The sequence below is a fragment of the Leisingera sp. ANG-Vp genome, assembly GCF_000813725.1.
GTDB lineage: Bacteria > Pseudomonadota > Alphaproteobacteria > Rhodobacterales > Rhodobacteraceae > Leisingera.
Map to the genome: position 1 here is coordinate 1 of NZ_JWLD01000065.1, position 49,558 is coordinate 49,558.

Sequence of the window (49,558 nt, forward strand, 5' to 3'; positions counted from 1 at the left end):
CGGTACGCCTTCCCGGGTGTGTCCGCTTACCCGGGCCGGCCCCCATTGGGGCCTTCAAACTTCCGGGCCCCTTTGAAGTTACCCCCCCGCTTGGGGTTTTTCCCCGGAGCCCTCCGGTTCCCCACCCGCTTCGCCCGCACCAATGCCCCTCCCCCTCTGGACCCCCCCCCCCCAGGCCGGCACGGCTGCCCCCCCCCCCAACCCCGCCCCGCCGAAGTCCACCACGTTCACGCCATTGGTGTTTGCAATGCCAAGCGGCCGGTCGCCGGTTCCCGGACCATAAAAGCCGTCATAGTCGAGCGAGGTGCCCAGAGCGAGCGCAAGGTCACTGCGGACAAGCGCTTCCATATCCAGACTGGATTGCTTCAGCGTGCGACGGGTGATCTCCGAATAAGCCGCAACGGTCTTCGGCGAGAACTGACGCTGCCCCAGGCTCAGCAGATCCTCGGTCGCCTCATCGTCTTCGCCGATCCAGTAGCCGGTGGCACCACCCTCCTGCGTCGGAATATCCGGATTGCCCACCAGCCCCATAAGCGGGGTAGCCAGTTGCAGCAGGATGGTCCGGTTGCGGAGCATCTGGATAAAGCTTTGCGTCAGCAGCGGATTTGCAATTGCATTACCGCCAGTGTCTGCCGGGGTGGCACCGCCGCTGCCGGTGTTAAGCGGAGCACGCATCAGTACATCCGTTGGCACCATGATACCCTGCGCATCCCGGCCCAGAGCTTCAGCGGCAGCGTCGGACGCTTCAAATTCAAAGGCCGCAGCTTCCTGGGCCGCACGGTCGGCGGGGTTTGCAAGAGCCCGGATAGCACGCAGAAACGAAAACTGGTCGGCCTCGCCATCAGTAAGGCCAATGCCGGAGCGCTCGGTGATCTGGCGGTTTTCGATGCTGCGCTGGTGCAGATGATCGAGCAAGCCGTCGCGCATTTCCTGAACGCCACGACCCTCCGCAATCATCCGCTGGGCCAGTTCCGGGGCACCATACTCGGCACCCAACTCGTTCAGCTCGCGTACACGGGTGCGCTCTTGTTCACGCCCACGCTCCACGAGCGCCACCTCGCTCTGACCGCCACCGTCACCGCCGGAGCTTGCGCCGCCCCCTGCACCGCCATCGGTACGTTCCAGCACCTCGAGCACTTTGACGATATCGCCGTTTTCATCCACTTGTGCGCGGACCTTGTTGCCTTGCGCATCGCGGGTGATGATCTCATGCATCTTGTTGTCCCTTTGCTGATTGCCCGCGGACTGGTCCCCCGCGCCTGCATCTTCCCCCGCAGTCTGCCCGCCTGCGGTCTCGCCGCCCTCTGGCGGAATTTCCATTTCTCGCCCCACGCCGACGCTAGGGTCGGCCGGAACAGCAACGATTGAGATTTCAAAAGGTTCCCACCGGGTCACGGTGACCAAGTTCGGCTGGCCTTCCCGGATCTCTTCCTTGATGGTGTGGACCTTGTAGCCAACCGACACATGGCGCCGGATGCCGTCGGCCACGTCCTGAAAGATTTCCTGGGCGCGGGCACTCTGTCCGAAGCGGACCACGGCCCGGCCGACGCCATCACCATCGACACGCGCGCTTTCGACAACGCCGATTTGATCGTCCCAATCGTGGCTCAGCAGCAGCGCGCCGCCGTCGTTCAGCCGTTCGAGGTTCACCGCGCTCGCATCATGCGAAAGAACTTCTTCGCCGAACCAGCGGCGAACCGGCTGGGTGCTGGAAAAGGCCAGCTCGACGGTGCGTTTGCCCTCGTCGATCTCGCGCACCTCGCCCATCCGCCGCAGCCCGCCGCCCTCACCGCGCGCGTTAATCTGCTCCGCTGTCAGTGCCCGGGTCAGCGAGCGGCCGATCAGGTCAGCTGCCGTTCTTACTTCCTTCGTCGGCCCCTTCACCGGTGGCTCCGGCTTCTGGATTGGCTGTTTGGCCATTGCCCTGCCCTCCTTTTGATTTTGCTGTGATCAGCGCCATGATGATTTCTTCGGGGATTTTGGCTGCGCGCATGTCTTCGATATCCCCCGCAATCTCTGCGTAGACTTCGCGCGGATCCCGGCCGCGTTCTCGGATGACCTGGCCGCGGGATTTGAAGAAGTTCTCGACAGCGTCGGCGTCGGCCTTCACGTCCTTCGCCGGGTCGATCCACTGCCACCGGCGCGCCTGAAACATCACCGACAGGAACTTCTGCCGTTTCGCCGCTGGAAGTGCGGAGCCGTTGTCCAGGGTGATCCGCTGCCGCAGGAGGGCCACCTCGAGCCAGCGCTCATAAACCGGAATGGCAAAGGCCTCGATCAGGCTTTCCTGCAGTTCCTGCCAATGATCCCGCTCGCTCAGCACGCCATGCCGGATGCTCGACAGGTTCACACCCTCAAGATCATTGGCCAGATCGTTGTAAGCCACGCCCAGGCCGGTTGCGATCCCGCGCAGCTGATGCTTGGAAAAGACAGCCATTTCGCCATTTGGATAGGCGGTTTGCGTCCCTTTCAGGCGCGCGCCCATGGGCAATTCCTGATAGACACCATCCTCACTGTCGATTTCAAATTCACGCAGCTCGTCGTCGCCGTCTACGCTATCTTCATCGTCTTCATCGTCGGCAGGGCCGTAGCCTTCAGCCCATTCGATCACACCAAACTTTTTGGCGCTTTCGCGGGCATTGTTCAGCGCACTTTTCTCGAAGTCGCCCAGCTGCCGCATCCGCAACAGTGCAGTCGCCATCCAGGGCAAGCCCCGTTTCTGGCCGACAAATTCCTCCTCGAACCAATGGACGATCTCGTCAGCGGGCACCCGGATAAAGGCCCGGCCGGAATAGTGGTAATCAGCCTGGGACTGGTCCAGCGTTGTGAAGTAGTAGGCAACCGGGCGGCCAAGCTTTGTGTATTCGATACCTGCTCGGATAAAGCCGCCGCCAGGCCGCCGGTCCTCGTCGAAGTCTACCGGACACAGAACCGGGTCCAGCACCTGCAACGCAAATCCCCAAGGCCCGGCATCGCGGCCATAGACAAGCCGCACCATGAATTCTCCGTCAGTGCAGAGGCCGTTGACCAGAGTTTTCTGGATCTGCCGGAAAGACCGGCGCCCCCTTACATCGCAGTTCCGCCCCCGGCACCAGTCAATCCAAGCGCGTTCCAAGGCCGTATTCGCCCCGCTATCTAACTTGCCTTTTCCGTCCCGCGCCTGAGCTTGCAAAACAAACCCGCGCTGTCCAATCAGGTTGCGCCTAGCACTGCGCTTGAAGGCCTTGGCATAGTCGTTATTGGCGGATTGCTCCCGCGAGCGCGCCACCAGAACACGCCAGTTTCGGCGGATGATCTGATCCGCAGGCATGGGTGTGCTTGTCCATCCGCTTGTGAGACGGTCGGTTTCAGCCGCCTGAAACATGCGTGTGCCGCGGCGGCGAGGCGGCGACAGCATGGGCGGCGCCCGGCGCTGCGGTTCCGGCTCGGCTGTCGGTGTCGTTCTGCTGAACCAATTTCGGATCATTTCATTCGCACCTTGATCATGCGACCGAGACGCCGCCCTTTCCGGGCGGCTTTCTTACTTGCCAGCTCGGCACGGTACCGGTCGCGCAGCTTCATGAGCTCGCCAAGCGGAGTGCGCTGCAGCGAGCGGTTGTTGATCTGGTAGCTTTGCTGGTCGATGGTCGCGCGGTTCTCGATCACCGCCTCGATGGCATCCAGAACCCGCTGCACATGGCCGCGCCCGTCATAACCTGCAACTTGCGCTGACAAGTTCGGTGCGACCCGCACCTCCCCGGCTTCCACGGTGATCACGTCGGCGCCTTTGCTCGCGCGCAGTTCATAGCGGTAATGGCCCGGCTTCCAATCAGCGGTAGCACTGGCCAATGCGTGCAGCGCGTGGTTTTCCTCCTCGCCAGTCCCTGCCAGGTCAATTTGACTGGGCCCCCGCATGATCAGGGACACGGACCACTCAGGCGCCGGGTAAACCGGCAGGCTCACTGTCTGCCGGAAGGTTACCCCCGCGCCAATTTCTGCAGGAATTGCGCCCACGATTTTGCCCTATTCATGACTGCGGCGCCGCCTTCGCTTTTTGGTTTTGAACCGGCGGCGCTTTTTTGCAGTCTCTTCCCTGGGTGGACTTGTTTCCTCTGGCGGATTTTCCCTAGCCTCTTCCCCGGCCTCGGCTTCCTGTTCGATCTCCTGCTCGATTTCCTGGCCCTGCTCTTCCAGGCCTTTCAGCAGACGCCTGATGTTTGGCCGCAGGATCCGTAGTGCAGCATAGGCATAAACCCGGCAGTCAAAGGCCTCATTGCGCGGGCGGACGTTGTGCCATTCCCGGATGGGAAAGCCCTTCAGATACTTCGTGCGCAAGGTCTCGGCCGTGAACATGTCATACCAAGCCGGATCGCGGCCTAAGGGGAAGTGGCAATGGCCTGGCCCCGGCTCAGGCACCCGCGCGAACTGGGCGACAACGACTTTGGCCTCGTCCACGCCAATCGCATGCAGCCAGACAGGGCGCACCCCGCGCTGCTTGACCTTGCTGGGCTGGGTGACAATCGGCCGCCCCCAGCCACCCACGCCTTTGATCGCCCAAACCTTCCGGCCCAGCCGTTTGCGGGCGTAATCATAGGCCGCCTGCGTCCGCCCGCCCTCGCCGCCAGTGTCCAGGCACGCGGCAGAGATCCGCAGCTCGGCACCGCTCTCATGCTCCCAGGTCTCGGCAAGCAGTTCGTCCAGCTCGTCCCATACGTCCTGCTGCAACGGGTCGCCCCACAGGACTTTGTAGTCGACGGACCAAGACTCTTCGCCCAGCCCCCAGCCGACGATTTCCACTTCAAGCCGGTCATTCTGCATGTCGATGCCCGCCGTCAGCACACCCGCACCCATCGGCACCGGCGCTTTGAATTCTTTGGCACGCGCCATCAACACCGACGACTCGAGCTGGTCGCCCTCTTCTTCCCAGGTTTCCGCCAGCGACACATTCACAAAGGTCTGCAGATCGTTTGCCGCCTTCTTGTCCAAGAAGGACTGCACAATGTCTTTCAGGTAGCGGAAACAGCTATAAAGTTCGGACAGATGGTAAGAGGCATGGCCGCGGAAAGGCTTCTTTGCGATCCAGCCGCCGCCCTGTTTCTCCGCGTTGCGGATCGCCGCGCAGCGCTCGCCATCGTTCCAGGCGGTGCCGCAGCCGTCGCCCTCGCAAAGATAGGTGGCAGTTTCCGGCAAGTGCTCGCCATTCTCATCTTTGCACCAGGTCACCTGCGGCCATTTCAGGGTTTGGATATGGCCGCAGTGCGGGCAAACCACATGGAAATGGCGCTGATCCCCTTCAAGAAATGCGGTCTCGATCCAGCTCTCTCCCTTGATCGTGGGAGTACTGATTTCGAACAGGAGTTTCTGGTCGCCAAAGGTTGCCGCCCGCTGCCACAGCAGGCCGACCGGGTGCCCTTCGCTGGTCCGGTCATAGCCATCCGTCTCGTCGCACACGATGAACGGCGCCGACCGGCCGCGCATGGTTTTCGGCGAACCCGACCAGCTGAACATGAGAAACCCGCCCGGGTAACTCTTCATGCGCTGATTGTTCACACCATCCCGGCCGCGCGGCTTGGCCAGGACCTCCTGCAGTCCTTCGTTCGCCTCGACCATGGGATTGAACTTGGTCTCAAGCCATGTGGTCAAATCGCCCTGGCTGGGCTGCATCATCATTTGGGAAACGGGGTTGAACCCGATCCGGTAAGCTTGCGCCGCCAGGCCCGTCTGCGTTTTGCCAACCTGTGCGCCCCACATCAGCGAGATACGGTCGCACCGCGGGTTCGCTGTCATGTCGATCACTTCCCGCTGATACGGGGCGTTGTCGAACCGCATTGGCCCCGGCACGGCATTGCCGACCGGGATTCTGATATTGGCCTCAGCCCATTCTGAGGGCAGCAGGTTCGGAGGCGGCCGCAGGAATTCCCGCGCGCGGCGGGTCGCGCGGACTACCGCGCGAGCATTGGAGAAGTCAGCCCGGGCGTTCACTCACTGTCCGCCCCTTCTGCCTCGCCGTCCTCACCGTCATCGAGATACAGGTCGGTTTCTTCCACAAGATCCCGGTCGGCCAGCGCCTCGAGCACATGATCGACTTCCTCACGCATCTTTTCTTTGAAAGCGGTCTCTTCGGTCTCACCCATGAGACGGCGGGCTGCCCGCTGCGGAAGCACATTGCGGATACCTGCGCGCACCTCGCCAAAGGCCTTCGTCAGTGCCCGCTCGTACTGTTCAACCGGCACGACCTCGTCTTTCGCCTTTGCCAGATCAAGTTCCGCCTGTTCTGTCTCGGCCGCCAGCTTACGCAGCTGCAGCTCGTCTTTGCTCGCGTTTGTGGTGTGGCTGGCCTGCGCCCGGATATCATCGTCCCGCCAGCTGCGCACCTCCGCAGTGTTGAAAATCCACGCCCGGCCGCGGCCGCCGCGCTGCACCACCGGGCAACCACGGCGCACCCATTCGTCGATAGTTGGCAGCGAGACACCGTTGATTTCGGCAAGCTCGGTGCGGTTTACTTCTCTTCCCTTGGATTTCTTTTTCTTTCCAGCCACTTGCGCCCCCAACGAATAGAAAGCCGTGCCTCTGCGCCAAGGCAGGTGTTTTTACATCCCGAACCGGATTAGATGTTTTCTTTCAGAGACTTGCGCGGGCTATATAATAAACAACCCCTATCCCCGGCGGCACGCACACATAATTTTCTGCGGTTCGGCCTACCCACGTGAGATCCCCCTGGGGAGGGACCCATTTTTGTTACCCTGCTGAAGCCTGAGGCGAGGCTTGCAGCGATCTGCGCGGGGGTTGGCAGCAGCCAGCCCAGCAGCGCGACCAGCAGCAGCCAAGGCGGCGGATCCTCCTGCACAACAACCGTCTGCACTGCTTCGCTGCGCACGCTGGTGCGGCCTGCGCTCTGCTCTATGGTGCGAGCCTGCGGCCGGGTGATCTTCTGCTCTGTAATAACCGTCTGCCCGACGGTCTGCGTGTTTGTGCGCCCCGCTTGGATATTGGCCGCCACGTTTGGCGCCCCTGCTCCAAGGCTGGCAAGGCGCCCAACTGGCGACCCGCAGGCCACCAGGGCGAGGCAAAGGGGAACACAAACCCGCCAGTGCATTAAGTTAGCCCTACAAGGCACAGGGCGTGCTTACTGTCCGCGCGGCGGTTCTCGAGGCCGCGGATACGCTGGCCACCGGCCTTGACCCAGCGGCGCAACTCATTGCAGGCGCCGACGTAGTCGCCCGAATTGGCCTTTCGCATCATGGTCGACCGGCACACCGGCCCGGAACCGACATTGAAAGCCAGTTCCAGCATGGAAGCCTGAACGCCCATGGGAATGTGCTTGTTCGTCATGCACGGGGAGATTTCGGCGTAGAAGGTCTGAACATCTTCCTCGAGCCGGTCGACGCACTCTGCCATTGTCGCTGTGTCGCCCAGCTGCACCCCATTGGTGTCGCCGAAACAGATGGTCGGCACACCAACGATATCGAGATAGGCTTCCGTCTTCACGCCCTCCCATTTGGCGATAAAGGGCGTCGCCATTGCGATCACCACAGCACCGGTCGCCATGCCGCCCATGGTTCGGCGCCGCACCGCCCCGCTGGTGTCGGTCAGAAAGTTTTTCAGCATTGTCAGCCTGGTCTGCACAACCAGGCGCGCCGGAATGGCCAGAACGTTGATCACTGACGCCACGACCGCAAACCAGACCGGATTCCAGCCCAGCTGGGCGGCCGTTACCATGCTGAAGAAAACGCCAGCCATCGAGACCAGCGCGGCCAGCACCATCAGACGCACCGACCACGAACCGGCCAGAACGGCTTTCCAATTAGGAATGAGTGACAATTCCGCCTCCTATTGGCTATCAGGGAAAAAACTGGGCGCCGGGGCTGACCTGCGGTCCAACCGGGCGCGAATGTCGACAAGGGTTTCGAGAATACGGTCGAGCGTCGCGTCTTGGGCGCTGATGCGCTGTTCGACCTGACGCAGCCGCGGGCTGATGTTGTCGATCTGGTTTTCCAGCCGCTGGAAATCATCCAGCGCAACGACCTGCCCTTCGAGCCGTTTGATTGTGGCCTCAGTCACCGACATACGCGTGTTGAACTGCCCCCAAGCGAAAGCAAGAGACGTGAGGATCGTTGCCAGGCTCAGGACGGTACCCAGCGAAATGCTTTTGTTGATGATAGGTTGTGACATTCCGGCGGCCTTGCTTATTTTTGAGCAAGATTGCGCATTACGTGTAGGTTAGCCTCTGGCGGTATTTCCGCTCAGTGGCCCGAGTTAGAAGATGCAATTTCAGATCGTACAGGACGTTTTGGCGGCACGCCGGACTTTTGACCGTCCGCTGCGGATCCGAAGGGGTCGACAAAGAACGGTCGCTTCAGGCCCGATGGGCGGGAAGCCGACCTTCGCTGCTTGCGCGCAACGAGTAACCCAAACATTGAAAAAGGAACATTCATCCGACAGAAGATTGCATTCTGTATTGAAGCATGCACTACGGTTCGAGCCGGACAATAGGTTTCCTATGGGTCAAAAGGCGACGGTTTCAGCCACTCGCGCACAGTCTGGAACGGTTGAGCCACCTATCTGGTAGGTAGGGTGCCATTGGTTCGCAGCTCCAGAGAGTACTCTGCGTTACATCTCTTGCTAATGCGCGATCAGTGCCCCAGGGTCATCAGGCATCCTCCGGCAAGCAATGAGCGCTACAAAATCGTTTTATTTCAATGTGTTAACTAAATACCTGATCGCCTTTTACTTTTCCAGCTACTGCGGATAAAGTCTGTGCGGAAGAGGCCTTCGAACTACTTTGCCGCCATTCGATTAAGGGAACTAATAGATGGTTTTGCCACCGAATGAATAAAGAGATATCGAATGGGATTGACAGCTTTTCATATTGCGCTGTCCCAGCTCAGTTCCAACCGAATAAGTTCTTCCCTACTGACACGAGTGCTCCGCTTTCAGAGCTTCTGGAGCTCTATAGCTCATCGGCGGGCAAACCTCTTGAAGTATCCTTTAGAGAATTAGTTCCGTGGGTATATGGAGGAAGTCGCGCGAGCCACTATCTGCACAGCTACCCAGCAAAGCTCCTTCCTCAGATAGCTCACTTTTTCTTGGCAAATGAAGTACTCTGCCCTCGTGATGGCGTGGTTCTAGATCCATTTTCTGGTTCCGGGACGGTCGCCCTCGAAGCTGTTCTCTCAGGGAGAGACGCTTACTATTGTGATGTAAACCCATTCGCAAGATTATTAACCAAGTCCAAAACCACTGCCATCCCCCCTTGCGATGTGGACATCGCAATGAAAAAAGTATCGAAGGCGTATCTCAGTTGCAGTTCAGACGCGTATCCTGACGTTGTAAATCTATCTTACTGGTACAACGAGGGTACCAGTTCACACCTTTCTAAGTTAAAACATGCCATCTCAGCTGTTCCAGCAGAAGAACTCCGCGCTCTTCTGCTTGTATGCTTTTCTTCTGTCGCTCGGAAACTTAGCAGAGCTAATCCAAGATTCTCAGTCCCAGTAAGATTAAAAGTAAACGGCGAACCGGTAGACGTCATTGCAAGTGCTCAAGAAGTTTGGAGCTGTTTCGAAAAGACCGTTGAAAAGGCAAAGCGTCAAATCTCAGGGTTGTCAGAAGTTCACTCATTGGGTGAAACGCACCTGGTATCAGAAAACGTACTCAATCTTGGAGATGGCTGGCCTTCTACACGAAAGAATTATGGCGAAGTTGACATGGTTATCACCTCACCACCTTATGCTGGGGCGCAAAAATATGTCCGTGCCACGAGCTTATCGCTGGGTTGGTTGGACCAAGTCAAGTCTACCCAATTGAAATCCATCGAAAATCAAACATTGGGTAGAGAACACCTTCCTAAAACCGAGACACTGAAGCTCAAGCCAACATCCATTGATGAAGCCGATAAAATCATCAGATCCATTTCCGAGAGCAACCAAACCCGCGCTGCCATAGCATCTGTCTTTCTTCGAGAAATGAAGGAGGCTGCAGAAAACATTATGAAGGCTTTAAAGGGTGGCGGATACGCAGTCGTGATAATGGCCGACAATACCATCTGCGGGCGACACTTCCCGACAGCGAATTTTACAGCAAAGTTGTTCGAAGATGCTGGAGGGGTCAAAATTTTAGAAGTACGAGACAAAATTGTATCAAGAGGTCTTCAAACCAAGAGAGCCTCAACTTCATCAAGTATAAGTCACGAAACAATCACCGTTTTTAAAAAGGCATAATTCTTTGGACGAAATCGACCAGCTGCTTGGGTTCGATCAGGATCATCCAGCAGCCCAGCTTGTAGATACTTTTAGTTCATTGAAATCCCGGATCACAATTTTAAACGCACGATCTTGGGAGAATAAGCTTCGTTGGAAGGAGGTGCAAAGTTGGTTAGACAACTTTGATGGCAAATCGGGCTGCTGCCCGGAAACCGAAAGACTACACGCGCTTTTTTTGCTTTCCCAGTTTATGTACTATGGAGGTCGTGAAGTCAGGGTGCTGCTTAAAGCCTTATACCGAGAAATGATTGTGGTTCCTTTCGTTCAGCGTGCACGGGAAGCACTCGGAAATACGCGTGATTTGCATGCAATCGAACCTGAATTCAATAGGTTGCTACAGCAAACAAGAATATTAGGCATCGGAAACCCATCAGAAAGTGGCCCACATCTACTCTACTTCTTTAGACAAGAGAACTCCTTGTCAAAAGATCGCTTTATGGGCGCTTCGGAGATTGTGAAGGCAGAGCGTGCAGAGGGTGGAGCATTCTCGCGCTCCATTCGTTTTCCGAACGTAACCGACTACTTTTTTATCGATGACGTTTGCGGTTCTGGTGAAACCGCTAAGAAGTTTTCTGAAAGCGTACTCGAAGAAATAATAGATATGTCGGGGCATGGAAACATCCGCTTCCACTACTACTGCATGTTTGGAACCGAAGGTGGGATGAAGGCTATACGCGAAAACACTGTCTTTGGAAGAAATTCTGGTGCTATTTATGAGCTTGACGAGACATTTGGGGCTCTGTCTGAGAGTTCAAGATTCCTAAAAAATCATCCCAGTGACATCAGCCCTCAAACCGTGCGACAAATATGTTTGCACTATGGTAGTCTGCTCTGGCCTGGGCTGCCAGGCGGCTTTGACAACAACCAGCTTGTCCTTGGCTTCGGGCATAACACACCCGACAACACGCTACCGATATTCTGGGGTCATCCTGAACATGGAGCGAAAATTCCTTGGAACCCTGCGTTCCAACGGCACTGGAAGTACGGATACTAGATCAATGATGCAAAACCCCTTCGATACCCCAAAGGCGTCGCACTTCACCGCGGATGAAATCCTTGATCTCTATGTGGACGCTGAAGGTGACAATGAAGAACTAGTCAACGGCCTTCTCGAACCGACATCAACAACGCCCTTGCGCTTGTTGGGCGGCAAAGGAAGTGGAAAAACCCACTTGCTCCGGTATTGTTCGCATTCAGTAAGGCGGAGAAAGTACAAGGGAGATCTTGTTTCCGCAATAAAGAGCGATGGTTACATCGGACTTTATGTGGATTCAGGTGCTCTGAATGCACAAAAATTTTTCGGAAAGAGGCTGGAGAGAGAACAGTGGCAAAGTATTTTTGGCTACTATTTCGAAATGTGGTTGGTGCATCATTTTCTTGCGGTGATGAAGCAACTTTCAGATCAGGTTGATGGAGAACAGTTTTTTGACACTGGGGTTTTTCTCTCCTCAGTTCGGGGATGTTTTGATGTCGACGTGTCAGAAAAATTTCAAAACATAGATGAATTCTCCGACTACCTAACTGCGCTGCGCAAGGATGTCGACTATCGGTCTAACAATGCAGCTTTGAGAAACACCTTTGAAGACCTGGAAATCCTCTTTTCTCCTGGGAGATTGATTTTCGGAACGGCTGAAGCTTTCCGCTCAGCTTGTCCAGACATAAAGGGTGCGACAGTTTGCTACATGATAGATGAAGTTGAAAACTTTAGCGAGCTCCAACAAACCTTTTTCAATTCATTGATGCGCTTTCGCGAAGGCCACGTCACGTTCAAAGTCGGAGCAAGACTGTATGGCATTCTTACAAATGACACTATGAACGAAGGAGAGCCGATTAAACGTGGATCGGAGTTTGTTGAAGTACACCTTGATGACCATCTGCGGGATCTCGGGGAGGCAGCTTATCGGAATTTTGCGACAAAGCTTATAGCGAAGCGCTTGAATCAAAGTGGAATCAATTGTTCCACTGAGAGAGAGCAAAATCTTTCGCAGGAATTTGAGAGTGTTGATCCAGCCAACGATTACGCTGCAGAGTGCCTGAAAATACTAGGATCGACTGACAAAGGGGGGCGTGAGAGACCTTACTTTAAAAAACTTCGGTCCACACTTTCAAATAAAACAAATATTACACCCAATGCAATTGATGACATTATTGAAGGACTGAAATGCGAGAATCACCCCTTGGTGGAAAAGGCTAGTGTGCTCCTATTTTTTAGAGGTGCCAAGAGGGAGACAAATGACGCAATCGCCGCGGCACAAGAAATTTCCGAAAGTGCAAGAGCATACACATCTGGTGACAAAGCAAAGGGAGGGAAGCACGTTCGTGTGCTTGACTACTACAAATCGGATCTCTTAGCCCAACTATATCGGGAAGCAAGGCAGCCGGTTGCCTATTGTGGTTTTGATACGATCGTTACTCTCTCGCAGGGCATTCCCAGAAACCTTTTAATGCTGCTCAAGCATATCTACCGCCGCTCATCATTTGCAGGAGAAAACCCTTTCGAAGGGGGTGTTATAAGCAAGGAATCACAAACAGATGGAATTAAGGATGGTGCGCAATGGTTTTGGGAGGATGCTCAGCCAGAAGTTAATGCGGCTTCAGTTAGGCTAAGTGTCGAGGCGATCGCTCGATTATTCAGGACCGTCCGCTACAGCGCAAAACCTTCTGAACCCGCTTTGTCTGCCTTTAGTATTAGAGAAAGCGAGCTCACTGAAAACGCACGAAAGACGCTTAGAACTGCAGAAAACTGGTCCTACTTAATCCACATCCCTCATTCAGGTAGCGACAAGAACACTGAAGAACGACGCTACAAGTACCAGCTCGTTCCAATGTTGGCGCCCAAATGGGACGTGTCTTACGCACGTCGTGGCACCATTGAACTGGATGACGATTTCTCAAACGCGCTCTTTGATGAGGAGAGGCGCGAAAACCTTGGCGTTCTGTTCAAGAAAAGAACCAACCCAATGCTGGAGAGCGGTATATTCAAAGTTGATGCAAATCAAGGAACTCTGCTGTGATTTCAAGTGCTGAACTTGCTTACTTGGTTGATGCAAAGCAAAAAATAACGAACTTTGATGATTTGAACAATATTGATGTATTTATCTCCGCCTTTAATGACAGTGAGCGGGTTAGATATGTTTTTAACGAAGTGGTGGCCAAGGAGAAATTCTGGTGGATTTTGCCAGAGTACAATTATTCAGGTGTAGATTTGGGGGTCATCCCCGCATCCGACAAGAGAGTCGAGGGGCTGCCAGAAAATGAAGCTGAACTGATCCTCCAAGGAGTTGACAGCTCGGGAATCACAGATCCTTCAAATTTGGACATTTGCATCGACATAACGGGCTTTATGCGACCGCATATTTTTATGTTGCTGAAGTTTTTTGAGACCCAAAAAGCAAAATCTTTGACCATCTTATATTCAGAACCGGAGCGTTATTCCCGGGGGGCCGACACAAGCTTTTCCCTGAAGGATATTCAAGATGTGCGTCAAGTGTCTGGGTATGAAGGAAGCCATATTCCAGACACGAGCAAAGATGTTCTCTTACTAGGTGTCGGATATGATCACCAGCTTATGGGGCAAGCTATTCGCTTTAAAGAGGGCGCTCGCCTGCTCCAACTCTTGAGCTTGCCATCTTTGGCAGCCGACATGTACCAAGAGAGCCTAATTCGCGTAGATCGTGTGGACACAGACGAGTTAAACCCTCCTGGCAGAACCGAACAGTTTTGCAGTGCGAACGATCCGTTCCTTGTTGCAGCTAGCGCTTCAAAACTTTACCATAGAGAGCTGAGAAACGGTGGAATAACAAACTTCTACCTCTGTCCGTTAGCTACAAAACCACAGGCTCTTGGATTTGGTCTTTTTTATCTTCGTGAGCTTGTTGATACCGCTTCTAGCGTTATCTTTCCTTTCCCGAGGCGCTATAGTAAAGAGACTTCAAAAGGGGTTGGTAGGATTTGGCGCTACCCGATCGTATTCTAGCTTCCGAAGCCTCGCAGGGACGTTAACGTTGGCTGCTGCAAATTATTGTGTGTTAGCGTCGACTTCGATTTTGCCTCACTTTCTGAGCATTCGAATTTCTCTTCTGTGAGGCTACCGTGTTGTGCGGCTGCCTGGGGCTGTGGCGAAAGGCTGTGGTCATTCCTGCTGAGGAAGTACTGCGTTGTAGATCAGCGGTAGATTTTCCGGGCACTGCTGCAGCCGTTCGAATGCCTGATGATGAGCTCTTTGCCGGAGAGCCTATAGAAGGTACTGAGCTCTGAGACACCGCACCTACCTTCTATGCGACTATAAGTTGATGTACTGAACTCCAACACATGTTTCACTAACTTTGGATGATGAGCTTACTATGGGATTGTTAAAAAGCTGGTTTGCGGTCGCCAAGGGCGCCTGGATATCCATGATCCTTGGATATAGCTGGGTCCTCTTTTCGCTCCTCACTGATTGGAAAGTACCCGCTTCTGGAGCAATCTTGATCTGTGCCAGCTTGATTGCAGAAATCCGTTTGACTGGCCAAGAATGGAATCGGCTTGCAACACGGTTTCCAATCGACAGATTGCACAAAGTCGAAGGTTCGGACGAGACATTTTACAGGGCTGGCGAAGTTGTCATTAGGAACTCGAATGAAACTCTCGATTGCCTGCGAGCAGTTGCCCGAGGAAAAAACGTTGCTCCGGGTGGATTCTATTGGTCACTTTCAGGAGCAGCCGACGATGTAAACCAAGTCGTAAACTGGTTTATTACTGTTTCCGCCATACTTGGCTCGGTCCTTTGGGGATACGGCGACCTCCTGTTTTCCACCTAACTACTACAAAGTGTCTGGACCTCCAGCAGCCAGACCGCGCGCCAGCAAAGCGGGCTTTGGCGAGGACAGATTGTCACTGCCAAGGAACAGGGTTTTGCTCTTGCAGCGAATGGCTGGAATGTCCCGCCGTCCGTCGTTCCCGGCGGACATCGCAATGGCCGCTTAGCACCCCTCGCGACCTGCTGCACAAGCGAAGAGCCGACAAGCGATCACAAGCTTACTCCCCAATAGTCGGCAAGCTGCTGTTTCTTGGCAATTGACAGAGGGGCAGGCAAAACAACAACCCCGATCAAGTCACCCCTCAGAACGTCATAGTCTGCTGCCATTGCAACGTTCTCGTCGGCAATCAGCAACGCGCCTGCCGCGATATAGGCGGAATGTATTCCAGCCACTGGCAAGATCAGGGCTTCGTCACCCGCATCGTCAGTGAGCCTGCCATTCGCCTTAATCGTCGGCCTGGCAGCGTCTGACGGCGCTGTGAGGTGATTTCCCGCGATCACTCTTGCTCTGATGTTTGAAATGGTTGCACCGTCATCCGAGGTGACAAACCGCAAATCATTGTCCGACGACAAGCTCTCTACTTTCAGAAAGAAAGTGCCCGATGCGGAGGCTGTATGGTAGTTGAATGAGCCACCGGAGTCGCCGACACGTACGGCGAAACTGCCGCCTGAAATCACGGCTGAAACCTCAATCCAACCACCCTCATTGAAAACGCCAGCGACACGGACCGAGCCCGAAGATGTTCCTGTGTGGGTATAGCCTCCATTGCCATTGTCGATGAACCCGGATCCAGTAAGGTATGACGCCTCGTCGTTCCAGAGCTCAGCCGCTCGCGCCAACCCCTGCGATTTATCCAACACCAGCCTCACCGGATCCCCGATGGATACGGCGGGCGATGTTCCGACCCAATCCTGAAACAACGTCGCCAGATCGGAAGCTTCAAGCCATGCACCCTGCACACCACCTGCGAAGAACTCGGCCGGACTGAAGGAGGCACCCGCCCAGCCATCAAGGCGACCATTGGCCGCCAAACGCGAACCTGCAAACCGGCCTGCATGAAAGCGCCCGCCGAAATGCATTAGGGCACCAGCAAGCTAGCGCTTGCGCTTTCACCGGCGAACCAAAGGCGCTCGCCCGACTTCAGCTGCATCGGGACAGACCGGCCAGGCCGGACCGGATGGGCTTTGCGCGCATGGACTCCGGGCAGATCGTCGGTTGTGGTGATCTCGAAATAGGCGACGTATCCGCTGGTATTGGTCAGCAGGATATCCTGATCGTCGGCGGCGGTGTGGCGCTTGGAAACGTCCCAGGAATCAGAAAGCTCGTCGAAAGGGGTGGTGGGCATGCGTGCCTCCGCAATGTCAAAGGGCTGGCTGATTGTCTCAGCCAGCCCTCTGCTTGCCCTCTGGCGCTATTCCGGCGCCTGCAGCCGTGGCCGCCAATATTCCCCTTCATCCACCAGGCTTGCCACCGTCTTCTTTTCAACCCCGATTTCCCGGGCGATCTCGGCCTCGTCGGCCCCCTGATCCTGAAGCCGCATCACATAGTCAGCCAGATACGCCTTGCGCAGGCCATGGCAGGACGGCAGCTCGAGGATGCAATTCGCATGGCTGAAACTGAGTTTGGTGGCATCTTCCAGGCCGATCAGGGTGGCGATCCGGTGCCCCTCCGGCATTTCGGCCGGCACATACAGCTGCCGCCGCCACCGGCGCCGCCCGCGCGGCCGGGTGCCTTCCACCAGCCGCACCGCATTTTCCCGCCCGATCACCTCGGCGATTTCCTCGACGCTCTCCGGCAGCGGCACCCTGTGCCCCCTACCAGCTGCAAATTCCGCCAATGGGTAACGCACCACATCTGGCAATTCGAGCTGCTGGGCTACGTCTGCCGGGGCTGGACGGGAAGGCACTGCACGCCCAGCGCGCTGCGCCTGGTTCAAGAGCTTGCGCAGCTGCTGGTTCTCAGCTTTCAGCTCCTCGAGCGCACCCACGGCTCACCCTTTCGCCTTGGTGACAAGGATCTCCATCCCCTGCGCAAGCAGTATGGCCTGCTTAAGCTTGAACACATCGGTTTCATGCCCCTTGCGGTCCTCGATCACCGCGCAGCCAAGCCGCTTGTCGACATAGGTGAAGTCTGCCCGGTAGACGCGCTGTTGCTTCCCCCCATCGGTCATAATGGGACCGTCCCGGCCGTGCAGGGGAATATCTACCTGGCGGCGCAAACCGCAAATCTCCCCAGCCGATTGCAACACCTTCAACTCTTCCCAGCGCTGGGCCTCTGTTTTGCTGTCATGGGTAATGCCGTCTGATGTGGTGGTGCGCTGCGTGCCCCGTACCCTGCGCTTGTCCTGGGTCTGATCTTCTTTCAGGGCCTTTCGGTACTGCTCGGCCGTCAACCTATCTGTCATGACGCCCTCACATGCCCAGCGCTTCTTTGTACATTTCGAGGACTGCCTCTTCCTCGGCGATATCGTCGCTGTCACGCTTCCGCAGAGCGATGATCTTACGCATGACCTTTGTGTCGTAGCCGCGGGCCTTGGCCTCTGCCATTACCTCTTTCTGCTGTTCTGCAATGGTCTTCTTTTCTTCGTCCAGGCGCTCGAAGCGCTCGATAAACTGGCGCAACTCAGCCTCGGTAACGCGATAGTTTTCGCTCTTCTCGCTGTCTGTCATTTCCACTGTCATCAAACTGCCTCCTGATGTTGCTTTAGTTGTTGGCCTGCGAACTTGAGGGCACGGGCCATGTCCTGTGCGTTCGGGTGTTTGTTCCCCGCGGCTTGTGCCAGCTGAAGCTGAATGCGGTAGGCGCCCTCGATCTCGTCGAGACTGTTGAACCGCTTGCGACTGGGCACTTCCTGCCCGACCAGCCCCCTGCCCGGGGCGATAATGATGCAATCGCCGCGTTCCAGATCGACGGTCACGATGACTTTGCCGAACTTGGTGCCGTAGTCTTCCGCGGTGAGGTGCGGGCTGCTCATACGTGGATCCCCGCCGCGATGCAGTCCGCCACAGTGACCAACCCGGCCGCGATGCACTCACCTGCCTGGCTGGGCTTGATGGTGCGCGCCCAGGGCTTCTGCGAACGGATATCCGCTGCCCGAGCTTCCAGCACCTTGCGCGGATCCTGGCTCGGCAACAGCGCGGTTGCGTGCTGGCGCCAGCGCTTCTCATCGATCCAGTTCTCGGAATACTTGATGAAGCGCGGTTTGTTCCCGACCTGCTCGACGGCATAGGCCCGTGCACCGGCCAGGATCGCCTGCGGGTCCACACCAGCGCCCAGCGCCTCTCTCAGCGATTCCTCTGTCGCCTCGGGGTCGCCCATCCGGGGATAGGCAGAGACGAACTCACCAAAGAACCCGTCAAAATCAAAATCCGATTTGTGCGTGGCTTCAGCCGCGCAATAGGTTCTATTTGGTTTATTTTGGTTTGGGTGACACTCTGTCGGGGGTTCCCCTGACACACTGTCGGGGGTTGGGTGACACTCTGTCAGGGGTGACACTGTGTCGGGGGCTAGATGTTGTGCCTTGCTCCCTACATCCTGTGTCGAGGGGTGACGCTGTGTCGGGGGTGAATTGCGAAGATCTTCACACCGCTCGATACGCTCAACGATGATCCGGTATTCATAGGTGTAGCCGTTACGGTGTTTTCGCTTACCGACTTCGGACACAAATCCGGCGTCGATCAGGTCCTTTATGGTGCGCTGAACCGTGCGCTCTGACGTCTCAAGCTCGCTCGCCATCGTGGGCTTAGACGCCCAGATGCCCGAGCCATCGTCGCTTGCGAGATCGCCCATAAGCAGGATCAGAGCTTTGCCAGTCAGGCCAACGCCCAACCGCCTGCGCCGCAGCAGTGACGTCACATGGTTACTCATGCCGTGTTCCCTCTGCTCTATGTTTCTTGGCCCCGCTGCATCCCGGGACTTCTCCTTGCCTTCCGGCCTTGGCCGCAGCATCTTGCTGGCGGAATTTTGAGTTTTCTTTTGACAGGACAGCTACTTGATGGATTTCGACGTAGACACCGCGAAGCAGGCAATAGACATCGCAAAGCAAGGGGCCACGACGCTCAATACGGCGGTAGGAGCCGTTGATAGACTCAAGGCGCTGTTTAAGTCGCCGGAGGCGCCGCCAATGGAAGAGGTCCGAGAAACCATCACTGGCTTGCGAGAACAGATAATGAGTGCGCGCGAGGCGAATATAACGCTTCGTGAGACGATAGGAGATCTTCGCGACGAGATGATCGAGCTTAAACGCCGCCAGGAAAAGTTTGCAGGCTACGAACTTTGGAATACCCCCTGCGGGTCCGTTGTCTACCGCTCGGCTGAGGGCGTAGAGCCAGTCCACCACCTTTGCCCCAGCTGTCATGATGCGGGGGTTAAAACCGTCCTGCAGGGCAACCAGTACGTTAAAGAATGCCGTGCCACGCCAAGTCATGGGAGTTTTCAGTTTGAACCGCGCGGGTCCATTCAACGCAGGGTGCACGGAAAACGGCGGTACTGATCCGAAGTACATCCACGTCTTGTCCTTCGTCTCCGTCATGCCGCCTGCCCCATCGCTTGGCCGAAAAACTCTGGCGCGTCTGGATCGGTCAGCATGACCAGCAAGGCGATGTGGCTGGCCGGGGCCGTCACAGCACCCCACCAGTTCAACGCGGTCTGAAAGCTCACATCGCAGAACAAAGCGACTTCGCGCGGGCTGCTGTAGCGCGCACGAAAATAGGCAGACCAAAGATCAGGTGCCCCGACCTTAAGCGCATAGGGGTCAAACTTATTTGACCAAGACTTTTGACCTATGGGTGCTCCACGCTCACGGCATGGCACATCGTTGTTCACAATCAGGGTCAGGCGGGGCCGGTTCATTCAGCCCCTCCAGTGTCGCTGCCTTCCTTCTCGACCGAAAGAAAGGAGAAAAGGGAACGCGATGGTTCCACGGCGCCTTTTTCACGCGCCAGAATACAAATCGCATCGTACCAAGCCGCGGGCAGAGCCCCGGCCTGCATATGCGTGTGTACCGTTGTTGGCTTCTTACCCAGGCGTTTCGCTACGGATCGGTAGCCGCCCAGAGCTTGGATCAAATCACGTATCGTCATGCCATAGCGTTAGTCCGAAAAATTTGAACCCGCAAGATCCGACAGTCAGAAAGTTCACTTTATTCGGATTTGAGTTAGGCAGAAAATATGGACATCGATGCAAAAGAACGCCTGGCACAGACCGGCGATATTAGCCCGGACGCAATTCGAACCCGCCTTTTGGCAGCTCGAAAATCGATAGGCATGCAGCAACTCGATGTAGCCAAGGAACTCGGCCTGAAGAAAACGACCTTCCACTCACAAGAGAGTCGAGGCGCTCCCGGACTGAAGACTATGCGCTATTATTATCGACAGCACCGCATAGACTTTAACTTCATCTTACACGGCGATTTTGCGCAACTCCCTCAAGACGTTCAGGATCGCCTCTTCGCTGCCTTGCAAAGCGAATAGCTCCAACCGGATCGAACACCCAGTTTAAGTCCAGTCCAGCTCGCCTCAAGCGAGCTGCAATCCATACGACCATTCTCTCTCGATTCTCAAATGTTCCCCTTCTGTTCTCATTTTTCCACGCACACTTGCAAGGGGTCGAAACCATAAGTCCGATATTTTTGAACTTCGTGATTGACTGGTACGCTTTTTTCGGACTACAACTCTCCTCATCAACCGATGGAGGATTGAATGAAAGCCATTACCAAAGCCGCCCAGCGCATTGCCGGATCTCCTGAAGATTACCTGGAAGACCCTGCAGCCTTTACCGTCGCTTGGGCATTGCTGAAGGCCGCACGCGGCCAGAGGTTCGACCCCGCCCGTTTGCGCCCCCAGCATCTGATCGATCACCCGGCACCAGCGCCGGAACCCACAGCGCAAACGCTTGACCGCATTTCGCAGAAGACCCGGGAAATCATGACGGCTAAGGGCTATCAGCCCCACCAGGCAGCCTGATTTGAAAAGCGGCGCGCGGTGGAGGATTGGCGCGCCCTTTGATTTCCAGTTTCGCGCCTTTGAACTTAGGCGCGGACCTGCGCGGGCGGTGCAATCCTCCAAATTCCTGCCGCCCGCGCCTCAACACACGCTATAGTAACCTTAGAACACCCGCGGGCTGGCACCCGCACTCCCGGGCGCGGCAGCCGCCACTCACTCATCAGCCGCGCCCGGCCTGTTTAGCCGCTGGATTGCAGCAACAACTGTTCGACCATCCCCAGAATTCCCGGAGACCAATCATGGGCCGCATGACACCTATTGCTGTGGCAGAGAAAGGCGCGGCGCAGCTTCTTGATATGAAGCCTGCGGAGTTCCGCGAGCTCGTCGCTCAAGGTGTATTGCCGCGGCCGCGTAAAGTTGGCCCCTATGAGCGCTGGGACGCTGAGGAGCTGCGAGCGATTTTGCGCGGCGATTTCGTCGACGGCTTCGAGGATGTGAAATGGTGAAGAAGAAATTCACTACAGCCAAAATGGTCAAGGGGCGGTTGTACCAGTACTTCCGCAAGGACGGCCGCTATGTGCGCCTGCCCGACGATCCCAACAGCGAGGAGTATGATCGGGAATACTGGCGGCTGATGCGCGGCGGTGGCGCGCTGTCGCAGCGGTTCACCTTCGAGAAGCTGATCAGGAGCTACAAGCAGTCGCCCAAATGGGACCGCCTGGCCCCGCGTACCAAAGCCGACTATTCGAAAGTTCTGGAATACCTTTCCGACAAGCTGGGCGGCAAAGACCCGACAAAGATGCGCCGCTCCACCATCATCGAAGCGCAGATGGCAAACCGTCATCGGGCCCGCTTTGCCAACTACATTCCCCACATGCTCTCTATCCTGTTCGAGCATTCGATTGACTTGGACTGGCAGCGCGACAACCCGGCTAAGGGGATTCCGAAGATAAAGACAGGCGAAGGCCACAAGCCCTGGCCCGCCTCTGCGGTCGCCGCCTATCGCAAGAATGCGGACGGGCTGGCCCTGTTGATTTTCGAGCTGGCCCTCGGCACCGGTCAGCGCGCCTCGGATCTGACCCGCATGGAATGGGAACATGTCGAGGATGGCGGGGTCTGGGTCACCCAAGGCAAAACGAAAGCCCGCCTCTGGATCCCCTTCACGACACACCTTGCCGCCGTCCTAGCAGCAACCAAGCGAACCAGCCTGCGCTATATCTTAGCCGATGAGTTCGGCCGGGCGCTGAACTATGACCAAATTCAAAAGAAGGTAATGGCGGTTCGGAAAGCTGCCGGGCTCACCGAATATTCACTGCACGGGCTGCGTTACAGCGCCGCTGGTGAATTGGCTGAGGCTGGTTGCACTGATCAGCAGATCGCGGCCATCACCGGCCACAAAAGCCTTTCCATGGTCCAGAAATATTCGAAAGGCGCGAGCCAAAAGCGCCTGGCGAAGGAGGCTCAAAGCCTTCGGGAACAGAACAAAAACGGATCATGAACGTGGGAAAAATTTTGGGAAACCCAAAAATCACCCCTGCGGGGCAGCGTCATCAGGTGGCAGCTAAGTATTTGATTTAGTGGCGGGGAGACAGGGATTCGAACCCTGGGAACGCTCTCACGTTCAACGGTTTTCAAGACCGCCGCATTCGACCACTCTGCCACCTCCCCGGTCCGTCAGCGGTTTAGGGCGCAAAACAGGGCGAGGCAAGAGGAAATCCGCTGTCAGAAGGACCGTGCAAGGGAAAACCTCCGCCGCCTTCCCGGCGCGCGGATTTCTGCCGCCCCGGCAGGTTTCGCCGGCGGCCGGCCGCGTCAGGGTTTTCATGGGATGATACGCAGGCTATCATGCCGCCAAATCAAGAAGACCGGGCACTCCGGCGGGGGCGCACAAGCGCCGCGGGCACAGGCAAGGATGAGAGCATGAACAAGACCATGTCGAGAGCAATGACGGCCCCGCGGATCGCCGCGGCGGTCACAAGCCTGCTGGTTCTGGCGGGCTGTGAAAACGGGCCGAAACTTGGCTTTCTGGAACCGAAACCGGAGGCCGCTGCTACTGTCGGCGGCAGCGGCACCAAAGCGTCCAGCCGCACCAAACTGGTGGAGCGCGACGTCGAGGCACCGGATGTGTTCCAGGTCACCGAAGCGGGCCTGTGGGACGGCCGGCCCTCGATCGGCGGCGTCTGGGTGGCGCATCCGGATACCAAGGACCCCGAGCGGGTCATCATCCGCAACAACGCCAACGGCCAGTTTGTGATCGGCGCCCTGTTCCGGCGCGAACGCGAAATCCCCGGGCCGCGGCTGCAGGTCTCCTCGGACGCAGCGTCGGCGCTTGGCCTGCTGGCCGGTGCGCCGGTGGAGCTGAACGTGACCGCGCTGCGAAAGGAAGAAGTCCAGAACGAGCTTCCGCCTGAAGAACAGCCTCCAGAGGCTGCTTCGGAGGAGACGGACACGGATGCTGCCGAAGTGCTGGCTTCGGCAGCCGGTCCGGAGATCTCTGAAACGGCTCTGGATCCGATTGCAGGTGCGGCCGCTGCCATCGACGCTGCCGCCCCTGCCCCGGCTCAGCCTGCCGCAGCTCCCGCGGCTAAGCCGCAGAAATCGGCGTTGGCCAAGCCGTTCATCCAAATTGGCATCTTCAGCGTCGAAGCCAACGCCAAGCGCACCGCCAACATGATGCGCAGTGCAGGAATGGTGCCGACCGTGCGCGAGCAATCCACCAGCGGCAAGACATTCTGGCGGGTGCTGGTGGGTCCGGCCCAGAACAAGTCCGAACGCAGTGAACTGTTGAAAAGCGTGAAGGAAACCGGATTTGCGGATGCCTATGCTGTCACCAACTGATCCCGCTGCTCCGCACCGGGGCAGCGCATTGAAATCCTCGCTGCAGCTTGCTTTGGCCGCAGGTCTGATGGTCAGCTTCTCAGCGCTTTCGGCGGCGGCCTTTGATACCAAGGCCCGCGCCGCTTATGTGCTGGACGCGGGCACCGACACGGTGCTGTTGTCGAAGAATGCCGATGTGCCGCTGCCGCCTGCGTCGATGTCCAAGCTGATGACGCTTTATGTGGCGTTTGAAGCGCTGCGCGACGGTCGTCTGACCCTGGACGAACGGCTGCCCGTCAGCGAGCACGCGATGAGCTACAAGGGCTCGACCATGTTCCTGGACACCCAGGACCGGGTGCGGGTCGAGGATCTGCTGCGCGGCATTATCGTGCTGTCGGGCAATGATGCCTGCGCGGTGATCGCCGAGGCGCTGAGCCCGGACGGAACCGAGGCGGGATTTGCCCGCTACATGACCAAGCGCGGCCAGGATCTGGGCATGACCGCCTCGACCTTCGCCAACTCCAATGGCTGGCCCGCCGCCGGGCACCGGATGTCCGTGCATGACCTGGCAATCCTGGCCGAGCGGCTGATCGAGGATTTCCCCGAATACTACCCTCTGTTTGCCGAAACCGAATTTGCTTTTGACGGCCGCGCGCCTTCGAACATCCGCAACCGCAACCCGCTCTTGAAGCTGGGGATCGGCGCAGACGGGCTGAAAACCGGCCATACCGAGGAGGCCGGCTACGGGCTGGTCGGATCGGCCAAACAGGGCGACCGGCGGGTGATCTTTGTGGTGTCGGGTCTCGCCAGCGAGCGCAGCCGCGCAGAGGAGGCGGAAGCCCTCGTTAACTGGTCGTTTCGCCAATTTACCAAGAAAACCGTTGCCAAAGAGGGCGTTGCCATCGCCGAAGCCGAAATATGGCGGGGCGCGGCACGATCGGTAGGGCTGGTGCCTGCCAAGGATCTGGAGATCCTTCTGCCGTCGCTGTCGGCCAAGACCATCCAAGGCGAAGTTGTCTATAACGGCCCGATCGAGGCGCCGGTGGCTAAGGGCCAGCGGCTGGCAGAACTGGTGCTGCAGCCCGAGGAACTGCCGGAGGTACGGCTGCCGCTGGTGGCCGAAAATGACGTGCCTGCGGGCGGTTTTGTGGTGCGCGTGAAGACTGCAGCGCAGGTGCTGATCAAGCAATTCCTGACTGGACCCGAGGGAGCGCTGTGACGGCTGACACCAAGCCCGGCCTGTTCATCACCTTTGAAGGCATCGACGGGTCCGGCAAATCAACGCAGTGCCGCCTGCTGGCGGAGGGATTGCGCGCGGCAGGCCGCGACGTGGTGCTGACCCGCGAGCCCGGCGGCTCGCCCGGCGCTGAGGAAATCCGCCGCCTGGTGCTGGAAGGCGATCCGGACCGCTGGTCGGCAGAGACCGAACTGCTGCTGTTCATGGCGGCCCGGCGGGACCATCTGGAACGCACCATCGAACCGGCGCTGGCCGCAGGCAAGGTGGTGATCTGCGACCGCTTTGCCGACAGCACCCGCATGTATCAGGGCCTGTCGCGCGGCGATCTGCGCGCCGCCGTTGACCAGATGCACAAGCTGATGATCGGGCGCGAGCCGGATCTGACACTGCTCATCGACATGGACCCGGCTGAAGGTCTTGCCCGCGCAAAGGGGCGGCAGGGCAAAGAAGAGCGTTTCGAAGACTTCGGCGTCGGGCTGCAGGAGAAGATGCGGGCTGGTTTCCTGGCGCTGGCGCTGGAGTTTGCAACCCGCTTCCGGGTGGTCGATGGGGCCCGGCCGCTGGAAGAAGTCGCAGCAGATGTACGCAAGCTGGCGGATGCGGCCCTGGAAGGTTCCGGGGCATGAGCGGTGACGACGACCTGCCCCGCGCCGACCAGGCCGAGGGCGCCCCGCATCCGCGCGAAACCCTGCGGCTGATCGGCCAGGAGGCCGCCGAGCAGGATTTTCTGACCGCCTATAACTCCGACCGGCTGCACCACGGGTGGCTGCTGACCGGCCCGCAAGGCGTCGGCAAGGCGACGCTGGCCTGGCGGATTGCCCGTTTTCTGCTGGCCACGCCTCCGGCTGAGGACGGGCTGTTCGGCGCCCCGCTGCCGCCGCAGACGCTGGACATTGACCCTGAGCATCCCGTCTCCCACCGCATTCAGGCACTGGCGGAGCCAGGGCTGGCGCCGATCACCCGGTCTTATGACGACAAGGGCAAGCTGCGCAGCCAGATCGTCGTCGATGACATACGCAAACTGAACCGGTTCTTTGGCCTCTCGGCCACGGACGGCGGCCGCCGGGTGGTGATCGTGGACGCCGCCGACGACATGAACGTGAGCGCCGCCAATGCGCTCTTGAAGATGCTGGAGGAGCCGCCTGCACGCACCACGATCTTCCTGATCTCGCACCAGCCCTCGCGGCTATTGCCGACCATCCGCTCGCGCTGCCGCACGCTGCGGCTGGGACCGCTGTCCGCTCCCGATATGGAGGAGGCACTGGCGCAGTCCGGAGGAGAGCTGCCGCCGAACATGGACAACCTGGCAGCACTTGCAGGCGGTTCGGTCGGGGCAGCGCTGCGGCTGATCAATCTGGGCGGGCTCAAAATCTATGCTGAACTGGTGCAGATCCTCGACTCGATGCCGCGTCTAGACCGGCAGCGTGCCATGGCCCTGGCCGAAGCCGCCGCCCAGCGCGGTGCTGCGGAACGGTTTGAACTGCTCCTGTCGCTGACCGAGATGGCGCTGGCCCGGCTGGCCCGCACCGGCGCCACCGGCGCGCCGCCAGCGCCGGAAGCGGCACCGCAGGAGGCAGCGATGCTCCAGCGCCTGTCGCCCGACCCCCGCAAAGCCCGGGCCTGGGCGGACCTGGCAGCGGAAGTGACGGCGCGTGCGCGCCATGGCCAGGCGGTGAACCTTGACCCCGCCGCCCTTGTCCTAGATACGGTTTTCAAGATGCAGGAAACCGCGTCGCGCTGAGGCCCCGGCCCCGCGCGGCAGAAGGCGCGCCAGAGGATTCATGACCAAGACGACCCCCCAGATTACGGACAGCCACTGCCACCTGGACTTCCCCGATTTCGAGGGGCGGCTGGACGAGGTGATCGCCAGCGCCGCCGCGGCCGGCGTCACCCGGATGGTGACCATCTGCACCAAGATGAAGAACGAGCCCGCCGTGCGCGCCATTGCCGAGGCCCATGCGCCGGTGTTCTATGCTGCCGGCACCCACCCGATGAGCGCCGCGGATGAACCGATGGTCTCGGTCGATGAACTGGTGGCGCTGGCCGAACACCCGAAATTCGTCGGCATCGGCGAGACCGGGCTGGACTATCATTACACTGCGGACAGCAAGGACGTGCAGCAGCAGTCCTTGCGCATTCACATCGCCGCCGCCCGTGAAACCGGGCTGCCGCTGATCATCCACGCCCGTGCCGCCGATGACGACATGGCCCGCATCCTGGGCGAGGAGATGAAGAACGGCGCCTATACTTGCGTCATGCACTGCTTCTCCTCCTCGGCGGAGCTGGCCAAGGCTGCACTGGATTTGGGGTTCTACCTGTCGATGTCCGGCATTGCCGCCTTCCCCAAGAGCCAGGAGCTGCGGGATATCTTTGCCGCCGCCCCGGTGGAGCGCATCCTGGTCGAGACCGATGCCCCCTACCTGGCGCCGCCGCCCTACCGCGGCAAGCGCAACGAGCCCGCTTATACTGCCTTTACCGCCAAAGTGGGCGCAGAGGCGTTTGGCATGGATTACGCAGCTTTTGCCGCCCGGACCCAGGCCAATTTCGACCGGCTGTTCTGGAAGGCCGCAGCATATGAGGCCGCCGCCTGATGGGAGAAATGCGCTTTACCATCCTCGGGTCCGGCTCCTCCGGCGGGGTGCCGCGGATTGGCGGCCATTGGGGCGACTGCGACCCCAAGAACCCCAAGAACCGCCGCCGCCGCTGCTCGATGCTGGTGGAGCGCGACGGGCCGGACGGCACCACCTCTGTGCTGATCGACACCACGCCGGACATGCGCAGCCAGCTCTTGGATGCGGAGGTCAGCCGCCTGGACGCGGTGGTCTACACCCACTCTCATGCGGATCACCTGCACGGCATCGACGATCTGCGCATGGTCTATTTCAACATGCGTCAGCGGATTCCGGTCTATGCGGACGGGCCGACCCAGAATGACCTCTTGAACCGTTTCGGCTACGCGTTTGCACAGCCCGATGGCTCGCCCTACCCGCCGATCCTGGAGCTGAAGACCATAGACGGCCCTTTCAGCATTAGCGGTCCCGGCGGCGACATCACCTTCCGCCCGTTCCAGGTCAACCACGGCGCCATTGACGCGCTGGGTTTCCGCATCGGCGGGCTGGCCTATCTGCCGGATGTGGCCAGGATCCCGGATGCCGCCCTGCCGGAACTGCAAGACCTGGATATCTGGATCCTGGACGGCTTGCGCCGCACCCCGCATCCGACCCATTTCAGCTACCAGGAAGCCCTGGAGTGGTTTGAAAAACTGGCGCCCAAACGCGGCATCATCACCAACATGCATATCGACATGGACTATGCGACGGTCGAGGATGAGACGCCGGACCACATCACACCTGCCTATGACGGCATGGTCATCCGGGTGGACATCTAGCGTATGCGCAGGCCTGACGCCGATTGCACGATAGCGCTGCGCAGACCTGCTCTTTCATCTTGCCCTAAATACTCCCGCCGGAGGCATCCCCGGCTGGCGTCAACCGCCGCCCTAGCAGATGGAGCGGGCCATGTTCCAAAGCCTGATTGACGTCATCCTGCCGGTGTTTCTGGTTGTCGGCGCAGGCTATGCCGCGACCGCGCGCGGTGTGCTAAGCGAATCTCACATCGAAGGCGTGATGAAGTTCGCGCAGGGCTTTGCCATCCCCTGTCTGCTGTTCAAAGCAATGGCAGAGCTGGACCTGTCGGCCAGCTTCGACCCGCGGCTGCTGGCCAGTTTCTATACCGGCGCCTTCACCTGTTTCCTGATCGGCGTCTTTGGCGCCCGCATCCTGTTCAAGCGGGAGTGGGAGGATTGCGTTGCCATCGGTTTCTGCTGCCTGTTCTCCAACTCGGTGCTGCTGGGATTGCCGATCACCGAACGCGCCTTCGGCCCGGAGAACCTCACCGGCAACTACGCAATCATCGCCTTCCACTCACCGTTTTGCTACGGCGTCGGCATCACCGTGATGGAATTCGTGCGCAACCGCGGTGCGGGCCGGATCAAGACCGCGGTCTCGGTGCTGAACGCGATGTTCCGCAACGTGCTGATCCTGGGGATTGCCCTGGGATTTGCCGTGAACCTCTCTGGGCTTTCGATCCCGCTGGTGGTGGATGAAGCGCTGTCCTTGATCATCCGGGCCGCTCTGCCCGGTGCGCTGTTTGCGCTTGGCGGGGTGCTGGTGAAGTACCGGCCCGAAGGCGATCTGCGCGCCATCCTGTTTGTCTGCTTCACCTCGCTGATGATCCACCCCGCCATCGTCTGGGTGCTGGGCTCTTCGCTGTCGCTGCCGCAGGACCTGTTCCGGTCGGGCGTACTGAATGCGGCAATGGCGACCGGGTTCAATGGCTACATTTTCGCAAACATGTACGGGCGCGCGAAACGGGTGGCGGCCTCCTCGGTGCTGATTGCCACCGGGGCCAGTATTTTCACCGTCTGGTTCTGGCTGCTGCTTCTGAGCTGACACAGGCGGCGGCGGGCGGAATCGCCCACCATGCGGCCTCACCAGCGCGGGTCGTCAAGCTCCAGCGGGAAGCCCTTGGGCAGCAGGCCAGCCTGGAACCAGCTCACAAAGGAATGGATCGAAAACACCGGCAGCCCGGTGGCTTTCCTCACGTCGCGGGCATAAGGCACCATATTGGTGCATTCCAGCACAATGGCGCCCAGGTCCGGGATATCCGCAACCATCGCCCGGGCGGCGTCGATCATGTCCAGGCGGCAAGCCTCAAAGTCGATCTCTGCCGCGTCACCCAGGATGTCGCGGGTAAAGGCCCGTCCGCCGTCAGTGCCTGCAACCGGCGTGTCCAGCGCCACCCCTGCGGCCTGCAGATGCGCAGGCGTCAGCGTCTCCTTTGAGATCGTCAGGATGCCGCAGCGCTTGCCCGCGGGCAGCAGATTCTGCACCATCGGCACCTGCATCAGCGAAGACGTAGCCACCGGCACGCCAAGCGCCTGTTTCACTTCCTCCTGGATCAAGGCGAGGAAGCCGCAGTTGGTGGTGATGCCGTCAGCCCCCATGGCAACCAGATCGCGCCCCGCGTCGACGAAGAGATCGATCAGTTCCTTGGGATTGCCGCGCACCACATTCCCAGGGTTGGCGCCGCGCACCACCTTGTAATGCACCGGGAAATCCCAGGTCATCGCATTGCCCATGTCACCATGGATACGGGGGAAGCGCGTTTCCAGCATCAGGATGCCAACCGCTGCCCCAAAGACCGTTTTTCCGCCTCTTTCCATCGGCCTGCCCTTCTATTCGTCTGGCACGTAGAGCTGGGAAAAGGCGATGCGGACGGCTTCCGTCGCCTCCTCCCGGCGTTTTTCGATATGGCTGCGCATGGCTGCCGTCGCAGCCTCCGCGTTGCGGGCGGCGATGCCTTCAACAATCTGCCGGTGGGCCGAGATATCGCCTGGCGCCTTGCCCCTGGCCCGGTCACGCAGACGCTTGAGGTCAATCAGCCGGATATAGCGGATCCGGCCGTTGAGGTTGTTAAGGATCCGCTGCAGCTCGCTGTTACCCGAGAGCTGGGCGAGACGGGCGTGGAAGCTTTCATCCATCGCCAGCAGCGCTTCCGGATCGGTGGCGCTTTGATACTCCGGCTCCATCCGGTTGAGGTAATCCGCCAGCGCTGCGATGTCTTCGTCCGAGGCGCGGGTGCAGGCCAGCCGCGTAGCCTCGCATTCTACCGCCACCCTGGCCTCGTAGAGGTCCATGATGTAGCTCGGCGTCAGCGGGCGGCAGAAGAAGCCGCGGTTGTTTTGGAAGGTCAGGAAACCCTCAGCCACCAGCCGGTTCAGCGCCTCCCGCAGCGGCGTGCGGCTGGCGCCCAGCACCTCGGACAAGGCACTTTCGTTGATCCGCTGATCGGGCTTGAAGGCAAAATCCGCCGCCATCCGGCGCAGCGCCTCGTAGACCCTATCCACATTGCTTTCGCGTTTGGCCATGATACCGCCGTTTGTTCATTCCGCGCTCCAGCCTAGGGGAGCCGCCGGGCTTGCGCAACATTGAATTCCAAACTGCATACAATTCTGACAAGCACTAAGGGCAGCGCCCGAGCCTGGGTGGGCGCATGAGCGCCCTCCCGTGGGGAGGGTCGGGCGCTGCCCGGCCGTCAGCCGGGCCAAAGGTTTCAGAGAAGATCTAGTCTTCTGCCGCCGAATAGGGCGCCAATTCCTGCTTCAGCAGTGCCAGGAACTCCTGCCCCACCGCCGACAGCGGCCGCGACTTGGAGGTGATCACCGCCATCTCCATCATGATCCGGGGCCTGAACGGGCGGGAAACGAAGCCGCCGCCGGCCTCGAAATCCAGCACAAAGGGATCGAGGATCGAGACCCCCATCCCCTCCTGCACAAAGCTGAGGAGGTTCTTGAACAGATGCGAATGCACCCGGGTTCTGAGCGGAATACCCGCCTGCTGGAACACCTCGCGGGTGCGGCGGTGGGTCATGTGCTCCGGCCCCATGACGATAAAGGGCACATCTTCCAGCAGCTCGGGCGTCAGCACCTCGTGTTGTGCCAGCGGACTGTCGGCCGGCATCGCCAGACGGGTTTCGACGCTGACCGGATGCACCTCCAGCCCGTCATGGATCAGTGGCATTTCACAGACGCCTATCTCAAACAGACCGGCAATCACCCATTCCTGGATCTTCAGCGAATACTGCGCCTGGAATGAAATCGACATATCCGGGCGGGTGCGGGCAAAACGCGCGATCAGCGCCGGCATGAAGCCAAAGGACATGGAGTGCTGCGAGGCGACCTGCAACTGGCCCGCCTGCTTGTTCTGCAGGTCGGTCACCGCCTGCGCCACGTGGTCGAGGCCGCGCACCACAGTGTCGACCTCTTGAAACAGCACACCGGCCTCCGGCGTCGGGATCAGGCGGCCCTTGCTGCGTTCGAACAGCTTGAGGCGGGTCTGGCGCTCCAGCTGGTACAGCAGGTTTGAGATGCCGGGCTGAGAAATCCCCAGCTGTTCTGCAGCGCCGGTGACGGTGCCGGTTTCGACAATCGCATGGAACGCCTGCAGCTGGCGGAAGCGGAGGGACATCGGCAGTACATCACTTTTCATGATACTCTATCGAATTCTTTGTATTTGTAATGATATTCAAGTCAAGGCACCCTTCCGCTCGCACCTGGGAGGACGTTGAAAGTGCTGGAAGAAAAGATTGCCGGGATGGATTTGTGGCATCTCGCGCTGCCCGTGATGTCGCGCCGCGACCATGGGATCGGGTCTGTTGAGGGCTTCTGTGAGGTCATCATTGTGCGCCTGCGCAGCGAAGGCGGGGCGGAAGGATACGGCGAGGCCTCGACCTGGTCGGTGTTCACCGGCACGCCCGAGGCCAGCCTGGCGGCGCTGGACCGCTACATCCGCCCGCTGGTGGAGGGCCGCCGGGTGGCGGACCGTGCGGCGATCATGGAGGACGCAGCCAAAGCCGTCGCCCATTGCACCGAGGCCAAGGCAGCGCTGGAGAGCGCCCTGCTGGACCTGACCGGGCGGATCACCGGGGCGCCGGTCTGGGCGCTGCTGGGCGGCAAGTGCCGCGACACCATCCCGCTCAGCTGTTCGATTGCCGACCCGGATTTCGAGAAGGACATTGACCTTTTGCACCGGCTGCGGGCGGACAAAGTCGGGCTGATCAAGCTGAAAACCGGCTTCAAGGATCATGCCTTTGACATCATGCGGCTGGAGCGGATCGCCAAGGATTTCCCCGAGTTCCGGGTGCGGGTGGACTATAATCAGGGTCTCAGCATCGAGGACGCGCCTGCGCAGGTGCGCGATGTGGCCGCGTTCAAGCCGGATTTCATCGAGCAGCCGGTGCGGTTCCATCACTTTGCCATGATGGCCAAGCTGCGCGGGATGATTGACGTGCCGCTGCTGGCCGACGAAAGCGTTTTCGGCCCCGAGGATATGGTGCGCGCGGCGCGCGAGGGCATCTGCGACGGTGTCTCGGTCAAGATCATGAAATCGGGCGGCCTCACCCGCGGCCAGACGGTGGCGCGGATTGCCGCGGCCAATGGGCTGTCAGCCTATGGCGGCGACATGTTCGAGGCGGGTCTCGCGCATCTGGCGGGAACCCACATGATTGCCGCCACACCCGAGATCAAGCTGGGCTGCGAGTTCTACCAGGCGAGCTACTTCCTGAAGGAAGACATTCTGGAAACGCCTTTCCAGGTTGAGAATGGCCAGGTGGTGGTGCCGGACGGCCCCGGCCTGGGCGTCAAGCCGGATGTCGAAAAGCTGGACCGCTATGCGGTTTCCAAAAAGGTCGCGGCATGAGCCAGCCTAAGAAAACTGTTGCCATCATCGGCGCCGGCATTGTCGGCGTCTCGGCAGCGATCGAGCTGCAGCGCGACGGCCATCAGGTGATCCTGATCGACGGCAAAGGGCCGGGCGAAGGCACCAGCCACGGCAACGGCGGCATTCTGGCCTCCTGCTCCATCGTGCCGGTGACGGGGCCGGGGCTGTGGAAGAAGGCACCGAAGATGCTGCTGGACCGGAACCAGCCGCTATTCATGCGCTGGGGCTACCTGCCCAAGCTGGCGCCCTGGCTGATGAAATACATGAGCCATGCCAATGCGGACGACACTGCGCGCATCGCCTCGGCCCTGGCGCCGGTTGTCGGGGATTCGCTGGCAGATCACCAGGCGCTGGCGGCTGGCACTTCGGCGGAGCGGCATCTGAAGCCCTCGGATTATCTGTTCCTCTACAACGACCGGGCGCATTTCGGCGATGACGCCTTTGGCTGGGGGTTGCGCAAGAGGCACGGCTTCCGCTGGGATGAGCTGGAGGGGGCAGATTTCCGTACCTATGACGATATCTATTCCGAGGAATTCGGGTTTGCCGCACGGCTGCAGGACCACGGGATCATTTCCGATCCCGGGCAATACGTGAAAGATCTGGCAGCACATGTCACCGCCAATGGAGGCCAGCTGGTTCAGGCCTTTGTGACCGATGTGGCGCGGGAAAACGGCAAAGTGACCGGCGTGCGCGCGGGCGGTGAGACCATTGCTTGCGACACGGTGGTTGTGGCCACCGGCGTCTGGTCCAAACCGCTGGCAGAGAAACTGGGAATTTCCGTACCACTGGAAGCAGAACGCGGCTATCATCTTGAATTGTGGGAGCCTTCGGCGATGCCCAAGGCCCCCGTCATGGTGGCAGCAGCCAAATGCGTGGTGACCCCGATGGAGGGACGGATCCGGATTGCGGGCGTTGTGGAATTCGGCGGGCTGGAGGCCGGGCCGTCGAAAGGCCCGCTTGAGCTCTTGCGCAAAAACGCGCGGCATATCCTGCCCGGTGTCACCTGGAAGCATGAAGAAGAATGGCTGGGGTTCCGGCCGGCACCTGCGGATTCCATTCCGGTGATCGGCGAGGTGCCGGGGCTGTCCGGCGCCTATGTCGGCTTTGGCCACCATCACATCGGCCTCACCGGCGGGCCGAAGACCGGGCGCCTCTTGGCGCAGATGATTTCGGGACGCACCCCGAACATGGATATGAGCGCCTACGACCCGGCGCGCTATGCGATTTGAACTTGAACCAGTGCCCCAAAAAGGGGCCGTGAATAACACAGGGAGAAGACCATGAAGAAACTGACCAAACTGCTGGCTGCCACCGCGCTGACCGCGGCTGCCGCCCTGCCCGCCGCTGCCGAGGTCTGGGACATGCCGATGGCCTATTCGGCGTCCAACTTCCACTCGGCCACCGGTGCAGAGTTTGCCGAATGCGTGACCACCGGCACCGGCGGCGAGATCGAGATCAAGACCCACCCTTCGGGCTCGCTGTTCAAGGGCGCCGACATCAAGCGCGCGATCCAGACCGGCCAGGCGCCGATCGGCGAGCGGCTGCTGTCCGGCCACCAGAACGAAAATGCGCTGTTCGGCTTTGACTCGATCCCGTTCCTGGCGACCTCGTTCGATGACAGCGACAAGCTGTGGAAAGCGGCCAAGCCGGCGCTGGAAAAACTGCTCGCCGAGCAGAACCTGACCCTGCTTTATGCCGTGCCGTGGCCGCCGCAGGGCCTCTACTTCAAAAACGAGGTGACTTCCGTTGCCGAGATGAAGGGCATCAAGTTCCGCTCCTACAACAACGCCACCTCGCGCCTGGCAGAGCTGACCGGCATGCTGCCGGTGACCATTGAGGCGGCAGAGATCAGCCAGGCCTTTGCCACCGGCGTTGCGGACTCGATGGTCTCTTCCGGCTCCACCGGCTATGACCGCAAGGTCTGGGAAAGCCTGAACTATTTCTACGAAGTGGATGCCTGGCTGCCGCGCAACTACGTAATGGTGAACTCCGACGTCTGGAACGGCACCTCGGATGCCAATAAGAACGTGATCCAGGGCTGCGCCAAGCTGGCGGAATATGCAGGCAACTGGCGTGCCAAGGAATACACAGGGTTCACTCTGCAAGGCCTGCGCGACGGCGGCATGACCGTGGGTCCGGCCTCTGAACAGATGACAAATGAGCTGAAGGAAATCGGCGTCACCATGACCAACGAATGGCTGGAAGCCGCCGGTGACGAAGGCAAGGCCATCGTCGACGCCTTCCACGCCGATTAATCACCTTGAATGATACGGGCGGCGCGGCAAGTGCCGCCCGTATTCTCATAAAAAATAAGCCGATGGGGATGATATGACTGTGCTCAGGGGGCTGCGCTCCGGACTGGATTTTCTCTACCTTGCGGCGGGGGTGCTGGCCGCCCTCTGCCTGATTGCAATTCTGGGGCTGATCGTGGTCCAGATGCTGGCCCGCTGGACCGGCGAGGTCTTCCCCGGCGCGCCGGATTATGCAGGCTACGCAATGGCCGCGGCCTCCTTCCTGGCCTTCGCCAACGCGCTGAACCGCGGCAGCCATATCCGGGTGTCGATCCTGCTGAATGCCGTGCCTGAACGCTTCCGCAGGGTGCTGGAGATCTGGTGTTTCGGCATCGGCACCGCGGTGATGTGGTACTTCTGCTATTACGCCTACCGCTTCGTCTACTGGAGCTGGAAGTTCCATGACGTGAGCCAGGGACAGGACCGCACCCCTCTGTGGCTGCCGCAAAGCACCATGCTGATCGGCGCAGTCATTCTGGCCATCGCCCTCACCGACCATCTGATCCATGTGATATTCCGCGGCGATCACCGCATCACCCAGGATCTGGCTGACCAGAGCCACGCGGAGTAAGCCTCATGGAAAACATATCCGTCATCATTCTGTTTCTCTTCGTGCTGTTCACCCTTCTCGGCACCGGCGTCTGGGTCGGCCTTGCGCTGATGGGCGTGGCCTGGGTCGGCATGGAGCTGTTCACCACCCGTCCCGTCGGCGACGTGATGCTGACGACCATCTGGTCGGCATCGTCGAGCTGGACCCTGACGGCACTGCCGATGTTCATCTGGATGGGCGAGATCCTCTACCGGACCCGATTATCCGAGGACATGTTCAAGGGCCTCTCCCCCTGGATGGCACCCCTGCCCGGCGGGCTGGTGCATACCAATATCGTCGGCTGCACGGTGTTTGCCGCGGTCTCCGGCTCCTCTGCCGCAACCCTGACCACCGTCGGCAAGATGTCGATCCCCGAGCTGCGCAAGCGCAATTACCCGGAGCGCATGGTGATCGGCACCCTGACCGGTGCGGCGACGCTGGGCCTGATGATCCCGCCATCGCTGACGCTGATCGTTTATGGCGTCACCATCAATGAATCGATCACCAAGCTGTTCTTTGCCGGCATCCTGCCCGGCCTGGTGCTGGCGGCAATGTTCATGGGCTACGTGGCGATCTACTCCAAGATCGGCAAGGACTGGAACCCGGATCAGGAAAGCAAACTGACTTTCGCCCAGAAGATCCACAACTCCCGCTTCCTGGCGCCGGTGATTGCGCTGATCGTGGTGGTGATCGGGTCGATGTACCTGGGCTTTGCCACCGCGACCGAAGCGGCAGCCTTTGGCGTCATCGGCTCGCTGCTGCTGGCGCTGGGTCAGGGCTCGCTGAACTGGAAGACCTTCACTGAAAGCCTGATGGGTGCCACCCGCACCAGCGCGATGATCGCGCTCATTCTGGCGGGTGCGGCCTTCCTGTCGCTGTCGATGGGCTTCACCGGCCTGCCGCGCGGGCTGGCCGACCTGATTGCCGGCTGGGAGCTCACGCGCCTGGAACTCCTGATGGTGCTGCTGGTGTTCTACATCATTCTGGGCTGCTTCCTGGATGGCATCTCCTCAGTTGTGCTGACCATGGCCGTGGTGGAGCCGATGATCCGCCAGGCCGGCATCGACCTCATCTGGTTTGGCATCTTCATCGTGGTGGTTGTGGAAATGGCGCAGATCACCCCGCCGATCGGCTTCAATCTGTTTGTGATGCAAGGCATGACCCACCACGAGATGAGCTATATCGCCCGTGCCGCGATCCCGATGTTCCTGATCATGGTGCTGATGGTGTTTGTGCTGATTGCCTTCCCGGAGCTGGCGACCTACCTGCCCAACAACCTCAGGCCGGGACCGGTCTAGACAGATGATGCGCGCGCTCGCCTTTGCCGCCCGGCACGGGCGGGCCGCTTTGGTCCTGGGGCTGCTGGCCGGGCTCTTGCTGCCCGGCCTTGCCGCCTCCCTCCAGCCCTGGCTGCCGGAAATGGTGGCCGGGCTTTTGTTTTTGAACGCCTACCGGATCGGTTTCCGCAAGGCGGCAGGCGGGCTGGCCGATGGTATCGGCACCCTCAAGGCCATTGCCCTGTTGCAGGTCGCACTGCCGCTGCTGGCGCTGGGAATTGCTGCGCTGTTCGGCGTCGCGCAGACGCCAGCCGCCGTGGCGCTGATCCTGATGCTGAGCGCCCCTTCCGTGACCGGCAGCCCCAACATCACTGCGCTGATGGGCCACGCACCGGAGCCGGCCTTCCGCTTGCTGATCCTCGGCACCGCGTTAATGCCCCTGACAGTTGTTCCGGTGTTCCTGCTGGCGCCCAGCCTCGGCGATCTTGCGGATGTGCTGCGTGCTGCAGGACGGCTGATCGGAGTGATTGGCCTCACCGTTGCAGCTGCCTTCCTGCTTCGGCGGCTCACCCTGCCCCGCCTGAGCGATGCGCAGGGCAAGGCGATCGACGGGCTGACCGTGATTGCCCTGGCAGTGATTGTGGTTGGGCTGATGGCCGCCCTGGGGCCGGCCCTGCACGCAGATCCGCTGCTGGTGCTGCAATGGCTCGGCTTTGCCCTGGCTGCCAACCTCGGACTGCAAGTGCTGACCTTTGCCGTGTTGCGCCGCCGCGCGGGCAGTGGCGCGGTGCCGGTCTCCGTTGTGGCCGGCAACCGGAACTTCGCTCTCTTCCTGATCGCCCTGCCCGCAGCCACCACCGATCCGCTGCTGATCTTTCTCGGCTGTTATCAGATCCCGATGTATCTGACGGCCATCCTGATGCAGCGCTTTTACGGACGCCCCGTGCAGCCGGCCTGAGTACGGCAGCCGGAGTCAGGACAGAAACGTCACTCCCGGCATATGCCGGATCAAGTTGGTGTCGTGCTGGTAAATCTCGGTCATCTCATCGACCAGGTCCTGTGACCAGCCAGGCAGATCGATTTCCTCTTCCACCGCCTCTTCCGAGTGGAAATAACTCAGGAACAGCCCGCGCACCCGTTCTCTCTGATCCTCTGACAGGCCCGGCCGGCCGGCCAGGTATGCTTCCAGCCGCTCGTGGCCTGAGTCGGACATGATGCCGCGGCTGATGTCCAATTCACCGCTGAACCGGAAGCCGTTGCCCAGCCCTGTGATCTGGGCCAGGATGCTGGGCCAGATCACCGGTGTCTCCTCGTTGCACCAGACAGTCAGGGAACACCCCGGATTGCTATGAAGGATATCCTCCACGACATGCGACCATCGCAGGCTCAGGAAATCTGTGCCTGCGGCGAATTGGGTCCAGCTCTTGCTCGACTGGGACTTGAAAACCGGCCCGATCAGCGTTGCCGGATTGCGCAGCCCCAGAAAGAACCCGCAAGGGTTTCCGGGGAAAAGGTTGCGCAGCGCAGCCGCGTTTTTTCCCGCATTGCGGAACAGCTGCCCCTTGCTCAGCATCCAGCCCGGCACGCCCATAAAGCCGGAATTGGTCAGAATGATCCGGGACACCGGGTTTCCTTTGACCAGACCCGCCAGCAGCGCCTCGCGCTCCTCATCCGTCACGAACTCCTGCTCCTGCTTGCGGAGCAGCTGGTTGACCGCCTTCAAATACGTTCCGGGGCGGCGGATCATCACGCCGCGATCCAGCAGGCGCTGCACATCTTTGCGCAGCGACCACGTCAGCTGGCCGTTGTCGGTGTTTGGCGCCCCAAGATGCAAGGCAAGGGTAATGTCCCGTTTGCTGCCGTCTGCCTGGTTCATCTAATCGTCCGGCCTCTTTTCCGTCTTAGTACCGCGGCCTGCGCGCGCCGCGCGCGCCCGGTTCACAGCCGCTCCTTCATGCGGCGGAAGAACCGGTCGTCCCGCTGCCGCAAAATATAGCTGCAGACCTGTTTCGCAAGGCGCGGATGGCCGCGGTCCAGGGCCAGATTGGCCAGTTCCCTTTGAAACCGGGGAAAACCATGCCGCCTGCGCAGCAGCTGGTGGAACCGGTTCGGTGCCAGCTCGCCAGCGATGGCGCCGCGGGCAATCTCCTGCAGCACCCCCATCTGCTGCAACGACGAGCCCAGCCTGTGGCCCAGCAGCGGACAGCGCCAAAGGGTCACGTTCGGACCAGTGAAACGGGCTGCATGGGCGGCATCCGGCGCCACATAAGGGTCATACATGATATGCACGTCGCCCGCGTCCTGGCTGGCCAGCGCGGCGTCGCCGAAGGGGCCGGAAAAATCTCTGTCCCAAACCTTTTTATAGCGCATCTCCCAGGGCACCAGGGTCTTGTCGAGCGTCGACTGCGGGCTGATCGCAAAGACCGTTGATCCCGGCGCCGCCGCGGCAAAGGCCGCCGCGGCGTAACCGCCCATCGAGGCCCCGTAGAAGACCACCCGCTTGAACTGCGCAAAAAAGCCGCTGTCACGCAGTGCCTCGAACCTGGCCGTCACCTCCGGGTGGCGGAACCAGGTCCAGCCATTGGCCATCACCCCGAGCATCGACCAGCCCTGAGCCTCGATAAAGCTGAAGCCCCAGGGCCGCCGGTCGTCCCGCTTGGTCATGGCAATGTCGAGATTGTCGAAGGTCACCACCAGCGTATCGCCGCGCGGCATGAACAGGAAAGAATGCTCCTCCAGCTCGTCAAAGAAACCTTCCTTGCCGGCCAGCTTGCTTGCGATCCTAGACCATTCTCCCGAAGGCTGCAGCTCCTCCTGCGGCTCAACCGACAGCACGGCCAGCCCGTTGGCGTCCGCCCCGGGTTTTGCCAGCGTGTTGCAGCTGCCATAAGACTTGAGGAACGGGTAGCTGCCCGAGCCTTTGCGGATTTCAATCACCAGGCGGCTGAGCGGATGCAGGGCCTGGTCCAGCACCAACTTGAAATTCTGGATTTTGTTGCGGGCACCAAAACTGTTCAGTGCCAGGATCACGTCGTAGCTGCCGATGCCGGCCTGCGTTTCAACTACCCGGACCGCGTCCCTGTCCACACCGCCGCGCTCCAGCCGGGCGCGCCATGCCTGCAGCTGCTGGGCATCGGGTGCCACCGGCTGCCCCTTGCGGTTCAAACTGACGAAATCGATGCTGCAGCCATAGCGCTGGTGCAGCAGAATGGACAGCTCAGGCGCCTGGCCGTTGACATCGGCAAGGGTGCGGACGTCGTCCACATCCAGCACCGGAACAACCGGCTTGAAATCAAAATTTTCACTCAGCATGCCTTGTCAACTGCCCTTCAGGAATGCGCCGGCGCCGGACCTGGGCAGCATGGACCGCCCGCTGGCCTCATCCCCTTTTCCTTGGCTTATCCAAAAAGAGTTAAGGATCCTGTTACCAGCCCTCTGCGCTGCGCCAGTCACGCTTCCTGCCCGGCGCGGGTCAGAACGGTGGAATACTTGCCGTGCTTGGCCAGCACTTCAACGGTGCCAAAGCGTTTCATGGCCGGGATGCCGCCCGAGCCCTTGCGGATGTCCAGGACAATGCCGCCGCCCTGGCTGATCTGATTGCCAAACAACTCCTGGTAAGTGTCCACCGGATAATGAAACCCGCAGGAGGCCAGGCTGACGACCAGATCGAAACGGCCCAGCGCCGCGGTGTCTTCGGTCCTGGGATTTACGGTCGTGATCATTTCGGCAGGCACGCCGTTCTGCTCCAGAAAGGCACGGGCGGTTTCCAGGCTGGTATAACCTGCGCCCTCGCCCTGGAAGCCGAAATGGCGGCCTTCGCTTTCTTCGATATCGATCAGCACAATGCTGCAGCCGTATCGGCGGTGCAGCAGCAGGCTGGCAAAGGCGTAGCCGCAACCGATATCAGCGGCCCGCTTGGGGGCAATGGTGTCCGTTGATTGCAAAAAGAAATCGCATTCCCGGCCCGCAACCCGGATTGACTCATGCAGGATATGCTCGCGCTGCGCCCGGGCATCTTTCAGCAGCGGTTCAGCATCGCCGTCCATCCAATCCTTGATGACCTGATCCGAGCTTGCCAGCTCCGAGCGCTGCAGCAGGATATTGGCGACGTCCTGATCGCTGAACATGGAAAAATCCAGTGTGGCCGGATCAATCTGCGGCAGCGTTTCCGGCTCCGGCGCGGGCTGCAGCAAGTGCCGGGTCTTTTCCGGATCGATTCCGTGCTTGGCCAGCAGCTCATGCACATAGCAGCCTTCGGCCGGCACACCGCCGTATTTCGCGGCGATATTGCGGAAGCGGCGGCCCCAGAAATGGATCGACAGCGTATCACTGCGGATATGGCCGCGGGCCTGGTTCGGACGATTGGGGTTGAGCACAACCCCCGCCCGTTTGAACGGCACCGGATAAATCACATGGCCGGGACGGGAGTTGGAGACTTCGCCGGTTTCCTGCAGGAACCAGGTCAGCGCATCCGGCCCCCAGACACCCCAGGGCAGCAGGGAAACATGCACCCCCTCGCCGCGGTCTTTCAGCGTTTGCAGCTCTGCTTGCTTTTCTGCGCTGTACCATGGCGGAATGGGATATTCATCGCTGGTGAACTGCAGCATCGCTTTCAGCGTCTTAGAGGTTTTGGGCAGCCGCAGCACCCCGTTGTTGACCATCGGCTTGTTGTCCGAGATCCAGCCGTGAAAATGCTTGCCCTTGATGTCCCAGGGCTGGCAGCAATAAGCGTCCGTATCGGCCCAGACATAATCAGTCTGACGCAGCATATGCAGGCGGAAGACATCCGCGTGATACGCCGGGCTGCCGGTCTTGGCGTGGCGGATGATGCGCTCGGACGGCAGGATATCATTGGCATCCGCCACCCGCACCCCGTCGGGCACGCCTTTGACCTCGTCATAGGTGAACAGGATCATTTCGTGGCCGTTGTCCACAAAGGACTTCAGACAGAGCTGCTCAAGCCAGCTGAGCTCCGCGCCCACCCAAAGCGACGCGATGGCCGGAAGTGCCATGATTTCTGCCCCTCAATACCTGTCTGCGCAGCGATTTTGCTGCAGTTTTTGTTAACGAATTTTAACCCGCTGCCCGGATTCCTGTCAATGTGCGCTGGGTCCAGCAGTCAATGCGTGGTCTCACCGCGCTCCACCGTGAACCAGAAGTCGCTGCCCGGCTCGTTCTCGGCAATTTCATCGGGGATCACCTCAGGACCGCTGAGAAAGACATTGGCGCCGAAATGCGCGTGCATCCGCGACAGCTTGCACAGTTTACTGCCGGTCAGCTCGCGGAACAGGCCGATCATGTCGTCCCGCTCTTTCAGCTCCTCGATTTTCTCGCGGTGCTTGCGGCAGGAGTAGTCATGGGCGGCCGCAATATCCGGATCTGCCAGCAGCCGCGCCATTTCCGCCTCCAGCGCCGGAATCATCCGCTGGATCGAGCGCTCCTCTTCGGCGTTGTTGTTCATCCGGAACCAGTAGGACAGCCCCTGATCGCGGTCCACGTGGTTCACCCGCCCTCGGTCGCGCTTGACCAGAAAGCTCTCGGCGCTGCGCACGGCATAGTGATTAAGCTGCACCAGGTCATATCCATAGGTGCTCATGGATGAGCGCCAGCCGTTGCGGAACATCTCGCGGGGCATGTCCTTGCCAGAGCCGTTGACCCAGCGGATGTCTTCCCACAATTGCGGCTTCAGCCCCTTGGGCCGGTGCACGCCCAGCTTCTTGAAGATGCCTGTGTTGCGGAACAGCGTCTTGAACCCCCAGGCCTGGTGCGGCTTGCGGGTCACCTCAAAGGCGCATCGGGTGAATTCGCGCAAAATCAGGTCGCCGGTGAAGTCGCGCACATCATTGTTGCCGAACAGCCGCCAGGTCATAGAGATCATGTTGGCCTCGCCCATGGCCTCGAACAGATCCGGCAATCGGCCTTCGCCGCATTTGATGTTGATGAACTCATCGACATCCATGCAGATCAGCCAGTCGGCCCCGGTGATCACCGGCTCATCTTCCGCCGCCTGCAGCGCCGCGTGCTGCGGCTTCAGGTCGGTGCCCCGGAACGGGTTCTCACGGTGCTGCACGATGCCTTTCTCCTGCAGCATCTGCAGCATAGTGTCGGTTCCATCACTGCAATCGTTGGTGTAGACAAGGAAATCATCCACCCCGATCGCCCGGTGATAGGCCAGCCACTCCAGAATGAACGGCCCTTCGTTTTTCATCGTGGTAACGATGGTAGTCCTGGGCGTGCCGCCGCTGCGGCGGATTGCCTGCTCCTCAGGAATACGCACCGGCTTTGCCTGGAAGTACCCCGTGGCCAGCTCCAGCAATTCAGGCGTTTCCACCAGGCTGGTCTTCGGCACGATCTTGGAGACGGTATCCGCCGGATGACGCAGCGCCATGCAACGGTAGAACCGGCAATCATCAGCCGGGTCCGGCTCAGCCCCCACCACCCGGATCAGCCGCCATATGCAGCTGTCCTTGGCCTGTGCCGGCGCCAGGCACCAGCGAGGCCGGAGGCCGGCGGCATCAAACTGGGTGCAGATATGATCGCCGAAAGAGGCCTCATCGCCATTGCGTACCCGCCAGGGATAGGCTTGCACCCCGCCAAGCCGGATGCAGCCGCTTGGCGCCCGCACAGCCCGGTCAAAAACGTTTGGCCCCTCGCCCGGCGCCAGCAGGTCAAACAGATCGATATTGGCCACCGCGCGGGCGCGGCCCAGGAACCGGGCGCGCAGAATTTCGTAGATCAGGAACTCGCCCAGAGGCGCCTGCCAGGGATCAGCCGGCGGGATCTCCATCCGGTCCTTACCCGGCGCCCCCGGCACGTTGTAAGGATGCGCCTCCTCCGGCAGCCCCTCCTTGCCCAGCGGCAGCTTGGCGTGAACCACCACCAGCCGCTCCAGCCCTTCAATCCCCTCAGCGAGCTCCCGCAGAAACTGGGTATAACGGCGGCTGTCCTGCGGCTGGGCCCGGTCAAAGATAACGGCGCCCTGCATGCCATGATGCTCAATATGAAACCGGAGCCAGGCAGCCGTGACCTCAGGCGTTTCGCCGTTGCGGACAGCAGCCAGTACGTTGAGCCCTTCGAAGAGCTCGGTCTCGGCAGGCGACAAGGCAGCCGTATAGCGTTCACCGTGAACCGACACAGTCAGGCCGCGGCCCGCCTCATCGATCTCTGCCTCCAGAACAGGCGCGCCGCCGTAATTCTGCAGCACAGTCTTGCCCGCATGAGAAGGTGCCGCAATCGCCTCCCGCGGAGTTCCCGATTTGAAGAACAGCCGGGCAGACGCCCCTTTCGGGCCGCTCAGCGCAACCGCGTCCAGCAGCACTTCTCCAGCCAGGGTCAAAGCGCTGAGCTCGCGTTCAAGGATCTTGCCGGTACGGCTCCCGGAGGCTGGATTGTTTGGCATGCTGCTGCGTCACATTTGGTGTCATTGGCCCCTGCCGCAATGCATCAGGGGCAGATCACTTATAGCTGCCCTGCGGAATGCCCGGAACCGGGAAGCCTCCTTTCCGCCGCCAAAGCCCCCAGCAGCTGATATTCCCGCAACAGCCCTGCAGGCGGCACCCGGCCGGTTTTGCCTGTGATTTGCAGGGACTGAACGCCTATCCGGGTGTTTCCGGGATCCACCCTGCTAAAGACGCCTTCGGCTGTTCTGCCCGCGGCGTAATGGAAATCTTGTCTTTGCCCCCTAAAAATGGGCCACTATTTTGGCCGAGAAGGGGGGACTGGATATGGCTCGGAAGCGATATTCGGACGAAGACATTCTGAAGCTGCTGCGTGAGATTGAACTGAAGCACGCGCATCAGCTGCTCTGCCAGACCGACCTGCCGATGATGGAGGTCTGTGTGGCAAGCGGCTTTGCCTCCAAGTCCAACTTTGCGCATTGGTACCGCCAGCAGTACAGGCAAATGCCAACCCAGGCCCGCAAGCTGTGCTTTACCGGGGCGGCAGGCTGAACCGCCCCGGCAGGTTGTCAGGCCAACAAGGCACGGCCTCTTTGCAGGAAACCCTGGTATTCCTTCTCGGGCACCATGCTGCCGCCAGTGGCCCACATCACGTGGGTGCCCTGCCCCAGCCGGCCTTCCAGCCCGTGCCGCGCCAGATACCCCTGCCCTTCCGCTGTCGACAGCAGCATCTGCGGCCCGCCCAGGCAGGCCGCCGCTGACGGCTCCAGCTGCAGCCCGGCATGGTCCTGCGCCAGCGCCAGCCAGCGGAACAGGTCGTCGTCGGCAACCGTATAAATCCCGCTCAGCAGCGGCTGCATGACCTGCGCCACAAACTGGCTCACCTCGGCGACCGCCATGCCGTCAGCTTCGGTCCTGTTGGTTAGACCCACATCGTAGACGTTGACCACCTTCTCCAGCCCCGAGGCCAGCTGCACCAGCGCGCAAGGAGATTGGGCAGGTTCTACAAAGAAGCAATGAGCGTGGTCGCCAAACACCTGCTTCAGCCCATAGGCCACCCCGCCCGGCGCACCGCCGATCCCGCAAGGCAGGTAAAGAAACAACGGGTGTTCTGCGTCTACCTTTATGTCCCGCTCTGCCAATTGATCGCGCAGCTCTTCCGCAGCGGCGGAATAGCCGAAGAACAGCAGCTCCGAGCGTTCGTCATCAACGAAGTAAATCGTTGGATCGGCCTCTGCCTGCTGACGCGCCGAAGCCACCGCAGTTCCGTAATCCGCCTGGTGCTGCACCACCTCAACCTCATTGTGGCGCAGGCGTTTCACCTTCCAGGGCTTGGCATCCGCCGACATATGCACCACCGCGCGGAAACCCAGTGCCCGGGCAGCGATGCCGACACTCAGGCCCAGGTTGCCGGTTGATCCCACTGCCACCGTATAGCTGCCGAAACGCTCCCGCACGGCCCCGGACGCCAGCGCTTCCGGCGCCGCTTCCGAGGCAACCAATCCCAGCTTCCGCGCCAGCGACAGCCCATGCAGGAAGACCTCGTAAACACCGCCGCGTGCCTTGACTGAGCCTGCCACCGGCAGCGCGTGGTCGCCCTTCACAAAAAACCGGCCCTTGTCTTGTCCCATGGCCGCGGCCAGATCCGCCACCTCGATCAGCTCGGAGGCAATCACCCCACCGCTTTGTTCCAGCTCTGCAAAACAAAGCTGCAACAGCGGCGCCAGCGCACGCCAGTTGGCTTCTGCTTCCGCCACCTGCTCTGGCCGCACCGGCACCTGGGCCGCGGCAACGGGGCCCAACCCCGGGTTGATCCACATCAGCGATCCCAGCGCCTGCAGGCGGCGCAGCAGGAGTTCATCCATGTCTTGTTCCTTCTTGCTTGCGGGCAGCATGCCCGGTTCTTGCTTCCTCTCCACCCCGAAAAGCGCGGGCAAGCAAAGTGTTTGCGGCATGAAGAAGCCCCGCCGCGAAATGTAGCGCGGCGGGGCCTGGGCAGCAGGCTGTGGCCAGCCTGCTGGGGAGAACGCGAGGGTCAGCCGCGGTAGACCGGGAAAGCGGCGCAAAGCTCTGCCACTTGCGCGGCATAGCGCGCCACGGCGGCATCCGTATCCCCGGCCGCCTCTGCTTCCACCAGATCCGCGATCATGTCCCCCAGCGCCTCGAACTCCGCTTCCTTCAGGCCGCGGGTGGTGGCAGCTCCTGCACCCAGCCGCAGGCCGACCCATTCCGGCGGACGCGGGCTGTCGTTCGGGATGGCATTTTTATTGGCGGTAATATTGGCTTGTTCCAGCACCGCCTCGGCGCGCTTGCCAGTGATGCCTTTGGGGCTGAGGTCGACCAGCACCAGGTGGGTGTCGGTGCCGCCGGAAACGATCCGCAGGCCGCGCTTCTGCAGGGTTGCTGCCAGGGTGGCCGCGTTGGCTTTCACCTGGGCGGCATAGGCCTTGAATTCATCCGTCAGCGCTTCGCCCAGGCAAACCGCCTTGGCCGCCAGCACCTGGCTGTGGATTGAGCCCTGGACGCCCGGGAACACCGCCGACTGCAGCTTCTTGAACCACTCCTCATTGTTGGTGAGGATCAGCCCGCCGCGGGGGCCCCGCAGGGTCTTGGTGGTGGTGCAGGTGACGATATCCGCATGCGGGAAGGGCGAAGGATGTTCACCCGCGGCAACAAGGCCAGCAATGTGGGCCATGTCGACGTGGAACCAGGCACCTACCTTCCTGGCAATCGCTCCCAAGCGCTCAAAATCAATCGCCCGCGGATAGGCTGAGCCGCCGGTGATGATCAGCTTGGGCTGGATCTCTTCAGCTTGGCGTTCCAGTGCGTCATAGTCGATCACTTCGCTGTCTGCATCGACACCATAGTGGTGCGGCTCAAACCAGCGGCCCGAGAGATTGGCTTTCAGCCCGTGGCTTAGATGGCCACCCGCCGCCAGATCCAGCGAGAGCACTTTATCGCCCGGCTTCAGCAGCAGAAAGAACACCGCCAGGTTGGCCTGCGAGCCGGAATGCGGCTGCACATTGGCGTAATCGCAGCCGAACAGCTGCTTGGCGCGGGTGATGGCAGCCTCTTCCACCACATCGACAAAGCGCCCGCCGCCGTGGAAGCGGTTGCCCGGGTAGCCTTCCAGAGTCTTGTTGGTCATCTCGTGGCCCAGCGCGTCCAGCACCGCGCGGCTGACGATGTTTTCCGAGGCGATCAGCTCGATCTGGTCCTGCTGGCGCGACTTCTCGCCTGCCAGGGCTTCCGCCACCAGCGGGTCGGCTGCGGCGACGGTTTGGGTGAAATGCTGCGACATGAGGGCTCCTCCGCATCACAAATGGAACTGCCCCAAGGATGCGTGTTGGAGCCTGTTCACAGCAAATCAGTATTGCTATTATTTTCGCGTAGAAAAACTAAGGCTCAGATCATGGCAATTGCCCCCGTCCGCCCCAAAGGCCCGCATCTGAACGCGCTGCGCGCCTTCGAGGCCGCCGCCCGGCTGGGCAGTTTCACCGCCGCCGCCGATGAGTTGTCAGTCACCCCCGGCGCGGTAACCCAGCACATCAAATCGCTGGAAGCCTGGGCCGAAGCGCCGCTATTTGTCCGCAACGCCCGCGGCGTGGTTCTGACGCCGCTTGCCGAAGAGCTGCTGCCTGGTTTCACAACAGCCTTTGACCAGCTTGGCCTAGCGGTGCAGGCGCTGCGCACCAAGGCGGCGCCGGGCAAGATCAAGGTGGCGGCGCTGCCCTCGATTGCCCAACTGTGGCTGCCACCGCGGCTGAGGCAGCTGCGCCGGGCGGCGCCGGAGATCGCGGTATCGGTGGTGGCAATGGAAACCGCACCGAACCTGACCCGTGAACCCTTTGACTTGACCCTGTTCTACAGCGCCAGTCCATTGCGCAGCGACGAGACCGAAGTCGTGAGGGACAGGATCTTTCCGGTCTGCGCACCAGAGATCGCCGCCCGCCTCAGCGCGCTGGCCGATCTGAACAATGAGACACTGTTGCATGACGGCGCCTGGGCCAAGGACTGGGACATGTGGCTCAGCGCCCAGCCAGATGCCGATCGTATCGCCCGCGGCGGCACAGTGCATTCGCTGTTTTCGGTGGCCCTGGAAGAAGCCCGCCACGGCGGCGGCGTGCTGATCGCGCATGAGGCGCTGGTGCAGCCGCTGCTGGACAGCGGCGAGCTCGTACGGCCCTTTTCCGCCAGCCTAGAGCTGCCCGCCAGGATGGTCGCAAGAACAGCCTCGGCCTTTGCACATTCCCCCCTGTTCAGCCAGGTTCAGGCCCTTTTGCTACACGGCGCTTCCGGCTGAACCCGCCGCCCGGATCGACGGTGTACGCGGATTTCCCCACGCAACTAAAGGCCAGCGCTGATAGCGGGTAATCTGTGCCTTTAGATTTCTAGACCATGCCGCCGCCGCTGGCGCCGGGTTAGGCCGCATGAAAACCCGATTGCACCACCGTTGCGTTACCGAATGGAAAACAAAATCATAGACCGGAGAATGAGGCGCAAGATGGCCGAACCAGCCAATTTTGAATTTTCGATGCCCCCGGCTTGATCCTGGTTTTCCTATGCAAGCCAGCAGGCAGCGATGGGGTGTCCCCCTCATCGCTGACCTAGTGTCCTCCAGTTCGGGGTCAGCACAAAAACTGGGAAAGACTCGCTAACGAAAAAACATCTGGAGTGCCCCATCTGAAT

At 60.1% G+C, this 49,558-nt stretch carries 51 protein-coding genes and 1 tRNA gene; 24 read left to right on the forward strand and 28 right to left on the reverse strand.

The annotated features are described in order from the left end of the window. Positions 1-78: 78 nt before the first annotated feature. The 8 genes from RA20_RS19105 to RA20_RS19140 form a co-directional block, all read right to left on the reverse strand. On the reverse strand, positions 79-1,920 hold the full coding sequence (locus RA20_RS19105; RefSeq protein WP_052249082.1) for a phage major capsid protein: 1,842 nt from the start codon (positions 1,918-1,920) through the stop codon (positions 79-81). Then, on the reverse strand, positions 1,847-3,466 hold the full coding sequence (locus RA20_RS19110; protein ID WP_052249083.1) for a phage portal protein: 1,620 nt from the start codon (positions 3,464-3,466) through the stop codon (positions 1,847-1,849). Before RA20_RS19110 ends, RA20_RS19105 begins: the two co-directional genes overlap by 74 nt. After that, positions 3,463-3,993, reverse strand: a complete 531-nt coding sequence (locus tag RA20_RS19115) for a hypothetical protein (protein WP_039132464.1) — start codon at positions 3,991-3,993, stop codon at positions 3,463-3,465. The genes RA20_RS19110 and RA20_RS19115 overlap by 4 nt, the downstream gene beginning before the upstream one ends. 9 nt (positions 3,994-4,002) lie before the next feature. After that, entirely contained in the window at positions 4,003-5,961 is a 1,959-nt protein-coding gene (locus RA20_RS19120; RefSeq protein ID WP_039132466.1) for a phage terminase large subunit family protein, read from the reverse strand. Next, a complete protein-coding gene (locus RA20_RS19125; protein WP_052249088.1) occupies positions 5,958-6,518 on the reverse strand; it encodes a terminase small subunit in 561 nt (186 codons plus the stop codon). The genes RA20_RS19120 and RA20_RS19125 overlap by 4 nt, the downstream gene beginning before the upstream one ends. A gap of 68 nt (positions 6,519-6,586) precedes the next feature. Beyond that, positions 6,587-7,075, reverse strand: coding sequence for a bacteriophage spanin2 family protein (locus RA20_RS19130; RefSeq protein WP_193748877.1), 489 nt, complete (start codon positions 7,073-7,075; stop codon positions 6,587-6,589). After that, positions 7,075-7,800 carry a lysozyme gene (locus RA20_RS26005; protein ID WP_152618559.1) on the reverse strand — a complete coding sequence of 242 codons (726 nt, stop codon included), beginning with the start codon at positions 7,798-7,800 and terminating at the stop codon, positions 7,075-7,077. Before RA20_RS26005 ends, RA20_RS19130 begins: the two co-directional genes overlap by 1 nt. A gap of 9 nt (positions 7,801-7,809) precedes the next feature. After that, positions 7,810-8,151 carry a hypothetical protein gene (locus tag RA20_RS19140; RefSeq protein WP_039132470.1) on the reverse strand — a complete coding sequence of 114 codons (342 nt, stop codon included), beginning with the start codon at positions 8,149-8,151 and terminating at the stop codon, positions 7,810-7,812. 656 nt (positions 8,152-8,807) lie between these two features. On the opposite strand from RA20_RS19140, the gene RA20_RS25500 reads away from it, so the two are divergent. The 5 genes from RA20_RS25500 (at position 8,808) to RA20_RS25510 (ending at position 15,040) form a co-directional block, all read left to right on the forward strand. Beyond that, positions 8,808-10,199, forward strand: a complete 1,392-nt coding sequence (locus RA20_RS25500; protein WP_152618560.1) for a hypothetical protein — start codon at positions 8,808-8,810, stop codon at positions 10,197-10,199. 4 nt (positions 10,200-10,203) lie between these two features. Next, positions 10,204-11,235 carry a phosphoribosyltransferase-like protein gene (locus RA20_RS25505; RefSeq protein ID WP_152618561.1) on the forward strand — a complete coding sequence of 344 codons (1,032 nt, stop codon included), beginning with the start codon at positions 10,204-10,206 and terminating at the stop codon, positions 11,233-11,235. A gap of 4 nt (positions 11,236-11,239) precedes the next feature. Next, the gene (locus RA20_RS19145; RefSeq protein ID WP_039132472.1) at positions 11,240-13,255 is read left to right on the forward strand and encodes an ORC-CDC6 family AAA ATPase; all 2,016 of its coding nucleotides are present in this window, start codon (positions 11,240-11,242) and stop codon (positions 13,253-13,255) included. Beyond that, positions 13,252-14,217: a hypothetical protein gene (locus tag RA20_RS19150; RefSeq protein WP_039132475.1), complete on the forward strand. Its 966-nt coding sequence runs from the start codon at positions 13,252-13,254 to the stop codon at positions 14,215-14,217. The genes RA20_RS19145 and RA20_RS19150 overlap by 4 nt, the downstream gene beginning before the upstream one ends. 367 nt (positions 14,218-14,584) lie before the next feature. Next, the gene (locus RA20_RS25510) at positions 14,585-15,040 is read left to right on the forward strand and encodes a hypothetical protein (protein WP_152618562.1); all 456 of its coding nucleotides are present in this window, start codon (positions 14,585-14,587) and stop codon (positions 15,038-15,040) included. 209 nt (positions 15,041-15,249) lie between these two features. On the opposite strand, the gene RA20_RS19155 is transcribed toward RA20_RS25510, so the two are convergent. From RA20_RS19155 to RA20_RS25515, 10 genes are all read right to left on the reverse strand, one after another. Beyond that, a complete protein-coding gene (locus tag RA20_RS19155) occupies positions 15,250-16,119 on the reverse strand; it encodes a hypothetical protein (RefSeq protein WP_039132476.1) in 870 nt (289 codons plus the stop codon). After that, positions 16,119-16,385, reverse strand: coding sequence for a hypothetical protein (locus RA20_RS19160; protein ID WP_039132477.1), 267 nt, complete (start codon positions 16,383-16,385; stop codon positions 16,119-16,121). The genes RA20_RS19155 and RA20_RS19160 overlap by 1 nt, the downstream gene beginning before the upstream one ends. A 66-nt stretch (positions 16,386-16,451) precedes the next feature. After that, positions 16,452-17,027 (reverse strand): hypothetical protein, encoded by a 576-nt coding sequence (locus RA20_RS19165; protein WP_039132478.1) that lies wholly within the window; start codon positions 17,025-17,027, stop codon positions 16,452-16,454. Positions 17,028-17,030: 3 nt separating this feature from the next. Continuing rightward, positions 17,031-17,444, reverse strand: coding sequence for a DUF1064 domain-containing protein (locus RA20_RS19170; protein WP_039132479.1), 414 nt, complete (start codon positions 17,442-17,444; stop codon positions 17,031-17,033). 7 nt (positions 17,445-17,451) lie between these two features. Next, positions 17,452-17,721, reverse strand: a complete 270-nt coding sequence (locus RA20_RS19175) for a DUF2312 domain-containing protein (RefSeq protein ID WP_446720159.1) — start codon at positions 17,719-17,721, stop codon at positions 17,452-17,454. Further along, positions 17,721-18,014: a hypothetical protein gene (locus RA20_RS19180; protein WP_039132481.1), complete on the reverse strand. Its 294-nt coding sequence runs from the start codon at positions 18,012-18,014 to the stop codon at positions 17,721-17,723. Before RA20_RS19180 ends, RA20_RS19175 begins: the two co-directional genes overlap by 1 nt. Beyond that, on the reverse strand, positions 18,011-18,907 hold the full coding sequence (locus RA20_RS24800) for a helix-turn-helix domain-containing protein (RefSeq protein ID WP_193748879.1): 897 nt from the start codon (positions 18,905-18,907) through the stop codon (positions 18,011-18,013). Before RA20_RS24800 ends, RA20_RS19180 begins: the two co-directional genes overlap by 4 nt. Further along, on the reverse strand, positions 18,900-19,571 hold the full coding sequence (locus RA20_RS25875; protein WP_193748880.1) for a hypothetical protein: 672 nt from the start codon (positions 19,569-19,571) through the stop codon (positions 18,900-18,902). Before RA20_RS25875 ends, RA20_RS24800 begins: the two co-directional genes overlap by 8 nt. Further along, positions 19,568-19,891, reverse strand: a complete 324-nt coding sequence (locus RA20_RS19195) for a hypothetical protein (RefSeq protein WP_039132484.1) — start codon at positions 19,889-19,891, stop codon at positions 19,568-19,570. The genes RA20_RS25875 and RA20_RS19195 overlap by 4 nt, the downstream gene beginning before the upstream one ends. Next, positions 19,888-20,121, reverse strand: a complete 234-nt coding sequence (locus tag RA20_RS25515; RefSeq protein ID WP_152618563.1) for a carph-isopro domain-containing protein — start codon at positions 20,119-20,121, stop codon at positions 19,888-19,890. Before RA20_RS25515 ends, RA20_RS19195 begins: the two co-directional genes overlap by 4 nt. 87 nt (positions 20,122-20,208) lie before the next feature. Here RA20_RS25515 and RA20_RS19200 point away from each other — a divergent pair, with 87 nt between their 5' ends. The 4 genes from RA20_RS19200 to RA20_RS19215 all read left to right on the forward strand — a co-directional run bounded on the left by RA20_RS19200 (position 20,209) and on the right by RA20_RS19215 (position 22,480). Next, complete coding sequence (locus RA20_RS19200; RefSeq protein WP_082018068.1) at positions 20,209-20,511, forward strand: hypothetical protein; 303 nt, start codon at positions 20,209-20,211, stop codon at positions 20,509-20,511. Between the two features lie 228 nt (positions 20,512-20,739). Further along, complete coding sequence (locus tag RA20_RS19205) at positions 20,740-21,003, forward strand: hypothetical protein (RefSeq protein WP_039132486.1); 264 nt, start codon at positions 20,740-20,742, stop codon at positions 21,001-21,003. A gap of 287 nt (positions 21,004-21,290) precedes the next feature. Further along, a complete protein-coding gene (locus tag RA20_RS19210) occupies positions 21,291-21,488 on the forward strand; it encodes a hypothetical protein (RefSeq protein WP_241482296.1) in 198 nt (65 codons plus the stop codon). Beyond that, positions 21,482-22,480 (forward strand): tyrosine-type recombinase/integrase, encoded by a 999-nt coding sequence (locus RA20_RS19215; protein WP_039132490.1) that lies wholly within the window; start codon positions 21,482-21,484, stop codon positions 22,478-22,480. Before RA20_RS19210 ends, RA20_RS19215 begins: the two co-directional genes overlap by 7 nt. 80 nt (positions 22,481-22,560) lie before the next feature. Here RA20_RS19215 and RA20_RS19220 read toward each other — a convergent pair. After that, positions 22,561-22,650 (reverse strand) — tRNA-Ser (locus RA20_RS19220). Between the two features lie 252 nt (positions 22,651-22,902). On the opposite strand from RA20_RS19220, the gene RA20_RS19225 reads away from it, so the two are divergent. The 7 genes from RA20_RS19225 (at position 22,903) to RA20_RS19255 (ending at position 29,487) form a co-directional block, all read left to right on the forward strand. Beyond that, complete coding sequence (locus tag RA20_RS19225; RefSeq protein WP_039132491.1) at positions 22,903-23,820, forward strand: SPOR domain-containing protein; 918 nt, start codon at positions 22,903-22,905, stop codon at positions 23,818-23,820. Next, complete coding sequence (locus tag RA20_RS19230; RefSeq protein ID WP_052249086.1) at positions 23,804-25,018, forward strand: D-alanyl-D-alanine carboxypeptidase family protein; 1,215 nt, start codon at positions 23,804-23,806, stop codon at positions 25,016-25,018. Before RA20_RS19225 ends, RA20_RS19230 begins: the two co-directional genes overlap by 17 nt. Then, positions 25,015-25,662 carry a dTMP kinase gene (gene tmk / locus RA20_RS19235; RefSeq protein WP_039132493.1) on the forward strand — a complete coding sequence of 216 codons (648 nt, stop codon included), beginning with the start codon at positions 25,015-25,017 and terminating at the stop codon, positions 25,660-25,662. Before RA20_RS19230 ends, tmk begins: the two co-directional genes overlap by 4 nt. Further along, entirely contained in the window at positions 25,659-26,777 is a 1,119-nt protein-coding gene (locus RA20_RS19240) for a DNA polymerase III subunit delta' (protein ID WP_039132495.1), read from the forward strand. Before tmk ends, RA20_RS19240 begins: the two co-directional genes overlap by 4 nt. 40 nt (positions 26,778-26,817) lie before the next feature. Then, complete coding sequence (locus RA20_RS19245) at positions 26,818-27,627, forward strand: TatD family hydrolase (protein WP_039132497.1); 810 nt, start codon at positions 26,818-26,820, stop codon at positions 27,625-27,627. Continuing rightward, entirely contained in the window at positions 27,627-28,424 is a 798-nt protein-coding gene (locus tag RA20_RS19250; protein ID WP_039132499.1) for an MBL fold metallo-hydrolase, read from the forward strand. Before RA20_RS19245 ends, RA20_RS19250 begins: the two co-directional genes overlap by 1 nt. Positions 28,425-28,554: 130 nt before the next feature. Further along, complete coding sequence (locus RA20_RS19255; protein ID WP_039132540.1) at positions 28,555-29,487, forward strand: AEC family transporter; 933 nt, start codon at positions 28,555-28,557, stop codon at positions 29,485-29,487. 38 nt (positions 29,488-29,525) lie between these two features. Here RA20_RS19255 and RA20_RS19260 read toward each other — a convergent pair whose 3' ends face one another. From RA20_RS19260 to RA20_RS19270, 3 genes are all read right to left on the reverse strand, one after another. Then, the gene (locus RA20_RS19260; RefSeq protein ID WP_039132500.1) at positions 29,526-30,260 is read right to left on the reverse strand and encodes an aspartate/glutamate racemase family protein; all 735 of its coding nucleotides are present in this window, start codon (positions 30,258-30,260) and stop codon (positions 29,526-29,528) included. 12 nt (positions 30,261-30,272) lie between these two features. Further along, entirely contained in the window at positions 30,273-30,965 is a 693-nt protein-coding gene (locus tag RA20_RS19265) for a GntR family transcriptional regulator (RefSeq protein WP_039132502.1), read from the reverse strand. A gap of 196 nt (positions 30,966-31,161) precedes the next feature. Beyond that, complete coding sequence (locus RA20_RS19270) at positions 31,162-32,064, reverse strand: LysR family transcriptional regulator (RefSeq protein ID WP_039132504.1); 903 nt, start codon at positions 32,062-32,064, stop codon at positions 31,162-31,164. Positions 32,065-32,166: 102 nt separating this feature from the next. On the opposite strand from RA20_RS19270, the gene RA20_RS19275 reads away from it, so the two are divergent. The 6 genes from RA20_RS19275 (at position 32,167) to RA20_RS19300 (ending at position 38,430) form a co-directional block, all read left to right on the forward strand. After that, positions 32,167-33,294, forward strand: a complete 1,128-nt coding sequence (locus tag RA20_RS19275; protein ID WP_446720160.1) for an enolase C-terminal domain-like protein — start codon at positions 32,167-32,169, stop codon at positions 33,292-33,294. Further along, positions 33,291-34,544 carry an NAD(P)/FAD-dependent oxidoreductase gene (locus RA20_RS19280; RefSeq protein WP_039132506.1) on the forward strand — a complete coding sequence of 418 codons (1,254 nt, stop codon included), beginning with the start codon at positions 33,291-33,293 and terminating at the stop codon, positions 34,542-34,544. The genes RA20_RS19275 and RA20_RS19280 overlap by 4 nt, the downstream gene beginning before the upstream one ends. A 51-nt stretch (positions 34,545-34,595) precedes the next feature. Then, positions 34,596-35,570, forward strand: a complete 975-nt coding sequence (locus RA20_RS19285; protein WP_039132508.1) for a TRAP transporter substrate-binding protein — start codon at positions 34,596-34,598, stop codon at positions 35,568-35,570. A gap of 73 nt (positions 35,571-35,643) precedes the next feature. Further along, complete coding sequence (locus tag RA20_RS19290) at positions 35,644-36,177, forward strand: TRAP transporter small permease (protein ID WP_039132510.1); 534 nt, start codon at positions 35,644-35,646, stop codon at positions 36,175-36,177. A gap of 5 nt (positions 36,178-36,182) precedes the next feature. Further along, on the forward strand, positions 36,183-37,493 hold the full coding sequence (locus RA20_RS19295) for a TRAP transporter large permease (protein WP_039132512.1): 1,311 nt from the start codon (positions 36,183-36,185) through the stop codon (positions 37,491-37,493). Between the two features lie 4 nt (positions 37,494-37,497). Continuing rightward, positions 37,498-38,430 carry a hypothetical protein gene (locus RA20_RS19300; protein ID WP_039132514.1) on the forward strand — a complete coding sequence of 311 codons (933 nt, stop codon included), beginning with the start codon at positions 37,498-37,500 and terminating at the stop codon, positions 38,428-38,430. A 15-nt stretch (positions 38,431-38,445) separates the two neighbouring features. Here RA20_RS19300 and RA20_RS19305 read toward each other — a convergent pair whose 3' ends face one another. From RA20_RS19305 to RA20_RS19320, 4 genes are all read right to left on the reverse strand, one after another. Further along, a complete protein-coding gene (locus tag RA20_RS19305) occupies positions 38,446-39,348 on the reverse strand; it encodes a hypothetical protein (RefSeq protein WP_039132515.1) in 903 nt (300 codons plus the stop codon). Positions 39,349-39,410: 62 nt separating this feature from the next. Next, on the reverse strand, positions 39,411-40,784 hold the full coding sequence (locus RA20_RS19310; RefSeq protein ID WP_039132517.1) for a hypothetical protein: 1,374 nt from the start codon (positions 40,782-40,784) through the stop codon (positions 39,411-39,413). Positions 40,785-40,921: 137 nt separating this feature from the next. After that, positions 40,922-42,484 carry a methyltransferase gene (locus RA20_RS19315; RefSeq protein WP_039132519.1) on the reverse strand — a complete coding sequence of 521 codons (1,563 nt, stop codon included), beginning with the start codon at positions 42,482-42,484 and terminating at the stop codon, positions 40,922-40,924. A 107-nt stretch (positions 42,485-42,591) separates the two neighbouring features. Then, positions 42,592-44,871, reverse strand: a complete 2,280-nt coding sequence (locus RA20_RS19320; RefSeq protein WP_052249087.1) for a glycosyltransferase family 2 protein — start codon at positions 44,869-44,871, stop codon at positions 42,592-42,594. Positions 44,872-45,196: 325 nt separating this feature from the next. Between RA20_RS19320 and RA20_RS19325 the strand changes: the two genes are divergently transcribed. Further along, a complete protein-coding gene (locus RA20_RS19325; RefSeq protein ID WP_152618565.1) occupies positions 45,197-45,421 on the forward strand; it encodes a helix-turn-helix domain-containing protein in 225 nt (74 codons plus the stop codon). 17 nt (positions 45,422-45,438) lie between these two features. Here RA20_RS19325 and RA20_RS19330 read toward each other — a convergent pair whose 3' ends face one another. Together RA20_RS19330 and RA20_RS19335 are read right to left on the reverse strand one after the other, a co-directional pair. Continuing rightward, positions 45,439-46,734, reverse strand: a complete 1,296-nt coding sequence (locus RA20_RS19330; RefSeq protein WP_052249089.1) for a D-serine ammonia-lyase — start codon at positions 46,732-46,734, stop codon at positions 45,439-45,441. A 170-nt stretch (positions 46,735-46,904) separates the two neighbouring features. Continuing rightward, positions 46,905-48,170 (reverse strand): serine hydroxymethyltransferase, encoded by a 1,266-nt coding sequence (locus RA20_RS19335; protein ID WP_039132523.1) that lies wholly within the window; start codon positions 48,168-48,170, stop codon positions 46,905-46,907. 111 nt (positions 48,171-48,281) lie between these two features. Between RA20_RS19335 and RA20_RS19340 the strand changes: the two genes are divergently transcribed. Further along, complete coding sequence (locus RA20_RS19340) at positions 48,282-49,172, forward strand: LysR family transcriptional regulator (protein WP_039132525.1); 891 nt, start codon at positions 48,282-48,284, stop codon at positions 49,170-49,172. The last annotated feature ends 386 nt before the right edge of the window (positions 49,173-49,558 follow it).

Excerpts from the sequence above, each read along its gene's own strand:
- RA20_RS19105 (WP_052249082.1), bottom strand. The coding sequence starts at position 1,920 with ATGGCCAAACAGCCAATCCAGAAGCCGGAGCCACCGGTGAAGGGGCCG.
- RA20_RS19110 (WP_052249083.1), bottom strand. The coding sequence starts at position 3,466 with ATGATCCGAAATTGGTTCAGCAGAACGACACCGACAGCCGAGCCGGAA.
- RA20_RS19130 (WP_193748877.1), bottom strand. The coding sequence starts at position 7,075 with ATGCACTGGCGGGTTTGTGTTCCCCTTTGCCTCGCCCTGGTGGCCTGC.
- RA20_RS19140 (WP_039132470.1), bottom strand. The coding sequence starts at position 8,151 with ATGTCACAACCTATCATCAACAAAAGCATTTCGCTGGGTACCGTCCTG.
- RA20_RS25500 (WP_152618560.1), top strand. The coding sequence starts at position 8,808 with ATGAATAAAGAGATATCGAATGGGATTGACAGCTTTTCATATTGCGCT.
- RA20_RS19145 (WP_039132472.1), top strand. The coding sequence starts at position 11,240 with ATGATGCAAAACCCCTTCGATACCCCAAAGGCGTCGCACTTCACCGCG.
- RA20_RS25510 (WP_152618562.1), top strand. The coding sequence starts at position 14,585 with ATGGGATTGTTAAAAAGCTGGTTTGCGGTCGCCAAGGGCGCCTGGATA.
- RA20_RS19155 (WP_039132476.1), bottom strand. The coding sequence starts at position 16,119 with ATGCATTTCGGCGGGCGCTTTCATGCAGGCCGGTTTGCAGGTTCGCGT.
- RA20_RS19160 (WP_039132477.1), bottom strand. The coding sequence starts at position 16,385 with ATGCCCACCACCCCTTTCGACGAGCTTTCTGATTCCTGGGACGTTTCC.
- RA20_RS19170 (WP_039132479.1), bottom strand. The coding sequence starts at position 17,444 with ATGACAGATAGGTTGACGGCCGAGCAGTACCGAAAGGCCCTGAAAGAA.
- RA20_RS19175 (WP_446720159.1), bottom strand. The coding sequence starts at position 17,721 with ATGACAGTGGAAATGACAGACAGCGAGAAGAGCGAAAACTATCGCGTT.
- RA20_RS19180 (WP_039132481.1), bottom strand. The coding sequence starts at position 18,014 with ATGAGCAGCCCGCACCTCACCGCGGAAGACTACGGCACCAAGTTCGGC.
- RA20_RS24800 (WP_193748879.1), bottom strand. The coding sequence starts at position 18,907 with ATGAGTAACCATGTGACGTCACTGCTGCGGCGCAGGCGGTTGGGCGTT.
- RA20_RS25875 (WP_193748880.1), bottom strand. The coding sequence starts at position 19,571 with ATGACGGAGACGAAGGACAAGACGTGGATGTACTTCGGATCAGTACCG.
- RA20_RS19195 (WP_039132484.1), bottom strand. The coding sequence starts at position 19,891 with ATGAACCGGCCCCGCCTGACCCTGATTGTGAACAACGATGTGCCATGC.
- RA20_RS25515 (WP_152618563.1), bottom strand. The coding sequence starts at position 20,121 with ATGACGATACGTGATTTGATCCAAGCTCTGGGCGGCTACCGATCCGTA.
- RA20_RS19200 (WP_082018068.1), top strand. The coding sequence starts at position 20,209 with ATGGACATCGATGCAAAAGAACGCCTGGCACAGACCGGCGATATTAGC.
- RA20_RS19205 (WP_039132486.1), top strand. The coding sequence starts at position 20,740 with ATGAAAGCCATTACCAAAGCCGCCCAGCGCATTGCCGGATCTCCTGAA.
- RA20_RS19210 (WP_241482296.1), top strand. The coding sequence starts at position 21,291 with ATGACACCTATTGCTGTGGCAGAGAAAGGCGCGGCGCAGCTTCTTGAT.
- RA20_RS19215 (WP_039132490.1), top strand. The coding sequence starts at position 21,482 with ATGGTGAAGAAGAAATTCACTACAGCCAAAATGGTCAAGGGGCGGTTG.
- RA20_RS19225 (WP_039132491.1), top strand. The coding sequence starts at position 22,903 with ATGAACAAGACCATGTCGAGAGCAATGACGGCCCCGCGGATCGCCGCG.
- RA20_RS19230 (WP_052249086.1), top strand. The coding sequence starts at position 23,804 with ATGCTGTCACCAACTGATCCCGCTGCTCCGCACCGGGGCAGCGCATTG.
- RA20_RS19240 (WP_039132495.1), top strand. The coding sequence starts at position 25,659 with ATGAGCGGTGACGACGACCTGCCCCGCGCCGACCAGGCCGAGGGCGCC.
- RA20_RS19245 (WP_039132497.1), top strand. The coding sequence starts at position 26,818 with ATGACCAAGACGACCCCCCAGATTACGGACAGCCACTGCCACCTGGAC.
- RA20_RS19250 (WP_039132499.1), top strand. The coding sequence starts at position 27,627 with ATGGGAGAAATGCGCTTTACCATCCTCGGGTCCGGCTCCTCCGGCGGG.
- RA20_RS19255 (WP_039132540.1), top strand. The coding sequence starts at position 28,555 with ATGTTCCAAAGCCTGATTGACGTCATCCTGCCGGTGTTTCTGGTTGTC.
- RA20_RS19260 (WP_039132500.1), bottom strand. The coding sequence starts at position 30,260 with ATGGAAAGAGGCGGAAAAACGGTCTTTGGGGCAGCGGTTGGCATCCTG.
- RA20_RS19265 (WP_039132502.1), bottom strand. The coding sequence starts at position 30,965 with ATGGCCAAACGCGAAAGCAATGTGGATAGGGTCTACGAGGCGCTGCGC.
- RA20_RS19270 (WP_039132504.1), bottom strand. The coding sequence starts at position 32,064 with ATGTCCCTCCGCTTCCGCCAGCTGCAGGCGTTCCATGCGATTGTCGAA.
- RA20_RS19280 (WP_039132506.1), top strand. The coding sequence starts at position 33,291 with ATGAGCCAGCCTAAGAAAACTGTTGCCATCATCGGCGCCGGCATTGTC.
- RA20_RS19285 (WP_039132508.1), top strand. The coding sequence starts at position 34,596 with ATGAAGAAACTGACCAAACTGCTGGCTGCCACCGCGCTGACCGCGGCT.
- RA20_RS19290 (WP_039132510.1), top strand. The coding sequence starts at position 35,644 with ATGACTGTGCTCAGGGGGCTGCGCTCCGGACTGGATTTTCTCTACCTT.
- RA20_RS19295 (WP_039132512.1), top strand. The coding sequence starts at position 36,183 with ATGGAAAACATATCCGTCATCATTCTGTTTCTCTTCGTGCTGTTCACC.
- RA20_RS19300 (WP_039132514.1), top strand. The coding sequence starts at position 37,498 with ATGATGCGCGCGCTCGCCTTTGCCGCCCGGCACGGGCGGGCCGCTTTG.
- RA20_RS19305 (WP_039132515.1), bottom strand. The coding sequence starts at position 39,348 with ATGAACCAGGCAGACGGCAGCAAACGGGACATTACCCTTGCCTTGCAT.
- RA20_RS19310 (WP_039132517.1), bottom strand. The coding sequence starts at position 40,784 with ATGCTGAGTGAAAATTTTGATTTCAAGCCGGTTGTTCCGGTGCTGGAT.
- RA20_RS19315 (WP_039132519.1), bottom strand. The coding sequence starts at position 42,484 with ATGGCACTTCCGGCCATCGCGTCGCTTTGGGTGGGCGCGGAGCTCAGC.
- RA20_RS19320 (WP_052249087.1), bottom strand. The coding sequence starts at position 44,871 with ATGCCAAACAATCCAGCCTCCGGGAGCCGTACCGGCAAGATCCTTGAA.
- RA20_RS19325 (WP_152618565.1), top strand. The coding sequence starts at position 45,197 with ATGGCTCGGAAGCGATATTCGGACGAAGACATTCTGAAGCTGCTGCGT.
- RA20_RS19330 (WP_052249089.1), bottom strand. The coding sequence starts at position 46,734 with ATGGATGAACTCCTGCTGCGCCGCCTGCAGGCGCTGGGATCGCTGATG.
- RA20_RS19335 (WP_039132523.1), bottom strand. The coding sequence starts at position 48,170 with ATGTCGCAGCATTTCACCCAAACCGTCGCCGCAGCCGACCCGCTGGTG.
- RA20_RS19340 (WP_039132525.1), top strand. The coding sequence starts at position 48,282 with ATGGCAATTGCCCCCGTCCGCCCCAAAGGCCCGCATCTGAACGCGCTG.